The sequence below is a fragment of the Zobellia sp. B3R18 genome (assembly GCF_018860715.1).
Lineage (GTDB): Bacteria > Bacteroidota > Bacteroidia > Flavobacteriales > Flavobacteriaceae > Zobellia > Zobellia russellii.
In genome coordinates this window covers 1-57,671 of the sequence record NZ_JAHKQG010000013.1, presented here as the reverse complement: position 1 = coordinate 57,671, position 57,671 = coordinate 1, and the positions used below count along the sequence as shown (strand labels likewise).

Here is a 57,671-nt window from a genome sequence, read left to right as displayed (position 1 = left end):
TCGAATAGGTCTGCGTAAAAATTAAGTGCTTCTTGGCAATTTCCATCAAATGCTAAATATGCTTGTATTTTCATTGTATTGAATTTTAAAATTTACAGCAAGTTATAGGAACTACACCTTGATGATCGATTACATCGCACTAATAGTTAACACAAAAAAATGGAGCATTGAGCTTCATACCTTTATGAAGCTATTTATAAAATCGAAATTTCAAATAGCATTTGCACTAATAATGATTTTTTTACAGCCAATCAATTCTTGGCCTCTTCCCTAATTTTAGCTTGAAAATCAATAATTATAAGGATGGAATGTCTTGAGCAACTATTAAAGGTGTATGTCATTAGCGAACTGAGATGCATTGAAGGTGCGGTAAAATCCAAAACGCCCCTTATGCGAATGTTTATGGAGCAATGCGCTATTGAGCGGTCCAACTTCATTCTGGACATTTGGCATACTGCCATAAGACAGGAACAGAACGTTGAACTCTCTGAACTTTACGCATGGCATAACCAATTATACGGCAAAAATTATTTAGCTGTTACTACAGGCAGCAATATTAATATAGACTTGCTACACAGAAAGGCTTTGGAAATTTGTGAGTGTATGATCGATATGGACCTACCGGACAAGTTAACCATACTATTAGTAGAGCATTACACAAAAATTCAAGGAGACCTTCTTGCGTTAGCTCACATAAGGGCGCTAACAGAAAATTAGAAAACCTAAACATTCCAATGTTGAGCATTGCCATAATCTTTTTACTCAAAAAGAATCCCATAAGAACATCCCTTAAAATGAACTTTATATGAAAGCTGATAAAAACACAAGCACAAAAAAAGAAGAGCAACTAAAGAAATCTACTGTTGATTATGAGGGCAAGCCCTTAACCACTAGGCAAGGACTCAAAGTAAACGATACAAACAACTCTTTAAAAGCCGGACCGCGAGGAGCTACGTTATTGGAGGATTTTCTGCTACGTGAAAAAATTCACAACTTTGACCACGAACGTATTCCGGAGCGAATTGTCCATGCCCGAGGAAGCGGAGCACATGGCTATTTTGAACTTTACGAAAGTATAGAGGAATATTCCAAAGCCGGTATTTTTACCGATACATCTAGGAAAACTCCTGTTTTTGTGCGTTTTTCTACCGTTGCAGGATCAAAAGGGTCTACAGATTTGGCAAGGGATGTAAGGGGCTTTGCCGTAAAATTTTATACAGACGAAGGCACATGGGATTTAGTTGGAAACAACATGCCCATCTTTTTTATACAGGATGCCATGAAATTCCCTGATTTGATTCATTCGGTCAAGCCTGAGCCACATCAGGAAATTCCGCAAGCGGCCTCTGCCCATGATACATTCTATGACTTTGTTTCACTTACACCGGAAACACTTCACAACCATATTTGGGTAATGAGCGACAGGGCCATACCACGTAGTTATCGTATGATGGAAGGATTTGGCATACATACATTTAGACTTGTAAATAAAGAAGGTAAGGCTCATTTTGTAAAATTTCATTGGAAACCTAAATTAGGAGTACACTCCGTTACTTGGGATGAGGCCGTTAAAATTAGTGGCGCCGATTCGGATTTTCACCGAAGAGATTTATGGAATGCTATTGAAGCCGGAGAATATCCTGAATGGGAACTAGGGTTACAGATAGTTCCAGAGGAAGATGAACACAAATATGATTTTGACCTCTTGGACCCTACCAAACTAATACCTGAAGAAATGGTACCTGTTAAAATAGTAGGTAAAATGGTCTTGAATAGAAATCCGGAAAATTTCTTCGCAGAGACAGAACAGGTTGCATTCATGCCAGGAAGTATTGTACCAGGTATAGATTTCACAAATGACCCCCTTTTACAGGGCCGGTTGTTCTCTTATAGAGATACCCAACTCTCTAGATTGGGTACACATAATTTTCACCAAATACCAATTAACAAACCGGTAGTAGAAGCTCGTAACAACCAACGGGACGGTCATATGCAAACCGAGATTCCAAAAGGACGAACTGCTTATTTCCCAAATTCAATTGGTGGGGGTTGTCCATACCTTTCATCTGTTGAAGAAGGAGGTTTTGAATCTTACCAAGAGCGTATTGATGCCAAGAAAATTAGAACTCGGAGCGAAAGTTTTAACGATCATTTCTCCCAACCCGCTCTTTTTTATAGAAGTCTTTCTGATTGGGAAAAAGAACATGTTATTAGCGCCTACTCATTTGAATTAGGTAAATGTGACATCAAACATATAAAGGAGCGAATGCTTTATTTGATTGATAAGATTGATTCTGACCTCGCTAAAAAAGTAGCGGGCAATCTAGGTATGAAGGTTCCTTCTTCCATCAAAGAACCCATAAATCAGGCTATTGGTGCAGATGCAGATGTAGAGGCGCAACAGCCATCGGAGAAGAAGAACTATTTGGGTGAATCCCCTAAACTTAGTCAAGCGAACACTAATTTCAGTTCTATTGCCACACGGCAGATTGCGGTTTTGGTAGCCGATGGTTTTAGTATGAGCCAATTCAAGACCGTAAAAGATGCTCTGGAAAAAGAAGGCGCCATGATTAAATTAATTGCACCGCACGGTGGTACGGTCACTTGTGATGAAGATATGGAGCACCAAGTTGATGCGGCAATTATGACTACGGAAAGTGTTCTGTTTGATGCTATTTATATTCCAGGAGGCAAATCATCTATTGATGGGCTATCGGCACAGTCCAAATTTACGAAGTTCGTAAACGAAAGTTATAAACACTGTAAAGCTATTGCTGTAAGCGGCGAAGCCGAAGATTTCTTAAAGAATACCGCCATTACGGATATAGAAGGTGATGAAGCCATTTTTATAAATGGCAAACCAGAAGAGTTCATTAAAGCTATTGCTAAACACCGTAACTGGAAGAGAAGAGAAAAAGCGGAAAAAATACCCGCTTAAGTTTAACCTTAAAAAGAAAATATTATGACTAATGAATATGCAAAGCACGAAACAGACTATATAAAGAGTTATGAGAAATTGGGGTATACCGACTCATACCGATTTGTAAAGGGAGAATTAAGAAGTACTAAGACAGATAAGGCATACGCCGCAAAAGATATTACTATCGTAAAAGAGCATCGTTATGAAGGAATGAGCAATCCCTCAGATATGTCATTGTTGTATGTCATAGAAACTAGTGATGGTGGTAAAGGCACATTGCTTGCGGGTTATGGTCCCAGCGCAGATGCAGACCTCTACGAGTTTTTAGAAACCATTCCTGAAGAAAATATCAAAGACGAAGATTTATTACCGGCAGACGCTAAGTAATTTATCTATTCCCCCATTGTAAAAGCCCGAAGCAAAATACTTCGGGCTTTTCTTTGACTTAAACGGAAGGGCAAAAATCCAGACGAAAACATCCTATTGAAATGTCTTTGCCAATAGAGATAAAATTTGAATCAATAGGACGACCTACAACTGCATGAGCTTTTTAATTTTGAAAAAAACAATTTCCTAAGAATATGCCTAGATTATTAGCTAAGAAGAAAAGTTCCATCAAAACAAATACTACAAAGAACGCCTTAAAAAGAAACCTGAATAATTTAAACAGACAGGTTAGGGAATTAAAAAGAAATTTTGAAAGCAACTTTCCCAAATACCCTTCAGCTAAATTTGAAGCAGTTAGGGAATTCAATATTAAACTGGTTCGTGTAAAATCGCGTTTAAACCGCATTGCTACGTTAGTTTCTCAAAATAGAAAAGGAGCCCGTAAAAATCTTGTTCGTGTTTCCCGGGAAATTCAGACTCTTAAAAATACTAGGCACAATCTCTACGAATCCTAACTAGATTATTGCGTTTTTTCAGCTACTATTAACAGCTTGGTTAGGCGAGGCTTTTCTGATTACCCGTCTAAACAAACCTATTTCGTGTGCGTACACAAAACAAACCCTAGAGTTTTATAAGACTAGAATTATCCTTATATTTGACATACAAATAATTCAACTACAACCAACTAACCATGGTAGCTCTAAATTGCTGCTACACTCATAAATTATTGTATTGAAAACAATTAAAGATATTGCCGAAGAAGCTAAAGTTTCTACCGGTACAGTGGACAGGGTTATTCATAAACGACCCGGGGTCTCTCCAAAAACCAGGGAAAAGGTTCAAAAATTACTTGACAAGTATGACTTTGAAAGAAATATATTGGCAAGCACCCTGGCTTTCAAGAAAAAATACAGAATTGCGACCCTAATTCCCTCAGTCGTATCTAAAAACCAATTCTGGCACGGACCACATTTGGGTATGAAGTCTGCCGCCAAGGAAATAAAAAAATACGGGGTTGAAACCCACCGCTTCTTTTTTGATCAATACGATTTAAAATCATACGAGAAGGCTCTTGATAAAATTTTGGACCTCAACCCTAACGGGGTGGTTTTTGCTCCTTTCTTTTACAACACATCTCTTGCTTTTGCTGAAAAATTAAAAGCCAAGGACATTCCATTTATTTTTATAAATATTGATTTGGATACGTCTAACAAACTAACTTACATTGGCCAAAACGCACAGCGCAGTGGGTATCTGTGTGGTAAGATGATGGATTTAATCACCAAATCATCTGGACATATCGCTGTTTTAACTTCCCAAAAAAATGTGGACAGCCATTTGGCCATTGAAACAAGGATTAAAGGGTTTCATGATTACTTTGAAAACAATTCAAATACGAATCATATAAAAAAAGTTCTGATTGATGATTTTGATTCGAAAAAAGTAGAAATCGCGCTTTCCGAAGCCCTTAAGAATGATGAAGCTATCTCCGGAATCTTTGTTCCCTCCAGTGCTGTTTTTACCGTTGCCCAATACTTTGAAAAGAAGAATATTACGCATATTCGTACGGTAGGGTTTGACACACATTTGGATAATCTTAATTACATTAGAAAGGGTGCCATTGATTTTGTCATTGACCAAAATCCTTTTGAACAAGGCTATATGGGATTAAAAATACTTTGTGAGTATCTATTGTTGAACAAAACGCCCAAACCTAAATATAACTCGCCCATAAACATTGTTACCCAAGAAAATGTTGACTACTTTGATGTAGCGGAAACCATTGAATACGCTGTCTAGGTAAAGTTTACGGAAAGTATTTTTCGTACAAAATGTTACATGAAAAAAATACTGCTTTTAATCCTTTTTTGCGCTGCATGTGCCGTCAATGCACAACACTCTATTGCCAGACAATGGAATGACGTTCTTTTAGACGCTATTAGAGTGGATTATGCCAGACCCACGGTTCATGCGCGTAATCTATACCATAGTTCCGTACTCATGTACGATGCCTGGGCGTTGTTTGATGATACGGCCCAAACCGTATTCCTTGGCCAGACTTACGGTGGTTACAATTGCAGATTTAACGGAATTATACAACCAACAGCCATAGATCAAGCTAGGCAAGAAGTTATGAGCTATGCACTGTTCAGGTTATTAGCCCATCGTTTTGCTACTTCTCCCGGTGCAAATGAAACATTGTCCAACATAGAAAACCTGTTCCTGTCCCTTGGCTATGACCCACAATTTACCTCTACTGATTATAGTAGCGGTTCATACGCTGCGTTGGGCAATTATTTGGGCAATGAGATGATCAGGTTTGGCGAACAAGATGGAGCCAACGAAACATTTGAATATGGTAATCAACTGTACCAACCTACCAACCCTCCCTTGGTATTGGCAGAATATCAAGATATAACCAATATTGACCCAAACCACTGGCAGCCCCTGTCTTTTGACCTTTTTATTGATCAATCAGGAAATTCCGTTCCAGTTTCCATACCGGATTTTCTAGGACCCGAATGGGGTGCCGTAGTACCATTTGCACTAAATGAGGCCGATATGCAAATTAAGAACAACGGTTTTGATTCTCATTTATATTTCAATACTCAAGAGCCTCCCCAAATAGAAAATTCCATAGGCAACGGAATTGACGACCCTTACAAGTGGAATTTCACTTTAGTGGCCGCTTGGTCTGCGCATCTAGACCCAGAAGATGACACTCAAATAGACATCTCTCCGGCCAGTTTGGGCAATGTAGATATTAACACCTACCCTACTACGTTTGAAGCTTATAAAAATTTCTATAATCTTATGGACGGAGGGGATACCGGTCAAGGTCATGACCTCAACCCACACACCAACCAACCCTACTCCCCTCAGTTTGTAAAGCGATCGGACTATACGCGAGTCCTTGCCGAATTCTGGGCAGACGGCCCCGACTCCGAAACACCACCGGGACATTGGTTTACCATACTCAATTATGTAAGTGACCATCCATTGGTAGATAAAAAACTTAAAGGTGAAGGTCCCACTTTAAATAATCTTGAGTGGGATGTAAAATGTTATTTGGCACTTGGTGGAGCCATGCACGATTCGGCTATTGCTACTTGGGGCATTAAAGGATATTTTGATTATGTTAGACCTATATCGGCAATTAGGTATATGTCAGGAAAAGGGCAAAGTAGTGATCCTTCCTTACCCAGCTTTGATCCTCAGGGCATACCGTTGATTCCTGACCTAATTGAACTAATTGAAGAGGATGACCCCCTGGCAGGCACTATGGGTGAGTTTGTGGGAGAAATTAAAATCAAGGTATGGCGAGGCCCCGATTTCATAAACAATCCCATAAGCGATGTAGCAGGTGTGGGTTGGATTTTAGGTACGCATTGGTGGCCTTACCAACGCGGTACTTTTGTTACACCTCCATTTGCAGGCTATGTATCCGGGCATTCTACCTTTTCCAGAGCGGCCGCAGAAGTAATGACCCAATTAACGGGAGATGCTTTTTTTCCTGGTGGTATGGGAACGTTTGACATTAAAGCCAATCAATTTTTGGTATTTGAAAATGGCCCTTCAGAAGATTTCACCCTGCAATGGGCCACCTATAGGGATGCTTCGGACCAAACTAGCCTTTCTAGATTATGGGGCGGTATACATCCCCCAATAGACGATATTCCTGGTCGCTTAATAGGAGAGCAAATAGGAAAACAGGCTTTCGCCAAAGCGGAACTTCTTTTTGGTAACCCGACTTCGGCTGAGGAAAACGAAGCTAACACCATTCCATTTCCTATTCCGTTTGAACAAGAAATAAACCTTGCTACAGATTTGCAAGGCCCGTATACGGTGCTACTCTTTAATATGAGAGGGGAATTGGCCCATACAGAAAACATCGACTTTAATATTTCCTATAAAATTAACCCTCATGGGCTTTCCTCTGGGATATATATTCTAACTATAAAGAATAGCGAGGGGGTAATTGTTCATAAGCAAAAGGTGATTAGAAGGTGAGCTTTTCTTATCATAGTCTACAACCTTTCTTTTTTTCCTAAGAACAAACCAACAAAAAAGGTCCGCATAAATAAATCATACGGACCTTAAAAAAAACAAAAACAAACTGCTTACGGTATTCTTCTCTACATTGAGAAGTTATAACTTAGGTTCCCAACCTTGGGCGTATTCACGTTTCCACCAGTCTTTCATAACCTTTTCGTTATTTAAGACCTTACCTGTAGCCTTATCAATTTTAAGGGTTTCTCCGGCATCTTGTGCCATATTACCCAGATGACAAAGCATGGTAGAGATACTTGCATCTTTAATATCAGAATTGAGGGATTTATCTTCCCTGATTCCAGCAAAGAAATTACCTACATGGTTCACATCTAGACTGCCACCGCCTTGAGTATTGGTACCTGTGCTTTGATCCCCTCCTTCTTTTATATCCTTAATTTGATTTCCACCTAAATCGTACAATTTGTAGCCTCCCCTACTTAAAGTTATAATTCCTTTACTTCCGTAAATGGTAATTCCCCTTCCTGGTTGGTTTGGAAGGATTTTTCCTCTACTATGGCCTGTCCACGTGATAAATTTATCATCACCAAACTTATAGGTTACCTGTTGGTTGTCTACAAATTCCCAATCGTCATCATATGCATATTTCCCTCCGAAGGAAGTTACACTATCCGGTAAATCAACTCCTAAAGCCCATCTACAAATATCTATTTCATGAGTACCATTGTTATGAACTTCGCCAGTACCCCAATTTTTAAACCAGTGCCAGTTGTAAGGATGAATGTTATCTCTATAATCTTCTCTAACGGCGGGCCCTTGCCACATATCCCAATCTAACGTTGAGGGTACAGGAACTTTATTGCCTACACCAATAGAGCCACGATTGTTAGAATAATAGGCTTCACCCTTAAAGACATCTCCGATAATGCCTTCGTTGATTTCTTTTACAGCTAAAGCAGAAGATTTTGCCGAACGCTGTTGGTTACCCATTTGAACTTTTTTACCATACTTTTTTTGGGCCTCTACGAGCAGGTCGTTTTCCCAAGGGTTATGGCTACAAGGCTTTTCAACATATACGTGTTTACCGGCCTGTAGCGCCATTATGGCCATTGGGGCATGCCAATGTTCCGGGGTAGCAATAAATACGGCATCTACCTTTTTATCCTCTAACACTTTTCTAAAATCCTTTTCAACTTTAGGTACGTAACCTATGTTTTCTTTACACCAGAGATTATGCTCTGCTATAATATTATCATCTACATCACAGGTATATATAATTTTAGCATTCTTATTAGTATGAATGGCCGCAATATGTGCTTTTGCTCTACTTCTTACACCAATGATAGCACAATTAATATGGTCATTTGCACCAAGTATATTGGCATGGGCCATAGAAGGTAAAACAAGTCCGCTAAACGATAAAGCCATTGAACCCGTTGCGGTTTTCTTTATAAAATTTCTTCTACTAGTCATTACTTATCTTCTTTAGGTGTTTTTATTTGAATGTTTTTAAAGCTAACTCTATCGCCATGATCCTGCAATAAAATCTGACCCTTGTCCAACTCTCCAAAATTGGGCCACTTGGCGTATTTACTTTCCGAAACCAATTTTCTGTATGCATCGCTTTTACGCTCATATTCCAAAACTTTAGCTCCATTAAGATAGTGTTCTACATGGTTATCCTTGGATATAATATATGCTGTGTTCCACTCCCCTATGGGTTTGATCGGCTTCTTTGGGTCTGCTTGAATTAAATCATACAGCGAAGAAACGGTACGGCTACCATCATGGTTTCCTTTTTTTGCATCCGGATGTCTCTCATCGTCTAAAATTTGGTATTCCAATCCTATGGATGAACCTGCACCTTTATTTAATTCGGTATCTACATAGTACTTAATTCCGCTGTTAGCTCCTTCGGTCAACTTAAAATCAACTTTAAGTTCAAAATCGCTATAAGCTTCAGTGGTAACAATATCTCCTCCGGCAGCAGACTCTTCTCCACCTGAAGATAACACAGTAAGTATGCCATCTTTTATCTCCCAGCCCTTATCAGGGAAACCTTCCAACTTAGCACCTCTCCAACCTTCGGTAGTTTCTCCGTCCCAAAGTAATTCCCAACCTTGGTCCTTTTCATTTTTTGTAAGCTGGTTGGCCATATTTATAGCTGGCAACGGACTCTTTTGAGCATATTTCTGAACATCGTCCGTAATAATTTTGATATTCTTCCAAACGATTTCGGTTCCCGGAGTTTTGTCCTTTCCTATAGAATGAACCTGTAAACCAATAAAACCACTATCTGTCTGCGTATCTATCAAATGGGCTGCGGGTACACCATTAATCCATGTTTTTAACGTATCGCCAATAGCTTCAATCCGGTAATGGTTCCAGTCATTTTGCTTAAAAGCCTGTTTTGCCTTTGTATTGTCATCATCTAAAGGATGTAACCAACCCCTACGCGCCTCATCGTAAATACCGGCACTCCATGCCCGGTCTGATGGGTCAATCTCAATTTGATACCCATGGATTCTACCGTTCATATAATAGGGAAAACTATTACTACGGATTTGAATTCCAGAATTCATGGATGGGTCTACTTTATAATCCAATTCCAAGATAAAATCATCGTACATTTTATCTGTTGTCATAAATGAGTTTGGGGTGTTGCTAACCGTAGTTCCTACGATAGAATTATCCCTAATTTCATAAATGGCCTTTCCGCCTTTTTGAGTCCAACCGGTAAAAGTTTCTCCATCAAAAAGATCTGTCCATGGTAGGGTTTCTTTTTTCTGGGCCTCACAGCTTACAAAAAGACTTGATGCCATTAGTAGCAGTGCACTTTTATACCCAAAGGTCCTTAGTTTACTTACGTTTAAATACTTCATTTTAATAGTTTAAAATTGTTTTGATGTTTATGATTTTAGAGCGTCAAACGGATTAGTTCTAGTTAAAAAACTATGTGGTTAAAAAAAACAGTTGTGTTTCCCTCCTCAACCAAATACATATAATGAGTTAATCTGTTTACTTGAGTATATTTTACTTAACAACCATTTGCAAAAAGCAGTTAACGGTTTAATTAAATAATAAATATTTACGAATGTAATTTTCTGTCCTCAAATAACCTAGCAAAAATCCAACAAAATGTGTGCGCACACGTAAAAATTATTTATGATTCCGCCAAATACAGGTGAATAAATTGCCGAAAATGATAAAAGTCCTTCCTATACAACAAGGTTATTATCATACCTTATTATCTGGAATAACGCCCTAAATTTGTACTGAAAAATTCATTTGAGTTAATATCAAAAGTAATCTGAGTCCGTTTTTCACCTCGGATTTATTATTTTGGCCCCAATCATTTCTTTTGTTAATTAAAGTCTAAATAAAGCTCCAAACCAAGTTCTTTTAACGTACATAGATTGGCTTTTAAAATTTCTAAAACAGAATGCATTTTAACAGATATTTTAAGGCAACAAATTATTTAGGACCAAATAAACTATAAAAATTACTATGACTCTCAACCTTTATTTAGCGGATGACGATACTGAAGACCGTGAACTGTTTGTTGAAGCACTTGATGAAATTGATGTTTCTACTCAAATAACCCAGTTTGATAATGGTGTGGACCTTATGGACGACTTATTTTCTTCTACTGATTTGCCCGACGCCATCTTCTTAGACCTGAACATGCCCCTCATGAACGGTTTTGAGTGCCTTACAGATATCAGGAACTTTCCTAGGTTTGATGATATTAAGGTAATCGTTTACTCCACTTCTTACAGACTGCGAGAAGTAAATCAATTACAAACTGATGGTGCTAACCAGTATATACAAAAGCCATCTTCATTTGATGACCTAAAAGTAATGCTTCAAAAAAGTTTGGTTTCCTTAATTGAAAAAAATACTTCGGCTATAAATCCTAGTGAGTTTGTTATATTGGTCTAGCTACATATAGACCTCCAATTTTCACAAATTCCATTGACCCAAACGGTAATCCTTTTACTCTAAAAACTTCCTTCTTTTTGCATCATAATTTCAATGAATAGCGGCAATTTAGGCTTAGGACGACCTTTATTTTTGTATCAGAATTTAAGTTTAATTTAAAACTATTGATATGAAAATCACAAAATCAATTTTAATAGCGGCAATGGTACTTTTCTCTTTAGGTACGTATGCCCAAGATCAAGATGACCAAAGAGTAATGGCCGATGCCGAAAAAGCTAAAGCAAAATTGCAGAAAGCGGATTATGGACTAGACCAATTTTTCAAAAACGCACCGGGATATGTCGTATTCCCTAATGTTGGTGAAGGCGGACTTATCGTTGGTGGTGCATCTGGTAATGGTGTACTTTACGAAAACGGAAAAGCCGTTGGTATGGCAGATTTAAAGAAAGTAGACGTAGGATTACAAGCTGGTGGTCAAGCATTGACTGAAATTATATTCTTTGAAACCGAAGATGCCCTTAACGAGTTTAAACAAGGTGAATTTGAACTTTCTGCCGAAGCTACTGCAGTAGCCCTTGAAAAAGGAGTTGCAGCCAACGCTAATTATGATGACGGTGTAGTTGTATTTGCCAAGCCTAAAAAAGGGTTAATGGCAGACCTATCCGTAGGTGGTCAAAAGTTTAAGTATACGGACATGGAGCTAATTGATAAGAAATAATTAGATTGTTCACTTATATGAAAAGGGGCCTTACACTTGTAAGGTCCCTTTTTCTTTGTACACTTTTTTATTTACTCCCGTTCGTAAAGATGGACTTGTATGTACACTACCCTCTCCTGAATTTCGTTCCAAAACCTTTTCAATCTATTACATCCATAAGATTAATATTTAGGCGATTAGGGTTATTTTAAAAACCCTTTGAGACCAACTTCCATTTCAGATTCGCATTATTTTGTACTGAACAATATGAGCTCCTTTGCTTATACTAATTACAGATATTATGGAAGCTATTTTAAATAAAAGTGCGGGTATGGGAGCCATCTTAACAGAAGACGGGCCTACTACCTTTAGAGTTTGGGCGCCCAATGCAGATAAGGTTTTTGTTATTGGCGATTTTAACGATTGGAAAAAAGATGATTTTGAACTGGAACACGAAGAAAACGGCTACTGGGCCGGTGTTACGGATAAGTGTAGAGAAGGTGATGAATACAAATTCCTCATTTTAAACGGGACCAATGAGTACGAACGTAACGACCCCTACGCCGTAGAGGTTACGAATAGTAATGGGAATTCCATTGCCAGAAAGCTGGATTTTGATTGGGAGGGAGATGATTTTCAAATACCTAATTGGAACGAACTGGTTATTTACGAATTGCATGTAGGAACGTTTAATCGTAAAAAGCCCAATCAGGTAGGTACTTTTGAAGATGTCATTGAAAAACTACCCTATCTAAAAAATTTGGGAATTAACTGTATTGAACTACTGCCCGTAGCTGAATTTGCCGGAGGTATTTCTTGGGGCTACAATCCGGCACACCCTTTTGCCATAGAACAGGATTATGGCGGACCGGATGGTTTTGCAAAACTTGTAAAGGAAGCTCATAAGAATGGTATTGCGGTAATTATGGACGTGGTCTATAACCATTTTGGACCTTCGGACGTAGATCTTTGGCAATTTGATGGTTGGCATGAAAATGACAAAGGAGGAATTTACTTTTATAACGATTACCGCTCGGAAACCCCTTGGGGAGATACCCGTCCGGATTACGGTCGTCCTGAGGTTAGAAAATACATCGCGGACAATGCTATGTTCTGGATAGAACAATACCGTTGTGACGGTTTGCGTATGGACGCCACCTCTTACATTAGGTTTGAAGGCGGTGGTCTTGGACTGGATACGGAAATTAATGAAGGCAATATTCTTATGAGGGATATTAACATGCAAATTCAATCTAAATATCCACACATTTTAACTATTGCCGAAGACCTTAAAGGAGACGACAAAGTTACTGATGGGGCCGAGTACGGAGGATTGGCATACGGCTCTCAATGGGATATGAATTTTGTACATCCTGTGCGGGAAGTACTCACCATGATAAATGATGACGATAGGGACCTACAGCATATCGTAAATGCGTTGACCTATACTTATAGTGGTGATGCGTTTAAAAGAATAATTTACACGGAATCGCATGACGAGGTAGCCAATGGAAAGGCTAGGGTTCCTGAAGAAATACAGCCGGGAGATGCCGAGAGTCCGTTTGCGAAAAAACGTGCCATTCTAGGTATGGTACTTACCTTGACAGCTCCAGGAATCCCCATGTTGTTTCAAGGCCAGGAATTTATTGAAGATGAATATTTTCAGGATACCGAAGCCTTGGATTGGGAAAAATTTGAAAAACTAAAGGGCATCAGCAAATTGTCTACGGACCTAATTGCACTTAGAACAGGAAAGGCAGATCGCACTAACGGCCTGCGAGGGCAACAGTTAGATATTGTTCATTTTAATCAGGACAATAAAATCCTTGCTTATGTGCGCAGTAGGGATTCCGACGATAACGAACCGGTATTGGTAGTTCTTAATTTTGGGGACAGGCCATTTGAGGAATACGGAATTGGGGTTGCCGAAGATGCCGATTGGAAATTAAGGTTCAACAGCACCTGGAAAGGGTATGATGATGATTTCTCGGAGCTGGAAGTAGAAGATATGGAAAAAGTAGCGGAGTCTACAGACGAAAAACCCTTTACTGGTAAGATTACGATTCCTGCTTATGCCGCATTAATTTATACAAAATAGCTTTTAGTAAATTAAGAGTCAACAACTGCTCTGTAGGGATAAGGATAAGTACTTGTTTCGCAGAGCAGTTTTACTTTTCATCTGCCCTTTACCCAACTATTTTAGAAACTATTATGATCAAAAAAGATTTGGATAGCAGCTATAGCCCATAAAAGTGTATCATATATTACCAATACTTAAAAATAAACTCTAGGGAATGGTCATATTTAAAACTTTTATGCCCTTGACCCTTTAAAACAGAAAAAATTATGAAATATCTCATATATACCCTCATAATAGTATTGATAATTGGATGGATTTTAGGATTTTTGATTTTTAAAATTCTAGGAGGCCTTATTCACCTATTATTGGTACTGGCCGTCATTCTTATAATCTATAACTGGTTTATAGAACGAAAAAAAAACTAAATAATAAAACACCAACCCTTAACTATGGCTTCAGGATTTTTTGCATTACTAGATGATATTGCCACACTCATGGATGACGTTGCCGCTATGAGTAAAATTACGGCTAAGAAAACAGCAGGTATTCTTGGTGATGATTTGGCCGTGAATGCCGAAAAAGCTTCCGGATTTATGTCCGATCGTGAGATTCCCGTGCTTTGGGCCATCTCCAAAGGTTCTATGGTGAATAAATTAATTATCCTGCCCGTAGCCTTTCTGCTCAGTGCTTTTTTGCCCTCTGCCATAATTGTTGCCTTAATTTTAGGAGGATTGTACTTAGCCTATGAAGGTGCGGAAAAAATTTATGAAATCTTCGTGCCCCATCATGACGAATCGCATGAAAAACTGAACGCGAACATGACCGAAGCAGATATACTTGCTTTGGAAAAGGAACGCGTAAAATCTGCCATTGTAACGGATTTTATACTTTCCGTAGAAATTATAATTATTGCATTGGGCGCAGTAGCTGCAGAACCACTTTCCATACAAATACCGGTAGTTTCATTAATTGCCCTTATTGCCACCGTTGGTGTTTACGGTATAGTGGCTTTAATAGTCCGTATGGATGAATTTGGGCTAAGGCTCATCAACCTAAATGAGCGGGACAATAGCTTCTCTGACTATATGGGTAGGTTCTTGGTAAACGCTTTGCCTTGGGTAATCAAAAGCCTGTCCGTTATAGGTACTATAGCCCTTCTATTGGTTGCAGGCGGTATTTTTGCCCATAATATTCATTTTTTCCATGACCTTTTACCGCAACTTCCAAGTATTGTTAAAGAATTCTTGGTAGGCCTTGGTGTTGGTTTTGTGATCTTATTGGTCGTTAAATTGGTAATGAAAGTTGTAAGTCTCTTTAAAAAGAAAAAATAGGCTATTACATCAAAACGGTGTGGGATTTTAAATCCTATCGGTTTCATTGGTCTTCTTTCTGGATGACGTCCATTTCCTGCTGGAAAAAGCTACTCAGCCGGTGACTCCCGTAACATGGTGCAATGGCATCTTTGTACTTCACCCCTGCCGCTCCACGGTAAACAGTTCTACGGTTTCCTCTTTGCCCCTAAGTGGCGTATTTCCCATATCGCGGGGCTTTAAATGGGCTGGCAGCCGTAGTGCGTTAATCAGCCTTTGGGACACTAGAAGGTCTACTTGGTAACTGTTGCAAAGCCCTTGTATACGGGCCGTAGTATTGAGTACATCACCGGTAAAGATAATCTCCTTTTTTAGGGCACCGATCTCTCCGGTGGTTACCTTTCCATAATGCAGTCCGGCCTTAAAACGGGGCACTACGCCAAATTTGGTACGGTAGGCTTCGGTCTTGGCATCTAGGCTGTCTTTCATCGCAAAAAAACAACGAATGCAATTGTTATTTTTAATACCCGCTTCAAACGGCCAGGAAATCACAATTTCATCGCCTATATACTGGTAGACCTCACCTTCATGGGCTACAATAGCATCGGAGAAATCCGAGTAATAGGACTTCAGTAATTCAAAATAGGTAATATGGCCCAGCTCCTCCGCAATGGTGGTAGAAGATTTCATATCCAGAAACAGGAACACCCGTTTCTCTTCCACAGGTTTATGGTATTTCCCCGTGAAAAAATTCATGAGTACCCCATGCCCCAAGTTATCACTGATCTCTAAATAGAAGAGCGACAAAAACAGGCTGACCACCAAAGAAACTAAAGTGCTATAAAAATCCATACTCAGTAAAAAGTTCAAGAACTTCTGTAGCACAAGAGAATCCCACGGAGGTACCTCTAGTTCTATACTTGCCGCCAGCGGATAGGTCATGACTATAACGGCCAAGATAAATAGGAGGTAAAACCCCATTTTATAAACGATTTTCTTTGCCAGACTCCGGTTCTGGAACAGCTTGCCCAACCAGAATATTTCAATACACCCCATTAACAACCCCACGCAGCCTACGGCAATAATGGCAAAAACAAAAACCTCTAGCGTAAGCGAAATGGATGTTTCCGGGTTTATATTTTTATTACCCGTTACGGCCTCCTGAATAAAAAGAATAAACAGACCCAAAACCATATGGATAATACCGAACGGCGCAACACGCGCTAGGTTTCGCTTCATTTTTGGAGATGGGCCGGTTTTCATGGTTGGTTTGTACGATAACTGTGCACTAAAGTTATAATCTTTTTTAAAACCGGGGCCGCACAGAGCATCCAAATAAAAGCTGAGCCGGCCCTTGGCGGATTTAACACAAGCGCATCGCAACCCTTTGGCCAGTTTCACATCTATCTAAAGAACCTAAAACACATATATACCAATGAAAAGAAAATTCATTTTTTTACTTACCGCAGTTCTTTGCAATGCATTTTTTATTTCCTGTGAATCCGATAACAGCGTAACCTGTCCCGAAGACTATACGGGCGCTCTGGATACCACCGAGGAAAAATTAGTGGGTAAATGGGTGCTGACCGCTATGACGGCCGATACGGAAATTGACCTTACGGACGATAGTGAAGAAAACCCCAGCGAGGACCTTTTTGCCCAGTACGGCGATTGCCAAAAAGATGCCAGTTACACCTTTAGCACCAACAGGGACTACACCTACGACCAAAGCCAAAATGCGGCCGATTGCGATAACAAGGTGGTTTTGGGCGGTACGTGGAAGTTGAGCGGAGACCTGCTTAGCCTTACCGGTAGCTGTAACGTTCAGAACATACCACTAAATTTTAAAGATGACGACTCTGCCTATACCTTTACGGATACGTTTAATATCGTAGATGTAAACGGACAAACCACTCAGGCCAAGGTTACGTTCACCTACACGGCCCAATAACGGCTGTACGCTAAAACATACGTCCTATTCTATGGGCTCGATTTTGCCGGTTTGGAACACCCAGTTCTAGCCGGCAAATTTGTTTTTAGGTTTCTTTGGGGGGATAACAAAATAAGTGGATTTTTAACAGAACATTATCCCATATAAACCACTGCGCTTGCCTATAAAAGTCTCTAAATTTTTAACTTTGTCCTACCTGAAAATTTGGCGGTGCCTTGCTGCCCAATTTTAACTTTTGCGCACTAGGTTCCGCGTACGGATAGTATAAAATTTGCACATTCATGATCAGAACACAGCTTACAAAATTGGCACTTGCCTTGGTACTTACCATAACCAGCTTGCCCCTTAGGGCGCAGGATAATTTTAAAGAAACCTTTGCCGAAACCAACAGACCTGCTTCCCAAAATATTAGGGTTACGCTAACCGATGCCCAAGACCGCATGGCTACCGTGCCCATTACTATCCTAAAAGGAAAAAAAGAAGGACCGGTCTTTACCATCCTTTCCGGGGTGCACGGCTATGAATATCCGCCAATTATAGCAGCGCAGGAATTGATTCAGGAACTGGATACGGACCGGTTAACGGGCACCGTAATCATTGTGCCCATAGCCAATACCGCTTCCTTTTTCTCCCGTACGCCGTTTAAAAATCCCCAAGATGATGTGAATTTAAACCGGGCCTTTCCGGGGGATGCCTCTGGTTCCATTACCCAAAAAATAGCGGCCATGTTCACTACGGATATTATTCCGGTAAGTGATGTACTTTTGGATATTCACGGGGGCGATGCCAATGAGGACCTCCTCCCCTTTGTCTGTTATTACAACAACGAGCAAAAACCGGAACAGACGCAATTGGCACGCAAGCTGTCCAAGGCCAGTGGGTTTCAGTACATGGTTACCTATCCGTACACCTTAAAAGATACGGACCCTGCCCATTACGCCTTTAAGCAGGCCGTACAGGACGGGAAAACCGCATTGAGTATTGAGAGCGGGAAATTGGGCAACGTACAAAAAGAGGCCGTTGCTTCCATAAAAAAAGGGGTGTACCAAATGCTGCACGAAATGGAGATGTACCAAACCAAAACCAGCCCTGAAAAGCTTATTGAACTGAACGGGCAAGCTTATGTAAAGGCGGAGACCAAGGGCGTATTTTTTAGTGACCTAAAAGCGGGAGATTCCGTAAAGAAGGGCGATATTCTGGGGCATACCAAAGATGAATTTGGGAATATTCTAGGCGAAATAAAAGCGCCCCAATCAGGGATTATTCTTTATAAAATTGGAACCCCACCCGTAAATGTGGGCGAAACCGTATTTTGTATCGGGTACAACCGTTAAACTGTGGTAGCTTTCTACCCACCCATCTCTTTGCGAATTCCAATACATAAAGCACTAGAAGAATGAACTGGCGCTAAAATTGAATTGGTTTGATAGTTCCAAAACAAACTACCTACTATTCAATATAATTGTTAGGCTTAGTTGCCGGGTTTATGTATTTTTATAATACACTAAATCAATTTGTTATGGAACAAGATAGCAAACCTCCAACTTCCTTTTGGCTCGTATCTTCCTTTGCCATTTTATGGAATATTATTGAAATTTATTTTAGTTCCTATGAGCTTAATTTTCTACAGGAACATTTAACTACCGAGGAGTTTGATAAAATGCAATCCCTTCCTAGTTGGTATATTGTTGTGTTTCTAATTGCTCTATTTGCCGAAATGCTAGGTAGTTTCATGCTGTTTATGAGAAAAAAAATTGCCTCTAATTTTTTTGCCCTATCACTAATTACGCTGCTTTTTATAGAACTGTACTGGCTACTGGTTTTTGACATTAAAAAAACCTCCGTTGTATTTTATGCCATTATTCCTATGGTGGTTATTGCAATAGCCACATTCCTTTATTTCTATAGCAAACGGGCCACTACAAAAGGTTGGCTACAATAGACATGGTTAATTGAGTTTATAGAAAACACAACGCGAACAAACTGCCCCACAGCACATTTTTCCTAAAGTGAAGTGAAGAAGAACTGCCAAAAAATGCCACACCCACAGAGAACAGAAATTTAGAACCACCTTCTTTCTTTTTTTACAGCGATGAGCTAAAAATAGCTTGTTGAAAAAAAGCGTTTTACCCTACCCTTTACCGATAAATTCTTACACTTAAACGAATAGTGTAATTCTTACACGCTACTTACGGTTTTCTGTAATCTTATTTTGAATAGTATTGCGATATTTAAAACGTGAATCTATAGGAGAAGCTGATTTGTGGATAAAGCAAAGTGTGTTTTTTACCTAGAGATTAGATATATAAAGCAACTAGTTGCTTTATACAATTGTTGGCAATAATTATGACAATATTGAAACCATTTATCTTCGTTCTAGTTTTAATCTTTCTCAGTTGTACCGAAAAAAAAAGTATAAACAAGGAGAGCGCTCAGAAGGTTGAAAATTTAAAAACCTTTGCTAAAGCCTATGGATATGTAAAATATTTTCATCCAAGTGATGGTGCGTCAGAAATCGATTGGAATTCCTTTGCTATTCACGGAGCTAAAATTGTTGAAAAATGCGAATCTCGCAATGAATTAATTAATGCTTTTGACACTCTTTTCAAGCCAATTGCACCGTCAATAAATTTTACTACAACAAAATCAAACAAATTTGATTTAACAATTATAACTCCAGAAAACTCGCAGGATTTCAAACCTACCTTTTGGCAACACAGCGGTGTTGGTATTGGCATGGACCCCGAACTTAGAACACCTTACCAAAGTTCCAGAGTAAATGGAATCATAAACAAAGATTATTCTTATGTTGTTAGCAAGCTTGCAATGCGAATTGAAGCCGCTAAATTCTTAGGTAATAGAATTAAATATAAAGCATGGGCAAAAAAAGATGATGCCCATTCCAACAATGGATATTTAAGACTTGTACTAGAAAAATCAGATGGAACATCAGATTTAAAAAAAGCACCCGTTGTTGATGAACAATGGAAGCAGTATGAAGTTATTGCTAAAGTCGACTCTCTTACATCATTAATTCAGTTAGGTATTGCCCTTAGAGGTAAGGGTTCTATTCTTTATGACTTACCACAGCTATTTTATGAGAACAATGGTAAATGGATAGAAGTTCCATTAGAAAATCAAGATTTTGAAAAGGAAGAATCTTTAAGTGACTATAAAATTAATAATTGGTATTTTGAGGGCATCGGTTATTCGTGTTTACTGACAAATACGGATTCTTACAAAGGAAATAAATCTGCAGTTTTGGAATATTCCGGAATTATAGAAGAAGAAAAAGGTGAAAAACTTTTCGATAATCAACCTTCTTTTGGTCATATCATTGAAAAAGAAGTTGGTGCAGGAATATATCTTCAAATACCATTAGTGCTATATTCCAACGATAAAGGCACTTATCCAAAATCCGATTCCCTTAGCTTGAAAAAATTAAAAGACAACTTAAAAGAAGTACCTCAAGAAACTTCTGATTTGTCCGTTAGACTAGGTAATGTTATTAATACGTACAACGTATTTCAACATTTTTACCCATACTTTGATGTTGTTGATGTTAACTGGAACAATGAACTTGAAAAAGCATTGGAAAGAAGTTTTAAAGACTCCATCCCCAAAGACCATTTGATAACGTTACAAAAATTTACTTCTCCATTAAATGACGGTCATATAGTAGTTTCGTACAATAGAAATTCAGAATGGGCTACACCTCCAATTACTTGGGAATGGATAGATGATAAACTTGTAATAACAAATGTTTTAAATGATACAATCCCTCTAAACGTCGGCGATATTGTCACAGAAATTAATGGTGAAAATGCTATGCACTATTTTGAAGAAGTAAAATCGAGAATTTCTGCTGGAACAAAAGGTTTACTAAATTCACAAGCCGAAGCACTAAGCCTAAGAGGTGAACATGACTCGAAATTAAATATTAAAGTCAATAACAAAAACATAAAACTTTTAAGAAATAATTATCCATATGGCTCTTCTCGTGGTAGACAATCTGATTATGAAAAAATCAATGATAGCGTTTTCTATCTAAATCTAAACAGCATTCCAATGGAGGAGATTGAAAAACTCATTCCAGAGCTGGAGAAATCGAAGTCTATTATTTGTGATTTAAGATTTTATCCAAGAGGTAACCACGGTTTTATTTCTTATTTATTAAAAGAAAAGGACACAACAAAATCATGGATGCAAATTCCTCAACACATATACCCTGACAGAGAAAAATTAACCTATCAAAATTCGAATTGGTTGCTACCCAGTAAAAAACCATACTTAGGTGACAAACAAATTATATTTATAACCAAAGGTACAGCTATTAGCTATGCCGAAAGTTATATGGGTTTTATTAGAGGTTATAAATTAGCTACAATAATCGGGCAACCAACTGCAGGTACAAACGGTAATATTAATCGATTTAAATTATCGGAAGGGTTTAGCATAAGATGGACTGGAATGAAAGTTCTTAAACATGATGGCTCGCAATTACACGGAATCGGTTTTCTACCTGACGTTTATGTAAAACCCACAATTGAAGGATTAAAAGCGGGGAAGGATGAATTCTTGGAAAAAGCCATTGAACTGACGGAGAAAAAATAACTATTGCCAACAATAGTAACCGTTGCACAAGCCGTTGATTCTCCACGGACCGGATTCATATAAGCCTCTTTACGGGGCTTTTTTTATGGCGGGTCAGAATCGAGGCCCCCGCTAGCACTCGTTTGTAACGCGTGTTCCACATGAGTATACCAATACAACCTAATCTGTGTTAGACTAGTAGCTCAACCCAAAAACACCCAGTTACATGAGCACAATGAATACTTCATTTACGCTATCTTTGCTTTTCATAACTAATCTGTCCCCAATTGAAAACGCAACTACTACCTAACCACTTCTACAATGTATTCTTGATAGTTTTTCTAATAGCCTACAATCCTGTTTTTGCACAAGAGAATTTAGAAAACAACAAGATGGTAACTACTGTATTCAAAGCCTTTAAAAAGAACAACGAAAAGAAAATTTTAAAGTGCTTACCTACCAAAAAAGATATTGAACACCTTGTTCCGCTAATTAAAGAAGCACGACCGCAAGAAACCATTCCTGCAACAGATTCGGTATTAGCTAATTTTAAAGTGGAGCTAATTAAAAATTTTAGACAGTTGATTAAAAAAGGAAACTCTTTTGGTGTGGAATGGGAAAATATAGTTTTAACGGGAGTCCGTTATAATGTTAATCCCTACCGGAACGTACTTGTTGAGCGAGGAGATATTACGCTAGAATGTACTAGTGGAGCTATAGAATTTCTTTTGATTATAAAAAAGTCCATCAATATCCGCGGAAATTGGAGAATAATGAACCAAATGAAATTTAGGCTGCTGTAAACTCCCCTGCTGGAGCAAGCGGCACGCTTGTGAACCTGCGAGTAAACTAGCAACACAAATCAAAAAGGGAGATTGAAGCTGAGCAGAAAATGATTTTTGCGTATAGACAGGTGAAAAAATCAGGTTCAACCCAAAACAATCACTGTGCAGGAAAGCATAGAGAACACGGCAATACACTTTTGCCTAAACCGTTATTGTATCTAAAATTAACTCTTGCAGAAACTAAAAGATAAAAAAGACCTAATCGTTTTTTCGCTCATTTTTGGAGTTATACTAATTGGTTCTTATCATACGTGGCAAAAAGAAACCTCTTTAAGTAAACATAGAAAAATGACTATTGGAAAAGTAACCGATTTTAAATATCGCAAAAATGGGTATATAGATTACCAATTTTACGTGAATGGAGAGCTTTTTGATACAAGTGACCCTGACGACGCAGGCTGGCCAAACTATATTAGAAACGCAAAAGCTCAGAAACAACACTTTTATTTTGTTGAATATGACTCTACCAACCCATACAATTCTAAAATACGAATACAACGTAAATCAATAGGAACAAACACCTTATTTAAAGATAGTATTCCTATAAAAGCTAGTATAGACCAAATAAATAGCATTTCTGATTCTTATATGGATTTGTACATTAGTTACGTTTACCAACAAGGTAGATTTAAATTCAGAACTAGAATTCATAAAGACAGTTTACCATGCGGAACAGTAGCTAATTGTGAACAAGGAGAGATTGATCTGACAATATCTAAGTACTTTCCAGATGCGAACAACCTTTATTTTAAGAGTTATGATAGAATGGCAATGAAGAGAGCCAAAGAGGAAAGGAAATAACGTTTCCCAATACACGTTACATAAAGACGTAGTTGCGGATTCTGCTCGTAACTATACTTTATACCCATTAAAAAAACCGAAATGAGAGAGTTCAGCATTGATAACTTCCCTAGTATAGGCGGTGTTATGTGTTCCAAAATGATAGTTGAAGAGAGTTACAAACCTTTGTTCATTTTCAGAGAAAAACCAACTAATGAAAACGATAGCGGCTGGCGTTTATTTTCAGGATTTGAAAGTGACCAATACTCCGAAAATGCTAATAACTTCGGTATTTATGACCCGAAAACCATTTTAAAAATTGACAATTCAATTTCAGAACTACTATTATACAAAGGAGTTGGAACAGTATGGGAAAGAGAACCTAATAAAGATTGGTATGAAGTCTTTGACTATCCGTTAGAAGATGATTTTATGATTGAAAATCAATTAACCGAAAATTGGAAACTTTCAATTAATAACCTCTTTATTAAAAATAAAGATGAAGATGGCATCATGTTTACCACTAATGACAAAACACTACGTTTAGATATTTGGAGCTACGATGGTAAATTCAAAGAAGAAATTCTTAAAGAAAAAAAAGAAGAAATCAGCAAAAGAAATGCTGAGAACAAGGTACTAAAGAAGTATCAACTTGACCAAGGAAACCGAATTAAAATAGGTTATCACATTAAAGAATATAGCCAACAAAAAGATATAGAATATAACTTAATCTGTGGCTTTTGCATTGTTGATAATGAAGTATTGAATGCCTTTTTTTATTTTGACAACGAAAGTGATTTGGAATGGGCTTTGAATACTTGGAAAATGATAGATTACTTATAAAAAGGTAACAGTTACACACCTGCCATAAAAGCTATAACCAAGTCTACCTCCATCCATGCTGAACGGTGAACCAACATTCCTAGAATCTCCTACACACAATAATTAGTAAGAAATATCATCAAAATAAGTAAACATATAATGATAATTTTGCGATATTTAGTGAAATTTTTGGAGCGACCTTTAACGATTACTGAAGTAGTTAAAGTGTGAACCTCTATTTTTATAACCCCTCATAATGGAAAATATGAATTGCCCTTCATGTAAAAAAGAATATCTAGAATCAGTAGATATTTGCAGTAATTGTAGATATCCCTTTAGCGGAACTGAAAAAGAAAAAGCCATTCATATTGGAAAGTTTATCAACCAAAAAGGCGTTTTAGTTGATTCTGAAGCTTCAATAGAAAAAAGTCAGAAAATACTTTATGGGGTTACCGTTATCAACTTAGTATTTCTTGCTATAGGTTTCTTCAATGGTACATATCAATTAATACATATTTTACTCAATGCTGTACTAATCGTTGTATTTTTATTCTGTGCTTATTTTATAAAAAAAAGTCCGCTTATGCTAACCATTATTCCTTTAGCATTATTAATCGGTGTTTACTCCATCAACTTCATTGTCGACCCGAATTCAGTTTTAAGGGGTGTAATAATGAAGCTGTTTATACTGGGAAGTCTAATCTATAGCATATACTTAATTAAATCTGCGGAAGGGTTCAAGAAAAATTTTGGGATGAACGGATAATACAATTCCTTTACTCCCCTATTTATTAAGGAATAACATGCTTCTGGACACAATAAATCTAAGAATGAAAATTATTTTAATTCTAGTATTACTTTTCACGGTTCATTCAACATATGCCCAAAATAACTTTTACGAATCTACCTGTGATTGTGTCAATCAAATCAAGGATAAATCCAATGAAAGTGAATTAGCCTATAGAACCAAAGATTGTTTAAAGGAATCGACTACCAATCATCCCGAAAAAGTCAAAAAAATTTTAGAAAATTTCGCGAACGACAATCCTAAAAAAAGTACTGAATTCGTGGAAAATAATGCTTCTGACATATTATCCGAAGGACTAAAAACCCATTGTCCCGAATTTGTTAGAATTGACTCCTTGTTTAGAACACTGCGAAACAATTCCGAAAATATTATCACAACCGTGGCTGATGACATTTGTACCCTGGCAAGAAATGAACCTGAATTATCAGGGCAAGTCGTTGACAGAATTAGAAAAAAAAGTATCGAAAAATATTTAGTCAGTATTTATGGGCAATATAATCTTAGTGATAGTTTAGATTTCAGCCGATTTGAAAATGATCTTAAATTAGAGCTTGAGGAAAACTGTGATGTTCCTAATAAGTAAGAAAATAACGTTTCTTAACCAACCCGTAATACAAATTAGGCATACATTCAATTAAAGAAATACTAATGGACATTGAACCCTATTAAGAATTCAATCCATTTCGATAAGATTATATTTTCCCCGCTCCTTTACCAAATCTATTAAATTTTGCTTTATGGTTTGCATAGGTTTAGAATCCACCACAAAGTCTGTGGAAAATATGAGGAATAATTTGTTGTTTTGCTGTACCCATATCCAACTAATGAATTTAAAATGTATTTCTCGTTCCCTATAATTTTGTAAACTCTGAAAACAAGAATTAGCGGTGTCCTCATCTTTAAAAAACCATTCTTCTACCTTGATATTTCCGTTAGGGTTTTCTTCGTTTTTAGTTAAAAAAGAAACGTTTAATCGGGTTGCCTTTGTAAAATCACTATTATCAAAATCTTGGGCTAAGGTTCCCGCAAATCTTTTGGCTTTGTAATTGTTTAATCTTCGCTCTATATATTCTTCTCCCTTTATATCGCCAGCATCTTTATACCCTCTGTTTAAGCGTTCATTAAGCTGTGTTAATTGTTCTACAGCGTCTGTCTGAACACTATCAAATAGAACAGTGAACACCTTAATGGGAGTCTCCGTAACACTATCATTTTGTACAGTTGATTGCTCAGGAATCAATTTGCTTTGGTTGTTAGCGCTTTTACAACTACAAAACGAGAGAACACTAAATAAAGTAATTAGTACCTGTTTCATTTTTACACTGTTATTAATGAAGGACGTGTGGCACTTTCATACTCAGCAGTCAATAATTGACTATTGCTTATCTGAGTTAAGCTATTCTCTCCTGTCAGATTCCTAATTGTATCATTAAATCTGTCCCATTCACCACCACCACAAATTTCTATGCACCCAATTGAACCATAACCACCAGAAATAGGGTTACTAGGACCTTGGTGAATAAAAAACCCATCATATACTCTCCATGCATCATCGTCCATTGTACTTATATAATCCCATGTTAGCGTATGTGTTTGAGCATCGGCTAATCCCACAACTCTAGGTCCTTCCGTAGTTGTTCTATGTACTCCAAAACGTATAGCCTCAAAATCTTCGATCACCGAATTATTTCCGGAAGTTTTACCCTCAATGCTAACACGGTATAAAGGGACTCTATATAAAGTAGAAGGTCTGTTTGGTCTATAAGGATAACTCGTTATGTGTGCATTCCCTAATGTTAGATTTGTAATACGAATGGTAACGGGTCTCATGCTTAAATAGTTTAAAAAGTCTACGAATTATCAGCTTGCTTGCAGTAGCGAACCATAGCCCATATAACGGTTGGAATTGACTAATATACTGATTTCTGTTTACTAAAATGCGCATAGAAGACCAAAACGGGGTTAGCTTTGGATATAAAAAAATAAATTAATCAATACCCCAGATGGCACAGGCATCATGCTAGTGCCTAAGCCCCCCGCTAGCGTTCGTTTGCAACGAGTGCTCTACACCGTTTTTTACAAGTAACCATAAGGCCTTTTGATGGTTAAGAACAGGTTCATGACCAGTGCAGGTAAAGCTTTTCACAAGAACATTCAACCTTAAAATAGAAACTTAAATTGCGCACCTAACTTTAACTAACAGAAAAAAGACCAACCAAACCAGGCAGAATTACACCTCTAAAACCTAATACGCCAATCCAAAATAGTCCATAAGCTCCTCATAGCTCATTTTCTTAAAGTTGGACCGCTCAGAACGCCCAGCAAGAGATACGCCCCCGGGAATCATAACGTACTTGTATTGTGGTTTGGCTATAGAGGAACCGGTTAATTCGTGGTCGCTAAGGTCTGTATCGTCCGTAGAGGTCACTTGAAATCTTATTTCTCCCCTATCATCAAAATGAATAGCGACAAAATACCGTCGTATGGCAAAACCGGAGTGATCAAAAACTAAAGGTAATTGGTATACAGCATTAGAACTACTTCTATAAAAGCACAATACAAACCCACCATTGTCTAAAAACTCTTGGGTAAGCCTAACCTCATCTACTTTCATACTTTTTGACCGTGCTCCATCCAAATAACTAAAATCTTGGTCTAGCCAATCGCTATACATAACGTTTGCGGTTCCTGTTTCTCCCTGTTCACCTGTATCTCCTTTTGGCCCTTGCTCACCTTGTACGCCCTGTTCTCCGGCAGGCCCCATGGGCCCAATATCTCCATCCGAACCATCTTTTGAACAAGATGCCAATGTTAGGGTCAACACCATTAAGCCACCTGCTAAAACTCTCAGAATAGTTTTCATAATTTTTATTTCTTTAGATTTTATACCTATTTATGGCACAAAAAATAAAAGGTTAACCTATAGAGAGTAAAAAATAGAAAAGAAAGGAAGTTGGAGCTTGTTAAGGCCAAGCGCATGAAATGTGGCTGATAATAGAAACTGAAAACAGAATATTAAAATATTGTTCGGTTTACTAAACTCCTCCGCTCAAAAGAAGTAGAGTATTTTCTTTTACCCTACAATTCATAACATATTCCTTACATACCCTTACAGCCTTACCTAGATTTTTAACACAATATTTATAATCAAATCTATAGTACGGGCTAGACCTGAAATTAGCATTTCTCTATTAAGCACTTTTTTGTTCTATTTGTAGTCTTACCTTCTGTCCTGCTTGCCCAGAGCGAAAAGGATAGGGAGCCTTTAAACGAAAGTTACCTAACAACGGACCTTATTTCTCCCTTTTTTATTCATTTTAAAGGCAACTATACGCCTAGATGGCGTCTAGGGTATCTAAAAAATCTGACCGAAAAATCAAAAATTGGAATTGATGTGGGCTATGGAAACAAAAACGTTTCTTTAATAAATACCGGCGAAAAATATATCTTATGGAAAATACGCCCAGAATTCTACTATATCATAAACCCCAATAGAAAAACGCTAAAGTATTTTGCGTTAGAGGCCTTTTACATTGACCATACCGAAGAATTCACTACGCAATCTTTTTTTGACGAACAAAACAACTACCGAAGGTTTAACAAAGCAGATTATAACCGAATAAAAATGGGACTAGTTCCTAAATTTGGGATGTTCATAAATTTAAGTCGCAGCATAGGTCTTAATATATACACGGGAGTGGGTATACGCTACCGCATAAATACGTACGATAATTTTGTGGACCTAAGGCAAGGCACAATCAATGAAGAACATTTTTCTCCGTATTTCAGAAACGAAGGAAGTAAAATTGGAGTTGAATTTACTTTTGGAACAAAATTATATTATCGGTTAAAGAGTTAATGTAATCCTATAATTAACAAGAAACACATTTAAACAAATCAATTGTCTAGAGCATTCTAACCCCATGTACATTAGGTTTTCCCATTGGCCTAATGACAATTCTAGCCGTCATATATTTACCTTTATTTGCTACAGGAGAAGGCTTATTCTCTTTATTTTAATTGCAAACTATGGATGGGCTACATTGGGATTAGTACTATCTTTTTTAATTGCTTTAGGTATTGGTGCAAAGGTAGCCCATAATCATTTAATGGAGGGGAATCCTCCTGCTGATAATATTATCACGTTAATGTCCTTTATTACATAGTACTATTATTGTGGGATAGGGTAATTATCATCCATATATTCTCCAATTGACCCTCCTAGACTATTGGAAATAGTTATTCCTGTAACATTTATACCTTCTGGTGGTATTCTATTTGTATGACTCCCACTCAAATAAACCTCCCCACTACTCGGCATAACAAAATTTCCTGAATTTATATCACTTTGCGGGTTACCTGGTGTGGTATTCCACGTATTAATCAACGATAATAGAAGAGTTCCGCCGAGTGCTGTACGCACCTCTAAAGTTGCATCTCCCTTACCTGTAGCGTTGGTAGTAACAATTTCAATTGTAACATTTGATCCGGCAGGAGCAGTATAAACACCTGTTGTTCGATTAAAAGTAATTGGAGTTTCAATTGATATGCTAATCGTCATTGAATCACTTCCCCCCTTACCATCGTTAACCGTTAGTTCTACATCATAATCCCCTGTACTTGTATAGGTATGGGTTGGATTCATTTCATTTGAAAAGTTGCCGTCACCAAAATTCCATAAATAGGTTAACGTGTCAGGATTAGCGTCTGAAGAACCATCTCCCGCAAATGAAACCAAGGAATTAGGCGCAGCGCTACTAGGTCCTGAAGCTACAGCATTTGGAGCTATATTTAATACGGTAATCGTTAACGTTGCGCTTACTACAGGGCTGTTGCCGTCATTGACCGTGTAGGTGATAACGTCGTCACCGGAAAATCCATTGTTCGGGGTATAGCTGATGATTGTGCCTGAAATGGTCGCATTACCATTGGAAGGACCACTTCCTATACCCACGGCAAGATTATCATTTTCAGGATCGTTGATCTCTCCGGACACATCAATGTCATTGTTACTGGAGTTACCTGCTACGGTGGCCGTAAAGTCATTGGCAGTTGGCGGTTGGTTTGCCACTGCACTAACCTGTACCGTTAGGGTTGCACTCACCGTAGGGTTGTTTCCGTCATTGACCGTGTAGGTGATAGCATCGTTACCGGAAAATCCGTTGTTCGGGGTATAAGTGATGATCGTTCCCGAGATGGTCGCACTGCCATTAAACGGGCCGCCACCTATAGCCACGGTAAGATTATCGTTTTCAGGATCGTTAATTTCTCCGGACACATCAATGGCATTATTGCTGGTATTACCATCTACCGTGAACGTAAAGTCATTGGCAGTTGGCGGTTGGTTTGCCACTGCACTAACCTGTACCGTTAGGGTTGCACTCACCGTAGGGTTGTTTCCGTCATTGACCGTATACGTGATAATGTCGTTACCGGAAAATCCATTGTTCGGGGTATAGCTGATAATCGTTCCAGAGATGGTCGCACTGCCATTAAACGGGCCGCCACCTATAGCCACGGTAAGATTATCGTTTTCAGGATCGTTGATCTCTCCGGACACATCAATGGCATTATTGCTGGAATTACCGGCTACGGTGGCCGTAAAGTCATTGGCAGTTGGCGGTTGGTTTGCCACTGCACTAACCTGTACCGTTAGCGTTGCGCTCACCGTAGGATTGTTGCCGTCATTGACCGTATACGTGATAACGTCGTTACCGGAAAATCCGTTGTTCGGGGTATAGCTGATAATAGTTCCCGAAACAGTTGCACTGCCATTGGAAGGACCACTACCTATAGCCACGGTAAGATTATCGTTTTCAGGATCGTTGATCTCTCCGGACACATCAATGGCATTATTGCTGGAATTACCGGCTACGGTGGCCGTAAAGTCATTGGCAGTTGGCGGTTGGTTTGCTATTGCACTAACCTGTACCGTTAGCGTTGCGCTCACCGTAGGGTTGTTGCCGTCATTGACCGTATACGTGATAATGTCGTTACCGGAAAATCCGTTGTTCGGGGTATAACTGATTATTGTACCCGAAACGGTCGCATTTCCATTGGAAGGACCGCTAGCTATACCCACAGTAAGATTATCGTTTTCAGGATCGTTGATTTCTCCGGACACATCAATGGCATTATTGCTGGAATTACCGGCTACGGTGGCCGTAAAGTCATTGGCAGTTGGTGGTTGGTTTGCTACTGCACTTACCTGTACCGTTAGGGTTGCACTCACCGCAGGGTTGTTGCCGTCATTGACCGTATACGTGATAACGTCGTTACCGGAAAATCCGTTGTTCGGGGTATAGCTGATGATCGTTCCCGAAATGGTTGCACTGCCATTGGAAGGACCACTACCTATAGCTACGGTAAGATTGTCGTTTTCTGGGTCAGCGATATGTGGGTCTATGTCGATATTATTGTTAATAGAATTCGTAATAACATTAACCGTAAAATCATTAGCCGTAGGTGGTTCGTTAGCGACAGTGGTTACCGTAACCGTATACGCTTTAGTCATACTACCCTCGGTAACTGTATACGTAATGGAAGAACTAAAATCTTGTTCCTCTCCCGACATAGGGCTCACGGATTCACCAGTAAACTCTATAGTTGGAATCAATGCGGTAACATCCGTACCCGAAGGCAATTCTACGCTAATATCCGTATCCGCTATAACGCCTTCTACCCCATCAATAGTAAACGAAGTTATTTCAAAAGCGATGGCTTGCTCCGTTACCGTTACCGTCCACTCTTTTTCATTTCCATTCGCTGCCGTGACAGTATATACAACATCGTTTACAAAATCTTGTTGGACATCAGCTCCTGGTGAAACTGTGGCATCATCAGACACCGTTAATATCGTTGGTGCAATATTACGTTCACTTCCCTCTGGGACCGTTACAGCTATGGTAAGGTTCTCTGAGTCGATTATGGCCGTGCCAATTTGTTCAGGAAGAGAGAACGCAAGAATCTCATTCTCGTCCGATGAGAGTTCCTCCACCACTTCAAGGATTACATCTGTGGTTAATACTTGTCCGTTACCGTCCTGGAGGTCAAAAGAAAGTGTTACCCTACCTAATTCCTTTGCCACAAAATTATATTGATAAGTGCCCGGAACGATTTGAACGTAGGTGTCCGTTTCCAGTTCCGTACCATCTTGTTCAGTCCATTCACCCGATCCAACAGTAATATTATAGTTACGTTCGTATGAGGTAAAACCACTCCCTTCATCGCCAAGGGTTACCGTAATAGTTGTAGCAGCGCCCACAAGAAGTTCCGTATCGGCAGCAGTGGCTGTCCATGTTGCAGGAACATTTCTAAGAGTATAGGTCAACTCAAGTTTCTCCGTAAAACCATACGAATCTTCTGCTTGTATGAGGACTTTGTGCTCTCCGGCTTCAGAACTTATATAGTTTAGGTTACGGGACAGCCCATCAAAAGGATATATTTCTCCTGGAACTAAAGGCTCCCCATTATCATCCTCTAAAATGCCTTCCCCTACCTCTACTGTATACTTAAAAGTATAGGTAATATCCTCTAAAATTTCCTCTGGAAATACCGTTAAAACCGTTGCAAAAGACTCATTAACATATCCTTCCTCGGTATTATCACCTAATAAATCGAATTCTACTTCAGTTACAAGATTAACCTCCTTATTGCACGCGATAAGGATGGCCAATATCATAAAAAAATACATCAAATATTTATAGCTCTTGATCATACCGTTTAGGGGCTTAAATATCTAAACAAAAACATTGAATTTCAGGTTCCAGTTTAAAAGATTTCATTGTTAACGATGGCTAAATATAGATATCTTTAAGGGTATGTAATTAGCTTTTATAAAAAACAATAACATCTTAGTCCTCAAAAACATTTAATTCAGCTCAACTACAAAAGAGATAATTAAAACAGAAAAAAATTAGCATTATTGCCGCCTAAAGCATTTTTAGACACTAAACGTATTCGTGGTCTGATCAAAGTTTTTCATGAATAAATCAACTTTAATAGATTAGCGTAAAAAAGCGACATCTATACCCAATGACAAAAATAAAACTCGGCGCTAAAATAGTTTGCTTATTATGGGTAACGTTCTACGCATCCTGCAAGGATGATTGCGAAAATGTTAGCTGCTTTACCCCTCCAACGCCTTTTCAGTTTGAACTGGAGGATAAAACCTCCGGAGAGAATGTATTTACCAATGGCACCTATAACTCTGATGATATTAAGGTCATGGATTTGGAAGACCAGAGCTCCGTTGCATTTTCTTTTATTGATGAAGACGACTATAATATCTTGAAAATTAACACAGTAGGCTGGAAAACCGAAACAGTTACGTATTCCATACAAATTGCGACCCAACCTATATTTGAACTGTATGTTGATGCAGAACGGAAAAGTGGTGACTGCTGTTCTAGCACTACCTATAGGGAAGTCCGTATTGACAAAGCCGAATTTGAAACCACCAATGACCCAAGCTTTTTTAAAATAATCCTAAACTAGCAATTCCATTTTCACCTAAAATCCACTATAAACAAGCAAGTCAATTTTAAACATGAAAATGCATGCTTTCCGTTAATCGTTCTTTGCTTCTCTGTAAGAAATACCACACTTTTAAGCAGAACTATATGAGTGAAATAAAGAGGGGTAGAAAGTGTGAGAATCCATACCACGCCGTTCTATAAACAAGAGACCAATGCAGACTATTTTTGGTTTAGAACTTTCTCTACAACAAAGGATAGCTATCACAAATAGCTTTCAAATTGATTCTGACCAATTACGGTCGTATGCCCAGCATGTGCTCCATAACCGCAATTTCGGGACCAAGGTTAGTGATAATGGTATTGACTTTAGTTCTCCTGTGCATTTTACCACAAATTCCGGCGCTGATGAATTTGCCGGCATGAACATCTTTAGAAAAGGGCGTATTGAACTTTTGGAGCTACCCAACCAAAAAATAGAAATAAAGGGCACTAGCAGTCTGGAATATTTAATTTTCTTTGCTGCGGGTGTTAGCCTTACCATTCTTTTAATATTCCTGTTTTTCCCTCAAAATGAATTTAGTTTTAAACTAATACCAGCAAGTTTTCTTCTTATGGTCCTAATCATAGGAATAGGGAGAAAATTCATCAAAAATAGAATCGCCGAAATCCTTGAGGATATCGTAAAAAACAAAACTTAAAATCTTCGTTACCATACCCCTATCATTAAAAAAGTTATTTTGTTTTTATATGTGAAAGATATGTGCTAAATTTAAAGGAACAGCGCCCTAAACTACTAGCATACAGTAGTGTATACAACATCTTAATTACTTAACCACCCTAAATCTAGTCGTATGGAAAAACTTATACGCGGTAGTATCTACATAGACATTTTTCACACCATTTTTGGCGTGGCCGGAGCCATATACTATTATGCACAAGGCCGTTATGCAGCCGGTAGCGTTTTAGCACTTATAGGTATCGTATACTTGATAAAAATTTTGGATCCTTTCTTTAGAAAGCAAAAGTCTAATTTTCAGGAAACCCAAGGGTGAGCACCATCTTAAGCTCATTTTAATGAAACAAAACCGACTCTGGAATTGCTTCTTTGGCAAATGTTGGACCGTTCCATTCAAGATTAAATTGTGGCTTTCCCTTTTTACCGCTTCTGTAATACAATGAAATGGGATGCAATCCGGCTTTTAGCCTGTATTGCCCGCTCATTTTGGAGTTTCTTGTGTACCCATAATCCGCATCAATAACGGTAGATTCGTGAATACGTAGCACTCCGCCGGCATTGGCACTTAGGTAAAAAGTATAAACTCCGTCTGCAGGCACCTCTATATAGCCTTCAAAGTAAAGCACTTTACTATTTCCCAAAATTTGGATTTCAGGCGATATTTGCTTGGACACTCCGGTTTGATTATTTAAGGAGACAAATAATAAACACTTAACTTTTATTAAAAACTGCACAATTGTATACCTTTCTTGGACTATTGCACCCCTTGCCCCTGTAGATGAGATGTATATTTACGGCTAAGATTTAATACAACAAGATGTGTAAGATAGCATACAACACCATACACTTAACCAGAAAAGGAAAGATGATTAGCCGTACTATAAAAATTTTGTTCATATCACTTCTACCCTTGGCCATACTGCAATGTAAACCGGCCAAAACAAAACCCCAAGATCTTAAAAAACCCAATATTGTTCTGATTAATATAGATGACCTTGGTTATAAGGACCTTGGCTTTATGGGAAGTGAATATTACGAAACCCCAAATTTAGATGCATTTGCGAAAGAAGGTATGGTTTTTTATAATGCTTATGCAGGCGCGGCCAATTGTGCTCCAAGTAGGGCATGTCTCATTTCAGGTCTAAACACACCTAGACATGGTGTTTATACCGTAAGTCCATCTGATCGTGGTGATATAAAAACAAGAAAACTGATTCCAATTAAAAATACGGCTCATCTAAACGATACTATTTTCACCCTACCCCAAATGCTTAAATCTGCAGGCTATACCACCGCTAGTTTTGGCAAATGGCATATTGGAAAAGACCCTAACAAGCAAGGGATTGATTATAACATAGGTGGAAGTGAAAAAGGTCATCCAGGCAATGGCGGATACTTTTCTCCTTATAAAATAGACCATATTACGAACGGCAAAAAAGGAGAATACCTTACCGATAGATTAACGGACGAGGCCATACATTATATCAACAAAAATAAAGACACCACATTTTTCATATACATGCCTTACTATACCGTTCACACCCCCATTATGGGGAAAGAGGACCTAGTCGCTAAATTTAAATCGAAAAAAGGGCAAAACGGGCAAAATAGACCCGATTACGCGGCAATGGTCTATGCTATGGACCAAAATGTGGGCAGACTTCTAAATACCCTAGAGCAAAATGGGCTGGAAGAAAATACGCTAGTCATTTTCACCTCGGATAATGGTGGGATACGGTCTATTTCAGAACAAAACCCATTACGCGCAGGTAAAGGCTCTTATTACGAAGGTGGTATTCGCGTTCCTTTGGTTATAAAGTGGCCCGGAAAAATTAGGCCAAATTCCACATCAACCGCAACGGTGAGCAATTTAGATTTCTACCCTACACTACAACATATTACAAATCCTAAAGAGAAGGCCAATTTACTTGATGGTATAAACCTTGAACCTATCTTATACGGAGAACAGCCGGTTGCACGAAATCTCTATTTTCATTTCCCCATCTATCTTCAAAAATATAACCAACTAAATGATCAAGGCAGAGACCCTCTTTTTAGAACACGACCAGGTTCTGTAATTATTTCTGGGGAATGGAAACTGCATGAATATTTTGAGGACGGTGCACTTGAGCTCTACAACTTAAACACGGATATTGGTGAAAAAAATAATCTGGCAAAACAAAACCCCGCTAAGACCAAAGAACTATACGAACAATTAAACAGATGGCGCAAACAAACAAAAGCGCCAATACCTACTACAGTAAATGAAGCATATGACCGTAATGCAAACCATTAGGAGTTTAAAAATTGGAACTTAGATGTATTCTTACGGGTTATGGCAGCCCTAAAGCTTAGCCCCATAGGCCAAGTCGCCCGCATCACCTATTCCAGGAATAATATAACCACGTGCATTCAATTCCGGGTCTATAGCCGAAATCCACAATTGGGTGTTTTCAGGGAACACCTTTTGCACATGGTCTACCCCTTCTTTTGCACCAATAACCGAAACAATATGTATCTGTGCCGGTGTACCATGATTTTTAAGTGCTTTTAGCACATTTTCCAAGGTTCTACCCGTTGCCAACATTGGATCGGCAAGTACCAATACTTTACCTTCTAAAGAAGGTGCCGCAAAATAGTTCACGATTACCTCAAACTCATCTTGGTCTCCTTCATGGTATCTATATGCCGATATAAAAGCGTTCTCAGCCCCATCAAAGTAATTCAACATTCCTTGGTGTAATGGTAATCCCGCGCGTAAAATAGAGCATAGAACCAATTGGTCTGTGGGCAATTGCATTTCTTTCGCGCCCAATGGGGTGGTAACATTACTTTTATTAAAGTGCAAGGATTTACTCATTTCATAGCTGAGTATCTCCCCTATACGTTCAATATTCCGTCTAAAACGCATAGTATCCTTTTGCAAGTCCACATCCCTTATTTCTGAAATAAACTTGTTCATGAGCGAATTGTGTTCACCAAGATTATGGACTGTCATACTTTGCGTTTTATTGATATTGAGAAATCTATTTCAACAAAGGTATCCTACTTTTTTAATAATCTCAAAAAGTAAGATTAAATCGTCCTAGAAGAATTTAAAACAAATAAAAAAGGGCATTGCCATGCAACACCCTTTTTCCAACCATCTAATTAATACTTGCTAAAAACCTTTATCGATTCCCCAATTCAACTCAGGTATTATTTAGCTAAATAGATATTGTTATTTGTCCGTATAAAACTCTATACTCCACATGCCTCTTACTTGATTTACATCATAGCCAAATGCCATATCATTAGGATACAATTTGTTCAATGCTGTCATAGTCTCTGGCATTACTTGCGTATTAGGTGTTCCATGACATTGTAAACAAAGTGTATTGGTTACAATTGGGTAATAAAAAGACACCTCTCCATCTTCTGTCTCAACAACAGGCGAAATTTCATCACCAGATGCCAAAACTTCTTTAAACCAGTTTATATATTCCAATTCCTTTGGAGTAGCTTTATTTTTAGGATTTCTTAGTTTGTCCGAAACTCTATTAATAGCAGCATTTTTCATCAATGAAACGCTATCCGTAATTTGCATAGCCTTAAGATTACAAAACCCAATGGCCCCGACAGTTCCTTTTTCCTGAATAGCTTTTGTAAGGCTTTGACCTAGTGCTTTTTTAGCTTCTTTTGCATAGGCCATGCCTATGGATCCATACACTTTTTCCGGTCCTGGGTTTTCATAACAATTACAATCCTCTAAATCTGCTCCTGCCTTGTGCGAAGATTTAAAATGTTCATCAAATCCTTCAGGTCGTTCTAATTCATTATTGTAAATGTAATCTGCTACCTGCGTCAAAGCATCCTCACGATTGGGCAAATATGGCATAGGCCCAAACTCTTTGTGTGCGGCAGGTATCTTGGTTTCTGTCTCGGGATCATTTATCCACTTAATCAGAGCTTCCGTAAATTCCTGTTGAGAAACGGTAGAATCTATATAATATCTTTTAATTGCTTCCATGGGAGGTGCAAATCTATCCGCCACTTTTGCTTTTGGATCATGACATAGGTAACATTCCCGCTCCATAATTACCTTCCCTGGATGCGGTTCTTGAGTTTTAGCACTCTGCGTTTCTTCAATTTTTTGCGCAGATTCAATTTTAACCTTCTTCGTTTCTTTACAACCTGTAAAGAAAATAATGATCAATAGAAAAATGGAGTACTTTTTCATTTTTGGTTGAATTAGATAAAATTAAATCGCATTAAGAATTCGACTTTACAATTTGTACAATGTCATTTTTTTGCAAAACACCTGATTGCCTCCATACTTGCTTTCCGTTTTTAAACAAAATCATTGTGGGTACACCACGAACATTATATGTGCCTGCTAGCGGTTGGTTCTTATCTACATCAATCTTTACTATCTTAACATCTTCTCCCAGCTCATCCTTGACCTGTTTTAAAATTGGCGCCAACATTTTACAAGGGCCGCACCAATCAGCAAAAAAATCTACTAATACCGGAGTGTCCGAATCTATTATATTTTTGAAACTGCTTTTCATCTTTTTTAATTTCGATTCATAAAATTACTTAAATAACACCTCAATTTAACTGACTTTTATCATAGTTTACATAATTTAAACCTGTTACATTTACCCGATTACAAAAAGTGAACGAGGACATAATCTTAGTCGGTTTTAAATAGATTACTTTACGCTTAACACCTTTAAAAAACAACCTCTAACTATCCTTTAAAAGTTGTAAATAAACATGAAAAAAATAGCCCCATTATTGTTGCTACTATGTCTTGGTTGTTCCTCTGCTAGTTTGGTGGAAAATTGGAAAAATCCGGATATTGTTCTGTTCGATGCTCAGAAAGTACTTATTGTAGGTATGACCCAAAACCAAAATGCAAGAGAAAGTTTTGAGGCCAAATTACAAAAGGAATTTACCAAAAGAAATGTTGAGGCCATGCAGAGCTTGGATGTCTTTGATGTTTCTTTTACCAACTCCAAAAAATCCGAAAAGGAACTTGATGCCGTAGAGCAAAGTCTTTTGGATAAAGATTTTGATGCCATACTATTTACAAAAATCACCGGTTCCGAAAATCGGGAAAGTTTTTTGAGTGCTATTTCAAAATTGGATAACTACAAGGGTAGATTTAACGATGATTATCTAGAAAATCAAGATATTTTTTATGACGATAATTACTACGATGATTTTAATATTTATCATGCCGAGACTACCCTCTACTGCATTTGCGAAGGTAAGGACCGATCTATGATTTGGCGAGGAAGTATTGATATCTCCGACCCAAAGAATATTGAAAAAGCCGTGGACGACTATATTCAATTGGTCGTTACTGCCATGGAAGAGCAAGATTTAATTTTTAGGAAAGACGAATAGGCCACAACAGTTTAAATCTCCTCTCTATATATATCACTTGGCATTGCCAAAACAGATTCTATTGGTTACATTTAACTACGCAACCAACTTATATCCATGCAAGATTTACAGTTAGATATCAATCCAGAAGTGGAATCTGTATTCGCCGGTTATCCGGATTATGTGCGCCCTCAGATGATAGCTTTACGAAAACTGGTCATAGACACCGCCAAAGCAACGGAAGGTATAGCCCAATTAGAGGAAACCCTGAAATGGGGAGAACCCAGTTACCTGACCAAAATAGGCAGCACCCTTCGTATGGATTGGAAAGCCAAATCCCCAGACCAATATGCGCTCTATTTTAAATGCACCAGTAGATTGGTAGAAACCTTTAAGACCGTATTTAAAGACACTTTTGAATATGAAGGGAATAGAGCTATAGTTTTTAAACTGAATAGTGAACTTCCCACAGAAGAACTTACTTACTGCATTAAATCTGCCTTAACCTATCATAAAGTAAAACATTTACCTACCCTTGGTATTTAATGAGGTATGGAAGAAACCGAAATATATTGCCCAGCAAACCAACAGGAATGGCGGAAATGGTTAGAAAAAAACCATCAGCAAAAAAACTCCGTTTGGTTGGTTATCCACAAAAAGAATACAGCAAATACCAATCTATCCTCGAGCCAAGCTGTAGACCATGCTCTCTGTTTTGGTTGGATAGATAGCACAAAACGAACTATTGATGCAGAGCGGTACAAACAATATTTTTGCAAGCGAAAAGCCGTAAGCAACTGGTCTAAAATCAATAAAGAGAAAGTAACATCGCTCACCAAAAAAGGTCTTATGGCCCAAGCTGGCCACAAAAGTGTTGCTATAGCAAAAGCTAATGGTTCATGGACTATATTGGACACTGTGGAAGCCTTGGAAATACCAGCTGACCTCGCCGAACAATTAAAAAAAAGAAAAGGTGCTACAGAATTCTTTGTAGCACTGAGCAAGTCCGGAAAAAAACAGCTTCTATATTGGGTAATTTCCGCCAAAAGAAAAGAGACCCGGCAAAAACGTATTCAAGAAATCGCGGAGAACGCCGGTAAAAACCAAAAACCGAAGCAATTCTTGTAAAAGAAAAATTGCTACTTTTAAAAGCTTAGTGATTTTCCCCTACCACCAAAATACTCCATCATGAAAAAACTCTTTTTCCTACTTTTATTTACGCTGAACTTTAGTGTTCTTATAGCACAAGAAACTTCTAAAAAGAGCAGGGTAATCATTCTTACGGATATTGAGGCTGACCCGGATGACACACAATCATTGGTGCGTTTACTCCTGTACGCCAACGAAATAGATATAAAAGGTATAGTAGCCACTACTTCTTGTTGGCTTAAAAATTCCGTACATCCGGAATCAATAAACAAAGTGCTTTCCGCTTATGCAGAAGTGCAGCCCAACCTTAAATTGCATCATCCGGATTTCCCAAAACCGGAAGATTTATTTCCATTGGTAAAATCCGGTCTACCTGTATATGGGATGTTAGGTGTTGGAAAGGATAAAGATTCCGAAGGTTCTGATTGGATTATTAAAACACTTGAAGAGAAAGATGAGCGCCCTTTGTGGATTTCCGTTTGGGGAGGTGCCAATACCTTGGCTCAAGCTTTGTTAAAAATAAAGAACACCAAAACCAAGGAAGAACAAAAACGACTCATTTCCAAATTACGGGTCTATACCATTTCCGACCAAGATGATAGCGGCATTTGGATCAGGGATAAATTTCAAGACCTCTTTTATATCGTAAGCCCAGGTGACGATTATGGTACAGCCACTTGGAATGGCATAAATAGCTTTATTAAGGGTATTGACAATACCGAAATCAGTAACTCTTGGATTTCTGAAAACATACAACAAGGACATGGTCCGCTTGGGGCCTTATACCCTGATGTTGCATGGGGAGTTGAAGGTGACACCCCAGCTTTCCTATCTCTTATCCCTAACGGATTAAACGCTCCTGAACATCCTAATTGGGGTGGTTGGGGCGGTAGGTATGAATTTCTAAGACCTACTTTTTCCGGTCGGAAGAAAGGGAATTCCGGTGTACCCTTTGAAGTTGAAACTAGGGCAATATGGACCAATACAGAAGATAGTTTCTCTCCTTATCTAGCAAAAGATTATGGTAGAAATGTAGAATTAGACAGCACCGTTTTTAAAGGTGATAAAGTATCTCTATGGCGATGGAGAGATGATTTTCAAAATGATTTCGCAGCCCGAATGGATTGGTGCACCCTACCATTTTCCGAAGCCAATCACGCTCCGGTAATCGCTTTAAAACATGCTGACCGAATTACGGTGAAATCGGGAAAAGGCATAACACTTGATGCCTTTGACTCTACTGACCCGGATGGAGATAGCCTAAGCTTTCTTTGGTTTGATTACCCAGAGGCGGGCACGTATAAAAAACCAATAAAAATAGGAGGAACCGAAAATGCCCATTTAGTTTCCTTTGCTGCCCCAAAGGTAGAAAAAGAAATGACCGTTCATATGATTTTAAAAGTAACGGATAAAGGCACACCTGCATTATCTAGTTATAAAAGGATTATTATAACTGTAAAGCCCTAACCTGCTGTTTAGAGCTGCCCAGACCTTCAATTCCCAACTCTACAACATCACCTTCTTTAAGGTATTTAGGTGGATTAAAACCTAGACCTACACCTGATGGTGTTCCCGTAGAAATAATATCGCCGGGCAATAAGGTCATGTATTGACTGATATAACTTACCACTTCCTGCACATTGAAAATAAAATCGGAGGTGTTGCTATCTTGAAGCGTTTCTCCGTTCAGCTTTAACCATAGATCAAGATTATTAGGATTCTTGATTTCATCGGCAGTGGCAATAAACGGACCTATAGGCGCAAAAGTATCACACCCTTTTCCCTTGCACCATTGTCCTTCTTTCTCTATTTGGAAAGCACGTTCGCTGTAGTCATTGTGCAGTACATAGCCGGCCACATGGTCCAAAGCATCCTTTTCCTCAACATAAGAGGCTTTTTTTCCGATGACAATGGCCAGTTCTACTTCCCAGTCGGTTTTTTCACTGTTCTTCGGAATGATCACATCATCATTTGGACCAACAATAGCAGAGGTTGATTTAAAGAAAAGAACCGGTTCCTTTGGGATAGCCATTCCGCTTTCGGCGGCGTGTTTAGCATAGTTTAAGCCCACACACACAATTTTTGAGGGGCGTACCAAAGGTGAGCCTAAACGTACATCATTAGGAACCTCGGGACAGTTTTTTTCATTTTCACTCAACCAATTGCTAAGTTTTTCAATGCCATCACCTCCAAAAAAATCTTCGTTATAGTCCGATACAAATCCGGAAACATCCAAGCGTGTGCCGTTATCCAATTGAACTCCGGGTTTTTCATTCCCTATACTTCCAAATCTTATTAATTTCATATGTATGCTGATATTTTATTAGGTCTCTTTATTTATTTTTAATTCCAGTTGTACTACGAACCGTTTAGTGTAACAAACCCTCCATCTATTGGAAAATTGGTTCCGGTAATAAACGAAGCCTCTTCCGAACAAAGGTACACTGCCAAATTCGCGACTTCCTCCGGTTTTCCCATACGACCAATAGGCTGGGTTTTGGAAAGCTTTTCAAAGATTTCCTTTTCTCTACCCGGGTAATTTTTATTGATAAACCCGTCAACAAAAGGAGTATGTACCCTACCCGGAGAAATACAATTACATCTGATTCCATCCTTAAGATAATCTTTGGCCACGGAATAAGTCATGGTTAATACGGCGCCCTTGGTCATGGAATAAGCAAACCTATCATTGATACCTACCGATGAAGCTATAGATGCCATGTTGATAATTACACCGTTCGTTTGCTTTAAGGAATCAATACTGGCATACATGCAATTGTATACCCCTTTGATATTAACATCGTACAAACGGTCTAAGTCTTCTTCCTTGCAGTTTTCTAAATTCCCTATATGGGCTATGCCCGCATTGTTGATTAAAATATCTACCGGACCTTTTGCCGTTATGCTTTTAAACGCAGCAACTACCTCTTTCTGCACCGCTACATTACAACTGTAGGTATGGACCTTACCTCCCATATTCTCAATTAGCGTTACCGTTTCCTTTGCGTTTTCCTCGTTCATTTCCAGAATATGAAGAATTGCACCTTGCTCTGCCAGTGCCAAGCAAATGGCCCTACCAATACCGCTACCTCCACCGGTAACCACTGCCAATTTATCTTTTAAACTAAACTTCATAAATAATCTATGCTATTGTAGTTAATTCTTTTTCCCAATAACTCCCTTTTGGAAAGCTATATTCCGCCAGGGATTTCGGCTTCATAGTTATACTATAACCTGCCATGCTTGGCGGCATGTAAGCTCCATTTTTAATAACTACTGGATCAAAAAAATGTTCGTGTAAATGGTCTACAAACTCAATAATACGATTTTCCAAAGAACCGCTTATAGCAATATAGTCGATTATTGACAAATGCTGCACATATTCACAGAGTCCCACTCCCCCAGCATGCGGACAAACCGGAATATTAAATTTTGCCGCCATGAATAAAATGGCCAATATTTCATTGACGCCCCCTACCCTACAACTATCTATCTGGCATATTTCTATGGCATTGGCCTGCATTAACTGTTTGAACATGACCCTGTTTTGGCAGTGTTCTCCCGTAGCCACTTTAATTGGCGCTACTGCCTTGGCTATCTTGGCATGACCTAAAATATCATCTGGACTAGTAGGTTCCTCAATCCAATACGGGTTGAATTTTTTCAGTTCGGCCATATTCTCAATAGCTTCATCTACATCCCATTTTTGATTCGCATCCATCATTAGCCGAAGATCTTCACCAATTTCTTCACGAATAATCGCGGCACGGCGCATATCATCTTGCAAATCCGAACCTACCTTTATTTTCATATGGTCAAAGCCTGCTGCTTTTGCCTCTCTACAAAGCCTGCGCATCTTATCATCCGAATAGCCCAACCATCCTGCAGAAGTTGTATAAGCAGGGTAACCATCTTGCTTTAATTTGGCTATACGTTCTTGTTTGGTGCTTTCTTTATCCTTTAACATCGCCAAGGCCTCTTCTGGCGTAACCGCATCTGTTATGTACGTAAAGTCTACACAACGTACCAACTCTTCGGGTGTCATATCCGCCAATAATTTCCATAAAGGTTTGCCTTCCGCTTTGGCATACAAATCCCAAACAGCATTTACCATGGCGCCGGTTGCCAAGTGAATTACACCCTTTTCAGGACCCAACCATCTCAACTGACTATCGCCTGTAATCATTTTCCAAAAGGCGCCCATATCCGCTGTAAAGCTTTCTAGGGTTTTTCCAATAACAAGAGGAGCTAAAGATTGGATGGCTGCAGCACATAATTCATTACCCCTACCAATGGTAAATGTTAATCCGTGACCTTCTAATAAGCTGTCGGAATCGGTCTTTAAAATCACATAGGCCGCAGAATAATCCGGGTCAGGATTCATAGCATCAGAGCCATCTAGAGACTTACTTGTTGGAAAACGGACATCTTTAATCTCGACCCCCGTAATTGTTATCTTACTTGACATAAATTCAATATTAACAATGCAAAATTAAACCGTCACTTTCTTCAAAACCACCATATAATCTACCTATAGTAATACTTTTTTTGCCTGAACGCTTATATGTCTAGTTTTTATACCTATGATCTATCGAAAACAGACGCCCACTTTCTTTTACTGGTCTTAATTGGTCTTGTAGTTCACCTATTTTTCCTATTTTGAGTTATGACTTTATCCAATCAGGCATGTCCCAACCTTCTTTTATATAAGATTGAGGAGTACCTGTTGTAGTCCTACCCTCTTCAATAATTTTGGCGATTTTCTGAGTAAGTCTTTTTACTACGTCCGGATTTTTAAAATAAAGGTTTATTGTTTCTCCTGGGTCCTCTTCCATATTGTACAGCTCATATATAGCTTCACCTTTCTTGGGTTCAATAAATTTAGGGTTCAGAGAACCGCCAGAACCCCGAAACATGTTGAGTTTCCAATTCCCATCCCTAATTGCAAAATGCCCGGAAGCGGAATGATGTATTACAGCTCCCCTTACCAACTTATCATAACCTTCCCCTCGTAATATGGGTAACAAACTATAACTATCTTCTCCCGCATTATCAGGAAGTTCTACTCCAACAATGTCGGCAATAGTAGCCAAATAATCGGTCTGGCAAACCGGCACATCAGATTTTGACCCAGCTTGTATACCGTTGGGCCAGCGCATAAGAAAAGGAACCCGATGACCTCCTTCATAAATATCGCGCTTTCCTCCTTTAAAATTAAGGCTGCTATAGTGTCCATATTTTTCTCGCTGATAGACGTAGTTGGTCTCTGCCCCATTATCCGATGAAAAAATAACCAAAGTATTGTCTTCAATTCCATTTGCCTTTAAAGCCTCAAGCACTTGGCCGATTCTATAATCGGTTTCTTCCATAAAATCGCCATAGTTTCCACAGTTACTCCGCCCCTGAAAATCAGGATGCGTACAATGTGGTAAATGCGGACTAGTTAATGGCAAATACAAAAAGAACGGCTTTCCGGATTTTGCCTCTACAGCAGATTCGCTAATGTAATCAACCGCTTTATCTGCAAATGTTTTTAAAACCAACTCATCATTAAATGAAGGAGCCACTTCTACCCAGCCACTGGTACCCTCTTTACGCGTACTTCTATACGGAGGTGTCATTCTATATCCTTTTGGATTAATGGTATCACTAAACGTTCGGGAGTTCTTGTCCGCTTTCTTTTTCGTCCATAACACAGGAGGGTCTAACACCTTATCATTTTCCAAGTAAGTTAAAACGCCGTAATTCATAGAGGCCGGAATACCAAAATAATAATCAAATCCCTTCTCTATGGGGCCGTCTGTAAAGGGTTTTGACCAATCACGGTTTTTCCCCAAGCTCCCTTCAAATTCCATTTGAAGATGCCACTTTCCAATCATAGCGGTTTTATAGCCGTTTTCTTGAAGTAAAGAAGCGATAGTCATCCTATCCTTTTCAATCAAACAAGGCCCATCAGCTCCCAAACCCCCTTTTTTCAAAGAGGTTCTCCAACTATAGCGTCCGGTAAGCAAAGAGTATCTAGAGGGTGTACATACCGCATCACTGCTATGCCCATCCGTAAAGATGATACCTTCGTTGGCCAATTTATCCATATTAGGCGTGCGGAATTTAGCATCTGGATTAAGCGCGCTTACATCTCCATAACCTTGGTCATCTGTGTAAATAACAATGATATTTGGTTTTTGGATGTTCTGAGCGCCCATGGATAATGAGAAAAGTAGAACACCTATTAAAAAGACTTTTGCTCCAGATCGAAAATGTTCAAATGGATGTATACTCATTTTTTAAATTTTAAGTAAAATATTCTATGTCTTTCCTAATGCAACTGTACCTCTAGATATCTAGCAGTCAGATTTTAGAGAGAAATCGATTTAAACCGAGCTTAAGAATAGGGAATACCTATTAAAAGAACGAATTGAGTACTTTAACTGATAAGATGTTTCTTGCTGATATTCTAATACGGATAAAACTAATAATCTCTTATGTAGCCAACTACCAAAAAAAAACACTATTCCTAATACTTTTTTAGCATGAAATGGCATTTTCTAGTCGTTTGAAGTATGATATTTTAAATATGCGGATGGAGCCATACCATGAATAACTTTAAACTGCCTATTAAAATTGGAGATGTTATTAAAACCGGATAAGTATGCTATAGAGGTAATGCTTTCTTTATTTTCTAGAAGTAGCCTAGAAGCATAACCTACCTTTATCTCATTGAGGTATCTAGTAAAAGGTTTTTTATGGACTTTCTTAAAAAACCGACTAAATGCCGATTTATTCATACCGGTCATTTTTGCTACGTCACTGGCACTGATGCCATCATTAAAGTTTTCAAATACGTACGCATATATTTTATCCATCCGGAGATTATCCGCCTTCTGAAAAGCGGTTACAAAACTTCTACTTGATAACAGTTGATAGCTTTCGTGCTTTGATAAATCCGATAAAATTTCAATGGTCTTAAAAATTCTGGTAGTTGAATCATATTCTATAAGATTTGTGATTCTTTTTACCAGCTCTCTGCTCAAATTCATGAACTTGACTCCTCTATCCGCCCTCATCAAAAGATTAGAAACCTGTTTCATTTCGGGTATTTCAAAAAATCCTTTTCCTAAAAAATCCCTAGTGAAATGAATGGCGAAAGCCTCAGCTTCTAACGTGCTTTCCGGTTGAAAATAGATTTCATCATTCAACCACATGTGTGGGACATTTTTACCAATGAGCACTACTTCCCCTTCCTGAAATTTTTCAATACTATCTCCTATAAAACGTGTGCCAGAACTTTTTAGAATTACTACCAATTCAATCTCAGGGTGATAATGCCAAACTCTTAAAAAATTAGGGTACTGATTATGACTGACCGAAAATGACCGGTCTGCTACAGATGCCCTATTTAATAATTGAAGTTTCATGTACCACTAATTAATACAAATAGGTTATTTGGTTTGCTGGTCCCATAATCTATAAGGGTCGTCATGTGATTCCATTTCTGCCAATAACAAGACCTCCATTTCTGCTAGTTTATCCGCATATTTAGGATTATCTGCCAAATTAGTTAGCATTTCGCCTTCTTTGTTATGTTCTTTTATATATTCATTCGGGTTTTCAGCCAAATTAAATAGCTGTGTTTTGCGCACTGCACCATCCATTACATCATACTTGATTAATTTCCAGTTGTCCTTTTTCACCGTACGCATGCCTGGTTTTGTTCCTCCGCAGTACACTCCGTACAACACATCCCTAACAGTTTCTTTTTCACCTTCCAAAACAGGCTTAAAGCTTGTTCCTTCTACCGTTTCTGGAATCTCTATACCTGCCAAATCACATAACGTAGGCAAGATATCTAATAAATAAACATTCCCTTTTGTACGCTTACCTGATGGAAGTCCTGGGCCTTTAATAATCATGGGGACACGCCATGTATGCTCATATAAGTTTTGTTTCCCCATAAGCCCGTGTCTTCCTATAGACATTCCATGATCGGAAGTGTAAACAATATAAGTGTTGTTCAACTCACCCATAGCTTCCAATTTCTTGAGCACTTTCCCTAATTGAATATCTATATTTTCTGAGCAAGCATATTCCCTACCCAACTCATTTCTAACGGTCTGCTCATCTCTATTTTTCCAAACGCCACTCACCCGTTCTTCATCACGAAGCTCTGGGTGACCATGAAAAAAAGGATGTGCTTCTAAATAATTAGCTTGAAGTGGTGGTTGCTTATCATTAGCAAGAGGAAGACTATTTTTATCCGTATGATTGACCGCCCCATATTTCTCCAATAATTCTGGAGTACCGTCTCGAGTATCATGTGGGTGGGAAAATCCGAAATAAATGAAAAAGGGATTATCTTCTTTAACTTTTTCCCGGTCTCCTAAATATTCCAAAACTTGTTTGGAGTGCCAAGCACTTCCGGTATCTTCCGTACCACCTCTTTTTGTGGCATCATGAACAACCGTAAACTGCTCGTTGGCCCTAGGATATGAGTTCCCTTTTTTACAGGTTCTCATAGTGTTGTAACCTGCCCTATTAAAAACAGCCCCAATAGTTTGTTTATCCAATTCATGTGGAGCCGTATTCTTTTGAAATTCTGCACTGGGTGGCAAATGCCACAGGGTTCGTCCCGTCATGATCATATGCCGAGATGGCGTGCACACCGCACCATTCATTGAGCCCATATGGTGAGCAGTTTCTATAACCGTGCCCTCGGAGGCTAGTTTTAAAATAACAGGAGTTTCTAAAATGGACTTTGGATCATACACCTGCAAATCAAAAGGTGATTGATCATCCACCAAAACAAAAAGAAAGTTTGGCCGCTTTTTAGGCTCTGTTTTTTTTTCTTCGCTTTTACATGACGATAAGATAATCACCATAGAGAAAACCCACAAAAAACTCCTGTTATTCATTTTCATGTTGCACTATATTTGAAAAAGATACTGTTTAAAATTATCTGCCCATCCATCCGCCGTCTACCAGCATTACGGTTCCGGTCATATAATTAGAAGCCTCCGAAGCCAAGAAAACAATGGGTCCCTTAAAGTCTTCCGGTTCTCCCCATCGCCCTGCAGGAATTCTTCCAAGGATGGATTTACTACGGTCTTCATCATTTCTCAAAGCTTCTGTATTATCCGTAGAAATATATCCCGGAGCAATGGCATTGACCTGTACGCCTTTGGATGCCCATTCGTTGGACAAGGCCATGGTTAACTGACCTATAGCTCCTTTTGAAGCGGCATATCCCGGTACGGTAATTCCGCCTTGGAACGTCAATAAAGAGGCCGTGAAAATAATTTTTCCCCTTCCTGCCTTTACCATTTCCTTGCCTATTTCCCTAGACAGGATGAACTGGGCATTTTGGTTCACTTCTATGACTTTGTCCCAATACTCATCTGTGTGTTCGGCAGCAGGCTGTCTTAAAATAGTGCCTGCATTGTTCACCAAAATATCAATTTTAGGGTTTTCACTTTTCACTTTTTCAATGAAAGCGTACAACGCTTTTCTATCACTAAAATCGCATTGGTAGGCTTTAAAGTTTTTATTCAATTCGGTTATTCGTTTCTCAATTTTAGAACCGGAAAGTTCCAAACTTGCGGAGACGCCAATAATATCCGCACCCGCTTCGGCCAATGCCTCTGCCATAGCAAAACCAATACCTCGTTTACAACCGGTTACTAAAGCCGTTTTTCCTTTTAAATTGAACTTGTTCAATATCATATTCGTTCGTCCTTGTATTTATTATAATTTTAAAGCACCCCCTGTAAAGGCTCCCCATCCATATCCGTAAAGGCTTTGTTCTCTCCTGCCATTCCCCAGATAAACCGGTAGTTGCTAGTACCTGAACCGGAATGAATAGACCACGGTGGTGAAACTACGGCTTCAAAATTTTTCATGGCAATATGGCGAGTTTCCTGCGGTTGCCCCATGTAGTGCATTACAATGTTGTCTCCGGGAATATCAAAATAAAAGTAGACTTCCATTCTACGCTCGTGGGTATGTGGTGGAAAGGTGTTCCAGACACTACCTTTTTTTAGCTCGGTATACCCCATGACCAACTGGCAACTTTGAATCCCGTCTTCATGAATATACTGGTACAAGGTTCTTTCGTTACTAGTTTCCACTGCTCCTAGCTCTACGATATTAGCGTCTGACTGTGTCGCTTTTTTAGTTGGATACTCCTTATGTGCCGGAGCGGAATTCAAATAGAATTTAGCCGGAGCGGAACCATCCGCACTTGCAAAAATTATCTCTTTTGATCCTTTACCTACGTACAATGCCTCTAAGTTTCCTAGCTCAAACACTTCACCATCTACGGTTACGGTACCCTTTTCTCCAACATTAATGATTCCCAATTCTCTTCGTTCCAAAAAATAACTGGCTTTCAACTCATCATAAGTTGGTAATGAAAGGCTTTTAGATTTTGGAAAAGCGGTGCCATAGATAAAACGATCGTAATGTGTATAGATTATTTTAATGGCATCTTCGCCCATTAGGTCCGAACTATGAAACTCTTTTCTTATTCTCTGTGTGTCGTAAAATTTGGCATCATAGGGATGCACGGCATATTTAACTTCCATTCTATATTTTTTGATTTAATTATTTTGTTATCATTTTTTGAAGTTCTTCCAAAGTCTTTCCTTTGGTTTCGGGCATCATGAATATGACGAACAATAGCTGTAATACCATCATTCCGCTAAAAAAGAAAAACACAATACCAGGGTTATCAAAACTACCCATGGCTATAGGCATAAATAGGGTTATTAAAGCCGCCAACACCCAGTGTGTGGAACTTCCAAAAGACTGCCCTTGTGCACGTAAATTGGTCGGGAATATTTCGGATATAAAAACCCAAATTACAGCTCCTTGGCCTATGGCGTGTGAAGCTATAAAGAGGAACAGAAAAATAGGAACCATAAGACCTTCCCATTCTAAAGCGAAAGCAACACCTACCATAGTCAATGAAATAATATAACCAATAGAGCCAATGTACATGAGTACTTTACGGCCTACTTTATCAATGAGGTAAAGCCCCAACAACGTAAAAACCAAGTTGGTTACACCAATACCAATACTGCTTAGCAAAGCAGTATTTTCTCCCAAACCTGCCGAACTGAATATTCGCGGTGCATAATAAAGAAAGGCGTTAATACCGGACAACTGATTGAAAAAAGCAATCAAAAATGCGAGCATTAACGGGAATTTATATTTCTTGACAAACAGTGTGGATTTTTCCGTTTGTTCCTCTTTTAATTGTGCTATGACAGATTCATCCAATTCGGTTCCCGTGAGTTCCAATTGTATTCTTTTTGCCGCTTCCAAATCATTTTTTTTCTCTAACAACCATCGCGGACTTTTTGGAACGCCTATCATGGCAATGGTATAGATTAAGGCAGGAAGCGCTTCTATACCAATCATCCAACGCCAAGGTTCAGACCCAAAATCTTTCAATAAATAATTGGATACAAAAGCGATTAAAATTCCGAAAACAATATTGAATTGATACAATGCCACCAATCTACCACGGCTCTTGGCCGGGGCGATTTCAGAAACATAGGTGGGTGCGGCAACAGTAGATGCCCCTACTCCCAGACCTCCTAGAAAACGGAAAAACGAAAACAAATAAGGATCATCTGCCAAGCCTGAGCCCAATGCCGATATAAAGTAGAGTATACCTATCCATAAAAGGGTATTTTTTCTTCCTATTTTATCACAGGGAATTGAAGCAAAAATAGCTCCCAATACCGTACCCCATAATGCCATTGACATGATGAACGTACCATGAAAAAGGTCTGACGTACCCCATAAAGTCTGTAATTGTTGATCGGCACCTGAAATAACCACGGTATCAAAACCGAACAAAAATCCGGCCAGGGCCACAACAAAAGACGTAAAAAGTAATTTGGTTTGCATAGTGTTTTATTTAGTTGGTTGTATGGTTACAGTTAAGGGATCGGCCAAAATTTGAGATTGCTTTTCCAACATGATTTCCCAGTCTTTTAAAGAACTAATTTGTCCGCTCTTATCCCAGGCAAAACCGGCATAATAAGTTAGTTCTTCTTGAGGTTCGGTTATAACTAAAAGGTTACTTTGGTCTACCACGTCTGACTTATGGATAATGGCATCCTTTACGATTTTAGGGTCAATAACAATACCTTCCCCTACTTTTGAACTGTCTATGGTTTCCCAATGACGGAACCAACCTTTTTCTTTATTTACAGCTCCTTCTCCCTTATTTTTGTGCAGGGTGATACCTACCGTGTAATTTGGAACCTCTTTATCCGAAGAAAGGCTCACATCAAACTTAGAAAAATTGGAACCTAAATCAAGTGTGATTCGTTTGGTTTCTTTTACACCATACGGACTCCATGGCGCATAGTCCAATTCAAACACCGTGCGTAACGGACCCGCGGCCAATGTTCTGGATGCCGTAAAATTATTGGAAACCAAAAGGCTATCATTTTCCCAGATACCAATACCTCCTGTTCCTCTACTACTTCCAACATGGTACGGATCATAGCCTTCACCGTGATCTTTGTGGTAAGAACCTGGGTTGGTCATATGTGCCTTGTACCATTTATTTATAATAGCCTTATCCGTACGTTTTAACCATAAATCTATTCCGCTGGAAAGTGTACTTCCAGGAACACCCGCCAATGCTTCTTTCTCCCCAGTGGGGCCGTAAGTTCTAAAAGCTACTTTATCGTTCTCCCACGTATAATCGTCCGTTCTTTCCGGAACTAGACGCGAATAGGCAATAACATTACTTTCTGCAGGAGCAGTTACACTATCTACAAGAATTACATATTCAGCCGTACCGTTAGCTGGTACATGGGCCTGAAAAAGCAATTCATCATTTGTTCCGTCTTGATCATTATCTATCCATTGAGTACGCAAGTATTCTTGATCGCCTACTTTCTTGACGCGAATATTGCTTTCCGAATTATTGTTTAAAACAGCGGACAAGTCAGAAACGTTTGCGCCCACGACTTCACTCCTAGAAAAGTTAAGGTCGTTTTTTACTTCTACGGATACCGTTTTAATTTTAGTGCCAGATTCACAGGATGCCAGCAAACAGAATACTGTTAGGTACGCAAGGTTTAAAGGGTTAGTTAAGTTGATTTTCATGTTTTTTGTTTTGTGTTACTTCGCTATTTCCTCACTCTTTAGACTAAAGATTTTAAAGTTTTCTATAGTCATATGATTGTTGACCGTTCTAAAACCGAAATGTCCTGTTGTGTAAGGGTTTTGATCGTAAAAATCTATGATACGTTCCCCATCCCTATAATATTGGATGATTCCATTGTAAGCTACAATTTTGATCTTAGTTTTCCTATTGGGTTTAATCAGATATTCCTTTTGAGTAAAATCATGTTCTGGTAACAAGGGTCTGTTACCGTCACCCGTATACCTTCTGAAACGGGTTTTGGAATTATCATGTCCGCCAACACCCATATAATACAACCGAAGGTTATCATAATTGGAAAATTTTCCTCCCCGGTTCTCTGAATTTACCAATAAATCATTAGGATGCTCCGTATCCTGTGCCATCCAAAAGCAATTGAGGTCGGATACCCGATCTTGTGGTCCCCCTTCATCAATCACATAAGCTTCGTAGGTTATCATTAATGGGCCTTCCAACTTTTTCTTTAACCAAATGGTGCAACCGGAAACATCCGTGATTTCTAGTTTTCCCTCATTTACTTGTACAGAACCTCCTGGCATTTGCTCTACCTCCCAGTTTTCCAATCCTAGTTGAAAGGAATCCAAATAGGTTAAACTTGCTTTCGCCGTAAGGGTGTCATTAATTTTAACAAACTCATCTTGTGCCATGACGGACAAACACATACCCCATACCAGCACAGCTGACAACACTACCTTAATTTTTGCTCTTCTACTCATAGTTCTTTATATCTTCTTCATTTTGTAACCTGGCCAACCTATATCTTACAGGTCAGCAAAATCTAGAGGCACAAAATAGAAAAAACAAGCTCTAATTCCTCACAATTTCTCCAGACTAACAAAATAAGCGCCCAAAGTGTCTTCTGTATCCAATGTAAACCAAGTCTGCAATTCTGCTTCTCCCTGTTCCAAATCTACCGTAAACTGTATATATTCTTGAGTTTGATCTACAGGTACGGTCTTATCAAAACCCTGTACCTTTAACCTTCTACTCTTCAAAAGGGTTTCCGGGCTTACCTATCCTACCATATAACTGTTTTCAACACGCCAATAATTGAGGTCGCCTTTCCAGCCGTTCAAAGTTCTTCCATCAAATATTTTTATAAAACCGCCTTTTTCCCCTTGAACTTCTAAAGTGGGTTCTCCATCAGCTTCCTGTTTTTTTTTGCAAGATTGAAAACAGATGAGTAACATTAGAGGTATCATACATTGGGTAAGAAACTTTGGTATAGTCATACAGGCCGGATTTAAGAATCTCAAAAATAAATATAGATTTTGGGTCTACCGTCCTGTTCTATACTGTCTGGAACAGTACCTAATGATGGTTTAATCAAAATTTGAATTATCTTTTCGCCTTGTAATACTTTCGCTAATATTAATTTCCATTTAAATGAAACTAGCTTCAATAGACATCGGGTCCAACGCAATACGGCTTCAAGTGGTCAAAGTTTATGAAGAACAGGACCTAGTCAGCTTCAAAAACCTACAGCTATTACGGTTTCCTTTACGGTTGGGACACGATGTGTTCTCCCAAGGGAAAATATCGGAACCAACCAAAGAGAAGTTCATTAAACTCATGCGCACCTTTAAGCACTTAATCGACTTGTACGAAGTAGAGGGTTACTATGCCGTGGCCACGTCGGCAATGCGGGAGGCCAGTAACGGTAACGAGGTTAGCGAGCTCATTCTAGACGATGTAGACATGAAAATCAACATCATTACGGGCAAGAAAGAGGCCAGTATCCTAAACAAGGCCATAAGACCTACCCTTAAAGACAGGAAGTACGTGCATATAGATGTGGGCGGCGGTAGTACGGAGTTAAATCTTCTGGAAAGCGGTAAACTTGTTCAAAGCAAATCCTTTAAAATAGGATCAGTGCGCCAATTGGCACCAAAGGAACGTGCAGACGTTTTTGCCTCTATGAAAGAGTGGGTTCGCTCCACAAGTTTCCATAAATCAAAAAACATAGTAGGGATAGGAACCGGGGGGAATATTAACCGACTTTACGGACTGGCCAACAAAGCTTCTAACATGGCCATATCCTTTGCTGAATTAAAAGCCCTTAGAGCCTATGTAAGTGAGTTTTCCTATGAACAGCGTATGTCTATTTTAAAAATGAATCCAGATCGGGCAGACGTTATTGTTCCTGCTTCCGAGATTTATCTAAGGGTACTTAAAGAAATGGGAAGCGACCAGATACTAGTGCCCAAAGTGGGGCTAAAGGACGGCCTTATCTACGAACTCTACGAACAGAAAACCCAAAAGAACCTGGACAGGATAGAATACCTGGGGTACCTCTAGACCCGCTTACGAACATATTTTTTATATCGAGTTCCTGTCGATGAAACGGAACGGGTTCTTGACCTTCCCCTTTTTCTTGTCCATGATCATACGGGCAGCGGTCTCCCCCATGGCCTTGAAATCCGTGGAGATACAGGTAATGCCCAACAGTTGCTTCAGCGGCGTGTCGTTATAGGAGATCACCCCTATGTCGGTCCCCAGATCGAACTCCTGGTTGCGTATCTGGTTCACCAAACTCACTAGGTCCGATTCGCTTATGGTAATGAACAGGTCGCCCTTTTTAAGGACCATATCGTCATAAATCTCGTCCAGCACCTCAAAGTCGATCCTGTGCTCCCCGCAGAACTTGCGGAACCCGTGAAGGATCCTCTTCGGGTACGGGTAGACCGATTCCTCGGGGTAGGTAATGATCAGTTTCTCGTATTTCGATATCTTCCCCAGCCCCTCCTTCAGCGCATGGTAGATATCGTTCTCGAAATCCTGGTAGATCTCTATGTAACCGCCCTTCAGTTCGGGTACGGGGTTGTCCATTATGATCAGTTTCTCCTTGGGGATACGGTCGATCGCCTTGATCGCTTCCGGGGTATGGCTGGCATGCTTCAGCTTCTCGGTCTTGAAATGCGGCATGATCACATAGTAGTCATAGGCGTTCCTGTTCTTTTCCAGAAGGTTCAGGAACAGCTCCTCCTCGCAATGGTAGATGAAAAGGCTCGTGTGCGCCGTCCCCCCAATACTCTCTATGAACGAATTGTAGATGCGCATCTTGTAGGAACTGAGCTTGTTGACCAGGAAAAGGATGTTCACCTTGGATATCAGCTTGGTGCGGGCTATGTAGTACCCCTTGCCCTTTATGGAGATGATCACCTTGCGCTCCCTTAGAATACTGTAGGCCTTCTCAACGGTGTCCCGCGAGAGGAGATACTCCTCGCTGAACCTGTTGATAGACGGGATCTTGTCGTCCATCTTTAGGTTGCCCGAGGATATGTTGTGGATAATGGCGTCCACGATCTGCCTGTACTTGGGCACTCGGGAGTTCTCGTCTATGTCGATGAAATTGAATATGTTCATGGGCGATGGTCTTTTCTTTATCGGTGGAACTGCCCCTTGGCGGCACAATAGTAAAGATGAAAAATTATAATCCGCCCAAAATATACATATTTATTTTTTTTGGGCCGAGCGGTACAGTACAGGACGGAAAGCTTTTCCCCATCATATAATTTTGTCCCCAAACGTAATAACCCTTCAAATGAAAAATACAGCACAACAGTTCAAGTACGTAGACCATCTTTGGGACGATAAGAAAGCCGCC

General features: G+C 39.0%; 56 protein-coding genes (1 of these 56 running past the window's edge). 30 read left to right on the top strand and 26 right to left on the bottom strand.

Features of this window, described 5'->3' with window-relative positions; translation table 11 throughout:
* A protein-coding gene (locus KO513_RS15075) for a VOC family protein (RefSeq protein WP_215914106.1) crosses the window boundary here: on the bottom strand, positions 1-74 show its start. It extends 331 nt beyond the left edge of the window; the window shows 74 of its 405 coding nt (coding positions 1-74); the start codon lies at positions 72-74; the stop codon falls past the left edge of the window.
* 229 nt (positions 75-303) lie between these two features.
* Between KO513_RS15075 and KO513_RS15070 the strand changes: the two genes are divergently transcribed.
* The 6 genes from KO513_RS15070 (at position 304) to KO513_RS15045 (ending at position 7,318) form a co-directional block, all read left to right on the top strand.
* A complete protein-coding gene (locus KO513_RS15070) occupies positions 304-717 on the top strand; it encodes a hypothetical protein (RefSeq protein WP_215914105.1) in 414 nt (137 codons plus the stop codon).
* A gap of 88 nt (positions 718-805) precedes the next feature.
* Complete coding sequence (locus tag KO513_RS15065; protein WP_215914104.1) at positions 806-2,938, top strand: catalase; 2,133 nt, start codon at positions 806-808, stop codon at positions 2,936-2,938.
* Between the two features lie 24 nt (positions 2,939-2,962).
* Positions 2,963-3,307, top strand: coding sequence for a hypothetical protein (locus tag KO513_RS15060; RefSeq protein ID WP_215439630.1), 345 nt, complete (start codon positions 2,963-2,965; stop codon positions 3,305-3,307).
* A 194-nt stretch (positions 3,308-3,501) separates the two neighbouring features.
* Positions 3,502-3,822, top strand: coding sequence for a hypothetical protein (locus KO513_RS15055; RefSeq protein WP_215439628.1), 321 nt, complete (start codon positions 3,502-3,504; stop codon positions 3,820-3,822).
* A 217-nt stretch (positions 3,823-4,039) separates the two neighbouring features.
* Positions 4,040-5,107, top strand: coding sequence for a substrate-binding domain-containing protein (locus tag KO513_RS15050; protein ID WP_215914103.1), 1,068 nt, complete (start codon positions 4,040-4,042; stop codon positions 5,105-5,107).
* Between the two features lie 39 nt (positions 5,108-5,146).
* A complete protein-coding gene (locus tag KO513_RS15045; protein ID WP_215914102.1) occupies positions 5,147-7,318 on the top strand; it encodes a DUF6851 domain-containing protein in 2,172 nt (723 codons plus the stop codon).
* 138 nt (positions 7,319-7,456) lie between these two features.
* Here KO513_RS15045 and KO513_RS15040 read toward each other — a convergent pair whose 3' ends face one another.
* Together KO513_RS15040 and KO513_RS15035 are read right to left on the bottom strand one after the other, a co-directional pair.
* Positions 7,457-8,791, bottom strand: coding sequence for a Gfo/Idh/MocA family protein (locus KO513_RS15040; protein WP_215914101.1), 1,335 nt, complete (start codon positions 8,789-8,791; stop codon positions 7,457-7,459).
* Entirely contained in the window at positions 8,791-10,200 is a 1,410-nt protein-coding gene (locus KO513_RS15035) for a 3-keto-disaccharide hydrolase (RefSeq protein WP_371735820.1), read from the bottom strand. The genes KO513_RS15040 and KO513_RS15035 overlap by 1 nt, the downstream gene beginning before the upstream one ends.
* 625 nt (positions 10,201-10,825) lie before the next feature.
* Here KO513_RS15035 and KO513_RS15030 point away from each other — a divergent pair.
* The 5 genes from KO513_RS15030 to KO513_RS15010 all read left to right on the top strand — a co-directional run bounded on the left by KO513_RS15030 (position 10,826) and on the right by KO513_RS15010 (position 15,368).
* Positions 10,826-11,260 carry a response regulator gene (locus tag KO513_RS15030; protein ID WP_215914100.1) on the top strand — a complete coding sequence of 145 codons (435 nt, stop codon included), beginning with the start codon at positions 10,826-10,828 and terminating at the stop codon, positions 11,258-11,260.
* Between the two features lie 169 nt (positions 11,261-11,429).
* Positions 11,430-11,978 carry a YSC84-related protein gene (locus tag KO513_RS15025; RefSeq protein ID WP_215439618.1) on the top strand — a complete coding sequence of 183 codons (549 nt, stop codon included), beginning with the start codon at positions 11,430-11,432 and terminating at the stop codon, positions 11,976-11,978.
* A 280-nt stretch (positions 11,979-12,258) separates the two neighbouring features.
* A complete protein-coding gene (locus tag KO513_RS15020) occupies positions 12,259-14,055 on the top strand; it encodes an alpha-amylase family glycosyl hydrolase (RefSeq protein ID WP_215914099.1) in 1,797 nt (598 codons plus the stop codon).
* 248 nt (positions 14,056-14,303) lie between these two features.
* Entirely contained in the window at positions 14,304-14,462 is a 159-nt protein-coding gene (locus KO513_RS15015) for a lmo0937 family membrane protein (protein WP_215914098.1), read from the top strand.
* Positions 14,463-14,486: 24 nt separating this feature from the next.
* On the top strand, positions 14,487-15,368 hold the full coding sequence (locus tag KO513_RS15010; protein WP_215914097.1) for a DUF808 domain-containing protein: 882 nt from the start codon (positions 14,487-14,489) through the stop codon (positions 15,366-15,368).
* A gap of 138 nt (positions 15,369-15,506) precedes the next feature.
* Here KO513_RS15010 and KO513_RS15005 read toward each other — a convergent pair whose 3' ends face one another.
* The gene (locus tag KO513_RS15005) at positions 15,507-16,586 is read right to left on the bottom strand and encodes an adenylate/guanylate cyclase domain-containing protein (protein WP_252735860.1); all 1,080 of its coding nucleotides are present in this window, start codon (positions 16,584-16,586) and stop codon (positions 15,507-15,509) included.
* A 196-nt stretch (positions 16,587-16,782) separates the two neighbouring features.
* Here KO513_RS15005 and KO513_RS15000 point away from each other — a divergent pair, with 196 nt between their 5' ends.
* From KO513_RS15000 to KO513_RS14960, 9 genes are all read left to right on the top strand, one after another.
* Positions 16,783-17,298, top strand: a complete 516-nt coding sequence (locus KO513_RS15000) for a DUF5004 domain-containing protein (RefSeq protein WP_215439610.1) — start codon at positions 16,783-16,785, stop codon at positions 17,296-17,298.
* 281 nt (positions 17,299-17,579) lie between these two features.
* Positions 17,580-18,632 (top strand): succinylglutamate desuccinylase/aspartoacylase family protein, encoded by a 1,053-nt coding sequence (locus KO513_RS14995; RefSeq protein ID WP_252735858.1) that lies wholly within the window; start codon positions 17,580-17,582, stop codon positions 18,630-18,632.
* A 185-nt stretch (positions 18,633-18,817) separates the two neighbouring features.
* The gene (locus KO513_RS14990; RefSeq protein ID WP_215914096.1) at positions 18,818-19,240 is read left to right on the top strand and encodes a hypothetical protein; all 423 of its coding nucleotides are present in this window, start codon (positions 18,818-18,820) and stop codon (positions 19,238-19,240) included.
* 413 nt (positions 19,241-19,653) lie between these two features.
* Complete coding sequence (locus KO513_RS14985; protein ID WP_215914095.1) at positions 19,654-21,912, top strand: S41 family peptidase; 2,259 nt, start codon at positions 19,654-19,656, stop codon at positions 21,910-21,912.
* A 266-nt stretch (positions 21,913-22,178) separates the two neighbouring features.
* On the top strand, positions 22,179-22,694 hold the full coding sequence (locus KO513_RS14980; RefSeq protein WP_215914094.1) for a hypothetical protein: 516 nt from the start codon (positions 22,179-22,181) through the stop codon (positions 22,692-22,694).
* 213 nt (positions 22,695-22,907) lie between these two features.
* Positions 22,908-23,537, top strand: coding sequence for a hypothetical protein (locus KO513_RS14975; protein ID WP_215914093.1), 630 nt, complete (start codon positions 22,908-22,910; stop codon positions 23,535-23,537).
* An 81-nt stretch (positions 23,538-23,618) separates the two neighbouring features.
* Complete coding sequence (locus tag KO513_RS14970) at positions 23,619-24,359, top strand: DUF2185 domain-containing protein (RefSeq protein ID WP_215914092.1); 741 nt, start codon at positions 23,619-23,621, stop codon at positions 24,357-24,359.
* Positions 24,360-24,594: 235 nt separating this feature from the next.
* Positions 24,595-25,104: a hypothetical protein gene (locus KO513_RS14965; protein WP_215914091.1), complete on the top strand. Its 510-nt coding sequence runs from the start codon at positions 24,595-24,597 to the stop codon at positions 25,102-25,104.
* A 64-nt stretch (positions 25,105-25,168) separates the two neighbouring features.
* A complete protein-coding gene (locus tag KO513_RS14960) occupies positions 25,169-25,729 on the top strand; it encodes a hypothetical protein (protein ID WP_215914090.1) in 561 nt (186 codons plus the stop codon).
* 90 nt (positions 25,730-25,819) lie between these two features.
* On the opposite strand, the gene KO513_RS14955 is transcribed toward KO513_RS14960, so the two are convergent.
* The 3 genes from KO513_RS14955 to KO513_RS14945 all read right to left on the bottom strand — a co-directional run bounded on the left by KO513_RS14955 (position 25,820) and on the right by KO513_RS14945 (position 28,009).
* The gene (locus KO513_RS14955; RefSeq protein ID WP_215914089.1) at positions 25,820-26,461 is read right to left on the bottom strand and encodes a hypothetical protein; all 642 of its coding nucleotides are present in this window, start codon (positions 26,459-26,461) and stop codon (positions 25,820-25,822) included.
* A gap of 2 nt (positions 26,462-26,463) precedes the next feature.
* Positions 26,464-26,976: a hypothetical protein gene (locus KO513_RS14950; protein ID WP_215914088.1), complete on the bottom strand. Its 513-nt coding sequence runs from the start codon at positions 26,974-26,976 to the stop codon at positions 26,464-26,466.
* 415 nt (positions 26,977-27,391) lie between these two features.
* Positions 27,392-28,009: a collagen-like protein gene (locus tag KO513_RS14945; protein WP_215914411.1), complete on the bottom strand. Its 618-nt coding sequence runs from the start codon at positions 28,007-28,009 to the stop codon at positions 27,392-27,394.
* Positions 28,010-28,540: 531 nt separating this feature from the next.
* On the opposite strand from KO513_RS14945, the gene KO513_RS14940 reads away from it, so the two are divergent.
* Positions 28,541-29,005 carry a hypothetical protein gene (locus KO513_RS14940; protein ID WP_215914087.1) on the top strand — a complete coding sequence of 155 codons (465 nt, stop codon included), beginning with the start codon at positions 28,541-28,543 and terminating at the stop codon, positions 29,003-29,005.
* Positions 29,006-29,317: 312 nt separating this feature from the next.
* Here KO513_RS14940 and KO513_RS14935 read toward each other — a convergent pair whose 3' ends face one another.
* Positions 29,318-32,863, bottom strand: a complete 3,546-nt coding sequence (locus tag KO513_RS14935; RefSeq protein ID WP_215914086.1) for an Ig-like domain-containing protein — start codon at positions 32,861-32,863, stop codon at positions 29,318-29,320.
* A 317-nt stretch (positions 32,864-33,180) separates the two neighbouring features.
* Between KO513_RS14935 and KO513_RS14930 the strand changes: the two genes are divergently transcribed.
* The 3 genes from KO513_RS14930 (at position 33,181) to KO513_RS14920 (ending at position 34,675) form a co-directional block, all read left to right on the top strand.
* Positions 33,181-33,642 (top strand): hypothetical protein, encoded by a 462-nt coding sequence (locus KO513_RS14930; RefSeq protein WP_215914085.1) that lies wholly within the window; start codon positions 33,181-33,183, stop codon positions 33,640-33,642.
* A 193-nt stretch (positions 33,643-33,835) separates the two neighbouring features.
* Positions 33,836-34,321 carry a hypothetical protein gene (locus KO513_RS14925; RefSeq protein ID WP_215914084.1) on the top strand — a complete coding sequence of 162 codons (486 nt, stop codon included), beginning with the start codon at positions 33,836-33,838 and terminating at the stop codon, positions 34,319-34,321.
* Between the two features lie 153 nt (positions 34,322-34,474).
* A complete protein-coding gene (locus KO513_RS14920) occupies positions 34,475-34,675 on the top strand; it encodes a hypothetical protein (protein ID WP_215439595.1) in 201 nt (66 codons plus the stop codon).
* A 19-nt stretch (positions 34,676-34,694) separates the two neighbouring features.
* On the opposite strand, the gene KO513_RS14915 is transcribed toward KO513_RS14920, so the two are convergent.
* On the bottom strand, positions 34,695-35,033 hold the full coding sequence (locus KO513_RS14915; protein ID WP_215914083.1) for a PA14 domain-containing protein: 339 nt from the start codon (positions 35,031-35,033) through the stop codon (positions 34,695-34,697).
* Positions 35,034-35,176: 143 nt separating this feature from the next.
* Here KO513_RS14915 and KO513_RS14910 point away from each other — a divergent pair, with 143 nt between their 5' ends.
* Positions 35,177-36,655: a sulfatase gene (locus tag KO513_RS14910; RefSeq protein ID WP_215914082.1), complete on the top strand. Its 1,479-nt coding sequence runs from the start codon at positions 35,177-35,179 to the stop codon at positions 36,653-36,655.
* 48 nt (positions 36,656-36,703) lie between these two features.
* On the opposite strand, the gene upp is transcribed toward KO513_RS14910, so the two are convergent.
* The 3 genes from upp to trxA form a co-directional block, all read right to left on the bottom strand.
* Positions 36,704-37,357: a uracil phosphoribosyltransferase gene (upp, locus tag KO513_RS14905; protein WP_215914081.1), complete on the bottom strand. Its 654-nt coding sequence runs from the start codon at positions 37,355-37,357 to the stop codon at positions 36,704-36,706.
* A 222-nt stretch (positions 37,358-37,579) separates the two neighbouring features.
* Positions 37,580-38,578 carry a Tll0287-like domain-containing protein gene (locus KO513_RS14900; protein ID WP_215914080.1) on the bottom strand — a complete coding sequence of 333 codons (999 nt, stop codon included), beginning with the start codon at positions 38,576-38,578 and terminating at the stop codon, positions 37,580-37,582.
* Positions 38,579-38,609: 31 nt separating this feature from the next.
* The gene (gene trxA / locus KO513_RS14895; protein ID WP_215439575.1) at positions 38,610-38,909 is read right to left on the bottom strand and encodes a thioredoxin; all 300 of its coding nucleotides are present in this window, start codon (positions 38,907-38,909) and stop codon (positions 38,610-38,612) included.
* Positions 38,910-39,117: 208 nt separating this feature from the next.
* Between trxA and KO513_RS14890 the strand changes: the two genes are divergently transcribed.
* From KO513_RS14890 to KO513_RS14875, 4 genes are all read left to right on the top strand, one after another.
* Complete coding sequence (locus tag KO513_RS14890) at positions 39,118-39,753, top strand: hypothetical protein (protein ID WP_215914079.1); 636 nt, start codon at positions 39,118-39,120, stop codon at positions 39,751-39,753.
* Positions 39,754-39,849: 96 nt separating this feature from the next.
* Positions 39,850-40,278 (top strand): DUF1801 domain-containing protein, encoded by a 429-nt coding sequence (locus KO513_RS14885; protein WP_215914078.1) that lies wholly within the window; start codon positions 39,850-39,852, stop codon positions 40,276-40,278.
* Between the two features lie 6 nt (positions 40,279-40,284).
* Positions 40,285-40,860 carry a YdeI/OmpD-associated family protein gene (locus KO513_RS14880; RefSeq protein ID WP_215914077.1) on the top strand — a complete coding sequence of 192 codons (576 nt, stop codon included), beginning with the start codon at positions 40,285-40,287 and terminating at the stop codon, positions 40,858-40,860.
* A gap of 60 nt (positions 40,861-40,920) precedes the next feature.
* Positions 40,921-42,348 carry a DUF1593 domain-containing protein gene (locus KO513_RS14875; RefSeq protein ID WP_215914076.1) on the top strand — a complete coding sequence of 476 codons (1,428 nt, stop codon included), beginning with the start codon at positions 40,921-40,923 and terminating at the stop codon, positions 42,346-42,348.
* On the opposite strand, the gene KO513_RS14870 is transcribed toward KO513_RS14875, so the two are convergent.
* From KO513_RS14870 to KO513_RS14810, 13 genes are all read right to left on the bottom strand, one after another.
* On the bottom strand, positions 42,329-43,186 hold the full coding sequence (locus KO513_RS14870; RefSeq protein ID WP_215914075.1) for a fumarylacetoacetate hydrolase family protein: 858 nt from the start codon (positions 43,184-43,186) through the stop codon (positions 42,329-42,331). The genes KO513_RS14875 and KO513_RS14870 overlap by 20 nt on opposite strands.
* Positions 43,187-43,239: 53 nt before the next feature.
* Positions 43,240-44,016 (bottom strand): SDR family NAD(P)-dependent oxidoreductase, encoded by a 777-nt coding sequence (locus tag KO513_RS14865; protein WP_215914074.1) that lies wholly within the window; start codon positions 44,014-44,016, stop codon positions 43,240-43,242.
* A gap of 7 nt (positions 44,017-44,023) precedes the next feature.
* Positions 44,024-45,349: an L-fuconate dehydratase gene (locus KO513_RS14860; protein ID WP_215914073.1), complete on the bottom strand. Its 1,326-nt coding sequence runs from the start codon at positions 45,347-45,349 to the stop codon at positions 44,024-44,026.
* A gap of 196 nt (positions 45,350-45,545) precedes the next feature.
* A complete protein-coding gene (locus KO513_RS14855) occupies positions 45,546-47,162 on the bottom strand; it encodes a sulfatase family protein (protein ID WP_215914072.1) in 1,617 nt (538 codons plus the stop codon).
* Positions 47,163-47,426: 264 nt separating this feature from the next.
* Positions 47,427-48,296, bottom strand: a complete 870-nt coding sequence (locus KO513_RS14850) for an AraC family transcriptional regulator (RefSeq protein ID WP_215914071.1) — start codon at positions 48,294-48,296, stop codon at positions 47,427-47,429.
* A 24-nt stretch (positions 48,297-48,320) separates the two neighbouring features.
* The gene (locus KO513_RS14845) at positions 48,321-49,796 is read right to left on the bottom strand and encodes a sulfatase-like hydrolase/transferase (RefSeq protein ID WP_215914070.1); all 1,476 of its coding nucleotides are present in this window, start codon (positions 49,794-49,796) and stop codon (positions 48,321-48,323) included.
* 34 nt (positions 49,797-49,830) lie between these two features.
* Positions 49,831-50,595: an SDR family oxidoreductase gene (locus tag KO513_RS14840; RefSeq protein WP_215440172.1), complete on the bottom strand. Its 765-nt coding sequence runs from the start codon at positions 50,593-50,595 to the stop codon at positions 49,831-49,833.
* Positions 50,596-50,627: 32 nt separating this feature from the next.
* Entirely contained in the window at positions 50,628-51,458 is an 831-nt protein-coding gene (gene kduI / locus KO513_RS14835; RefSeq protein WP_215914069.1) for a 5-dehydro-4-deoxy-D-glucuronate isomerase, read from the bottom strand.
* A gap of 19 nt (positions 51,459-51,477) precedes the next feature.
* The gene (locus tag KO513_RS14830; RefSeq protein WP_215914068.1) at positions 51,478-52,791 is read right to left on the bottom strand and encodes a sugar porter family MFS transporter; all 1,314 of its coding nucleotides are present in this window, start codon (positions 52,789-52,791) and stop codon (positions 51,478-51,480) included.
* Positions 52,792-52,797: 6 nt separating this feature from the next.
* On the bottom strand, positions 52,798-54,006 hold the full coding sequence (locus KO513_RS14825; RefSeq protein ID WP_215439542.1) for a DUF4861 domain-containing protein: 1,209 nt from the start codon (positions 54,004-54,006) through the stop codon (positions 52,798-52,800).
* Positions 54,007-54,021: 15 nt separating this feature from the next.
* Complete coding sequence (locus KO513_RS14820; protein ID WP_215914067.1) at positions 54,022-54,780, bottom strand: DUF6250 domain-containing protein; 759 nt, start codon at positions 54,778-54,780, stop codon at positions 54,022-54,024.
* Positions 54,781-54,879: 99 nt separating this feature from the next.
* Positions 54,880-55,059, bottom strand: coding sequence for a hypothetical protein (locus tag KO513_RS14815; RefSeq protein ID WP_215914066.1), 180 nt, complete (start codon positions 55,057-55,059; stop codon positions 54,880-54,882).
* Between the two features lie 18 nt (positions 55,060-55,077).
* Positions 55,078-55,296: a DUF1080 domain-containing protein gene (locus KO513_RS14810; protein WP_215914065.1), complete on the bottom strand. Its 219-nt coding sequence runs from the start codon at positions 55,294-55,296 to the stop codon at positions 55,078-55,080.
* 154 nt (positions 55,297-55,450) lie between these two features.
* Here KO513_RS14810 and KO513_RS14805 point away from each other — a divergent pair, with 154 nt between their 5' ends.
* Positions 55,451-56,362 carry a Ppx/GppA phosphatase family protein gene (locus KO513_RS14805; RefSeq protein WP_215914064.1) on the top strand — a complete coding sequence of 304 codons (912 nt, stop codon included), beginning with the start codon at positions 55,451-55,453 and terminating at the stop codon, positions 56,360-56,362.
* 21 nt (positions 56,363-56,383) lie between these two features.
* Here the strand turns inward: KO513_RS14805 and KO513_RS14800 are convergent, their stop codons facing one another.
* The gene (locus KO513_RS14800) at positions 56,384-57,430 is read right to left on the bottom strand and encodes a GntR family transcriptional regulator (RefSeq protein ID WP_215914063.1); all 1,047 of its coding nucleotides are present in this window, start codon (positions 57,428-57,430) and stop codon (positions 56,384-56,386) included.
* Positions 57,431-57,671 lie beyond the last annotated feature (241 nt).

Bases quoted from the DNA above. Each gene is read 5' to 3' on its own strand.
- KO513_RS14955 (WP_215914089.1), bottom strand. From the start codon at position 26,461: ATGAAACAGGTACTAATTACTTTATTTAGTGTTCTCTCGTTTTGTAGT.
- trxA (WP_215439575.1), bottom strand. From the start codon at position 38,909: ATGAAAAGCAGTTTCAAAAATATAATAGATTCGGACACTCCGGTATTA.
- KO513_RS15005 (WP_252735860.1), bottom strand. From the start codon at position 16,586: ATGAAGCGAAACCTAGCGCGTGTTGCGCCGTTCGGTATTATCCATATG.
- kduI (WP_215914069.1), bottom strand. From the start codon at position 51,458: ATGGAAGTTAAATATGCCGTGCATCCCTATGATGCCAAATTTTACGAC.
- KO513_RS14820 (WP_215914067.1), bottom strand. From the start codon at position 54,780: ATGAGTAGAAGAGCAAAAATTAAGGTAGTGTTGTCAGCTGTGCTGGTA.
- KO513_RS14830 (WP_215914068.1), bottom strand. From the start codon at position 52,791: ATGCAAACCAAATTACTTTTTACGTCTTTTGTTGTGGCCCTGGCCGGA.
- KO513_RS14890 (WP_215914079.1), top strand. From the start codon at position 39,118: ATGAAAAAAATAGCCCCATTATTGTTGCTACTATGTCTTGGTTGTTCC.
- KO513_RS15040 (WP_215914101.1), bottom strand. From the start codon at position 8,791: ATGACTAGTAGAAGAAATTTTATAAAGAAAACCGCAACGGGTTCAATG.
- KO513_RS14805 (WP_215914064.1), top strand. From the start codon at position 55,451: ATGAAACTAGCTTCAATAGACATCGGGTCCAACGCAATACGGCTTCAA.
- KO513_RS14925 (WP_215914084.1), top strand. From the start codon at position 33,836: ATGCAGACTATTTTTGGTTTAGAACTTTCTCTACAACAAAGGATAGCT.
- KO513_RS14920 (WP_215439595.1), top strand. From the start codon at position 34,475: ATGGAAAAACTTATACGCGGTAGTATCTACATAGACATTTTTCACACC.
- KO513_RS14800 (WP_215914063.1), bottom strand. From the start codon at position 57,430: ATGAACATATTCAATTTCATCGACATAGACGAGAACTCCCGAGTGCCC.
- KO513_RS14885 (WP_215914078.1), top strand. From the start codon at position 39,850: ATGCAAGATTTACAGTTAGATATCAATCCAGAAGTGGAATCTGTATTC.
- KO513_RS14810 (WP_215914065.1), bottom strand. From the start codon at position 55,296: ATGACTATACCAAAGTTTCTTACCCAATGTATGATACCTCTAATGTTA.
- KO513_RS15000 (WP_215439610.1), top strand. From the start codon at position 16,783: ATGAAAAGAAAATTCATTTTTTTACTTACCGCAGTTCTTTGCAATGCA.
- KO513_RS14825 (WP_215439542.1), bottom strand. From the start codon at position 54,006: ATGAAAATCAACTTAACTAACCCTTTAAACCTTGCGTACCTAACAGTA.
- KO513_RS14965 (WP_215914091.1), top strand. From the start codon at position 24,595: ATGGAAAATATGAATTGCCCTTCATGTAAAAAAGAATATCTAGAATCA.
- KO513_RS15060 (WP_215439630.1), top strand. From the start codon at position 2,963: ATGACTAATGAATATGCAAAGCACGAAACAGACTATATAAAGAGTTAT.
- KO513_RS14850 (WP_215914071.1), bottom strand. From the start codon at position 48,296: ATGAAACTTCAATTATTAAATAGGGCATCTGTAGCAGACCGGTCATTT.
- KO513_RS15045 (WP_215914102.1), top strand. From the start codon at position 5,147: ATGAAAAAAATACTGCTTTTAATCCTTTTTTGCGCTGCATGTGCCGTC.
- KO513_RS15055 (WP_215439628.1), top strand. From the start codon at position 3,502: ATGCCTAGATTATTAGCTAAGAAGAAAAGTTCCATCAAAACAAATACT.
- KO513_RS15070 (WP_215914105.1), top strand. From the start codon at position 304: ATGGAATGTCTTGAGCAACTATTAAAGGTGTATGTCATTAGCGAACTG.
- KO513_RS15035 (WP_371735820.1), bottom strand. From the start codon at position 10,200: ATGAAGTATTTAAACGTAAGTAAACTAAGGACCTTTGGGTATAAAAGT.
- KO513_RS14950 (WP_215914088.1), bottom strand. From the start codon at position 26,976: ATGAGACCCGTTACCATTCGTATTACAAATCTAACATTAGGGAATGCA.
- KO513_RS14865 (WP_215914074.1), bottom strand. From the start codon at position 44,016: ATGAAGTTTAGTTTAAAAGATAAATTGGCAGTGGTTACCGGTGGAGGT.
- KO513_RS15025 (WP_215439618.1), top strand. From the start codon at position 11,430: ATGAAAATCACAAAATCAATTTTAATAGCGGCAATGGTACTTTTCTCT.
- KO513_RS14880 (WP_215914077.1), top strand. From the start codon at position 40,285: ATGGAAGAAACCGAAATATATTGCCCAGCAAACCAACAGGAATGGCGG.
- KO513_RS14860 (WP_215914073.1), bottom strand. From the start codon at position 45,349: ATGTCAAGTAAGATAACAATTACGGGGGTCGAGATTAAAGATGTCCGT.
- KO513_RS15020 (WP_215914099.1), top strand. From the start codon at position 12,259: ATGGAAGCTATTTTAAATAAAAGTGCGGGTATGGGAGCCATCTTAACA.
- KO513_RS14945 (WP_215914411.1), bottom strand. From the start codon at position 28,009: ATGAAAACTATTCTGAGAGTTTTAGCAGGTGGCTTAATGGTGTTGACC.
- KO513_RS14845 (WP_215914070.1), bottom strand. From the start codon at position 49,796: ATGAAAATGAATAACAGGAGTTTTTTGTGGGTTTTCTCTATGGTGATT.
- KO513_RS14900 (WP_215914080.1), bottom strand. From the start codon at position 38,578: ATGAAAAAGTACTCCATTTTTCTATTGATCATTATTTTCTTTACAGGT.
- KO513_RS15015 (WP_215914098.1), top strand. From the start codon at position 14,304: ATGAAATATCTCATATATACCCTCATAATAGTATTGATAATTGGATGG.
- KO513_RS14870 (WP_215914075.1), bottom strand. From the start codon at position 43,186: ATGAAATTAATAAGATTTGGAAGTATAGGGAATGAAAAACCCGGAGTT.
- KO513_RS14910 (WP_215914082.1), top strand. From the start codon at position 35,177: ATGTGTAAGATAGCATACAACACCATACACTTAACCAGAAAAGGAAAG.
- KO513_RS14935 (WP_215914086.1), bottom strand. From the start codon at position 32,863: ATGATCAAGAGCTATAAATATTTGATGTATTTTTTTATGATATTGGCC.
- KO513_RS15065 (WP_215914104.1), top strand. From the start codon at position 806: ATGAAAGCTGATAAAAACACAAGCACAAAAAAAGAAGAGCAACTAAAG.
- KO513_RS14995 (WP_252735858.1), top strand. From the start codon at position 17,580: ATGATCAGAACACAGCTTACAAAATTGGCACTTGCCTTGGTACTTACC.
- KO513_RS14855 (WP_215914072.1), bottom strand. From the start codon at position 47,162: ATGAGTATACATCCATTTGAACATTTTCGATCTGGAGCAAAAGTCTTT.
- KO513_RS14875 (WP_215914076.1), top strand. From the start codon at position 40,921: ATGAAAAAACTCTTTTTCCTACTTTTATTTACGCTGAACTTTAGTGTT.
- KO513_RS15010 (WP_215914097.1), top strand. From the start codon at position 14,487: ATGGCTTCAGGATTTTTTGCATTACTAGATGATATTGCCACACTCATG.
- KO513_RS15030 (WP_215914100.1), top strand. From the start codon at position 10,826: ATGACTCTCAACCTTTATTTAGCGGATGACGATACTGAAGACCGTGAA.
- KO513_RS14990 (WP_215914096.1), top strand. From the start codon at position 18,818: ATGGAACAAGATAGCAAACCTCCAACTTCCTTTTGGCTCGTATCTTCC.
- upp (WP_215914081.1), bottom strand. From the start codon at position 37,357: ATGACAGTCCATAATCTTGGTGAACACAATTCGCTCATGAACAAGTTT.
- KO513_RS14930 (WP_215914085.1), top strand. From the start codon at position 33,181: ATGACAAAAATAAAACTCGGCGCTAAAATAGTTTGCTTATTATGGGTA.
- KO513_RS14960 (WP_215914090.1), top strand. From the start codon at position 25,169: ATGAAAATTATTTTAATTCTAGTATTACTTTTCACGGTTCATTCAACA.
- KO513_RS14970 (WP_215914092.1), top strand. From the start codon at position 23,619: ATGAGAGAGTTCAGCATTGATAACTTCCCTAGTATAGGCGGTGTTATG.